Genomic DNA, 57,671 nt, shown 5'->3' with positions numbered 1-57,671 from the left:
TTACGGGTTATGCATCGGGTGCCTTTAACGATATACAGCAGCAAAAACTCAGTGAGCTAGCACAAGCTGCACGTGACAACAAACAAAGCACAATACTCATCAGTAATCACGATACAAAGTTTACTCGCTCAATTTATGCTAATGCCGATAAAAGGAAATATTTAAAAGTGGGTAGAACGATCAGTACCAATACCAAAAACCGCAAACCGGTTAAAGAAGTACTGGCGTTATATCAAACAGCCAAAAGATCAACGCCTTAACTCACATACAATCTCAAATACATTCTCAACTATACGCACATAAGCTAAAAGCAGCGGTAACGGCAAATACTCAAGTGATAGTTATATACTCATCGTTGTCAAAGGTTGATCACTTATTAATTGGATTGGTATAGTCAAAGCGATCGGGTTTTAGGGGCAGCCGTCAAGCTTCGAGACCCCATGAGCATATGCTCTACTATGTGATTGGGGCCGCCTAAATGGATTTAGGTGTTAGAACGACGCAGGAGCCAAAGTCGAGAGTAAGCGCTGACAATGAATCATAAAACCTGAGCGAGAAGACTATATTTTACAAAACCCAGCTCACGACTAAGAGTAAACTCACGATAAATAACGCCACACCGATAATCCCCACCACAATATAAGGCCAAGGTGAATCTGCTTGAAAATCATGCTGTCTTTTTTTATCTGATTGCACGCCAAATAAAGCACACAACACACTACAAAACACAGAAAGCCAACGAGATAACATGATAAATCCATTAAGAAGTAATGGACTGAGTATAGATAGGAATTAAGTAGATTATTAACGAGTGGAATAATAAAAACAAAAATGCCCGTTAAAACGGGCATTTAATCATAAAAATAAGTTAGCTATTCGCTTACTTGAATTTTTTGCTTAAATCAGAAAGGTCAAAATCCATACCGTAAGATAAGAATAATTTAAAGCCATCATAGCCATCTTTACTTGCTTTAGATAAACCTAAAGTAAAGTTTGATTTAGATGCAGTCACATTGATGTCATTATATGAACCGCCACCATCAATGCTGTAGATACCAACATGAGCAGCATAGCTAACATCATCTAAAAATTTAACGCCACCTGTTGGTAAAGCAAATTCATAATCAGCAGACAAATATTTATCATCAGCAAAGCCTGCGCCCCACTCTGAATCAGCTAACAATGCTAAGCCAACGGTTAAGCCTTCAACTTCTTTGAAAGAAACTGAACCATAGATTTCACTGAAATCGCGGTTCTCATCAGCTTCGCTAATACCATCTAAATAAACGTATTCAACATAACCTACGTCATAACTTACTGAACCCGCTTCACCGGCATAACCAAAATACCAATCAAATTCAACATTTGTTTCGCTACCAAAATCAACATTAGAAGCCCAAACACCAGCATAAGCGCCAGAATCATGAGCATAATCTAAGCCGCCTTGAATTGCTGGGCTAATTTTAACGATGCTGTCTTTAGAATCTTTGTCAGTTTGTGTAACGCCACGCCATAAGTAGTTAGTTGTAGCACCAACATTTGCAGATAAACCTTCAACAGCCATTGCTGATGTAGACGCGAAACCGGCCGTAGTTAAAGCAACAACTGCTGCGATAGATGTTAATTTCATAATATTCTCCCCATAGATTTTTATATGAAATATGTTGTTATATTGCTATTTATTTAGCAGACAATGTGCCAGAAATAGAATTACTATCCCTGTATTTTTATTTTACCTTTAAATTCAGCAAGTTAAACAACAAGCCTTGCTAAATCAGTAAAAATTAATGACAATCTAAGCCACTAATTGTCGAAAGTCAATGACCCAAAAACGAACATTAGCACTATAATGGTGCTCACCAATATGAGGCACATATGCATAACATACAAATATCCCCTTCTATCTTATCGGCTGATCTCGCCAATTTAGGGCAAGATGTACAAAATGTAATAGATGCGGGTGCAGATGTCATTCATTTTGATGTAATGGATAATCACTACGTCCCTAATCTAACTTTTGGTCCTGCTATTTTAACCGCCTTACGTAACTATGGTATTACAGCCCCCATCGATGTTCACCTAATGGTTGAACCGGTAGATGATTTAATCGAACAGTTTGCACAAGCTGGCGCTAATTTTATTAGTTTTCATCCCGACGCCAGTAAGCATATTCACAGATCATTACAATTAATTAAAAGCTTTAATATAAAAGCGGGGTTAGTATTAAACCCTGCAACACCGATCACAGAAATAGAAGAAGTATTACACGAGCTTGATTTTGTTTTAATTATGTCGGTTAACCCCGGTTTTGGTGGCCAAGCCTTTATCCCGCATTCATTGGATAAAATTAAACGCCTAGCCGATCTAATTAAGCAAAAAAACCTCAACTGTTTTATTTCAGTGGATGGTGGCGTAAAAACCGACAACATTCAAGCTATAGCCGCCGCAGGCGCAAGCTATTTTGTTGCAGGTTCGGCTATATTTAATGCCGAAGATTATACACAAGCCATTACCACGTTACGCAACAATGCCAATTTATAGTGCACGATAGGAAATCAGCAATGCAGACAAACCTAAAAAAGATAATAACCACACTCTTTTTGCTCTTTTTCGCACACATTGTGTGCGCTAAAACAGACCTAATTGTACAGTGGGACACACAAAAAGCTGCATTGCCAGCGCCGATGTGGCAATTAAACGACGAATTACAGGTCACGACTTATAATTTAACGCGAGCATCCAAGCGCCCAGTTAAAATATTAAAAATAACCGTAACCGAAGATAGCCAAGCACCTAGCGTTATCCTTTATTTGCGTAAACATATCGCCGTTAAAACTGTTGAATATGATCAAGTTGTATCAGCGCAGCTTTTTCCGGGAGACGCACGTTATAACGAACAACAACATCACGATATAATCAATTCAGAAGATATCTGGAATACCCGTACTGATTGCTCAAGTGTGTTAGTTGCTGTTTTAGATTCAGGTATTGATCTTGACCACCCCGATTTAGCCAATAACGTGTGGGTCAACCCCAATGAAATTGCAGACAATGGGATCGATGACGACAACAACGGTTTTATAGATGACGTGCATGGTTGGAACTTTATCAACGATAATAACGCGCCAGAAGACGACGGAGGCCATGGTTCGCATGTAGCCGGCTTATTTGGAGCAATAGGTGACAATCAAGGAGTCGGCGTTGCAGGTGTTTGCTGGCAAGCTAAAATAATGCCGGTAAAAGTACTCGCTGATACGGGAGGCAATTTATCGGATCTGGCTTCAGGAGTCGATTATGCAACGGCAATGGGCGCCCGCATTATGATCTTATCACTTGATTTTGATAACTTTGACACCGCGTTATTCAACCAAATGCAAACAGCAGAAGCCGAAAACGACACTTTATTTTTTATTGCTGCCGGTAACAGTGCATTAGACATTGATAAAAACGCAGTTTATCCCGCTGCTTACAGCCCGCTGTTAAACAATACGATCGCCGTCGCGAATGTAACAGATGAGCTAGCTCGCTCCACCAACAGTAACTACGGCGCCAACATTGTTGATATTGCAGCCCCAGGCACAAACTTACTCAGTACCAGTTTAGACGCGGATTACAAAATTCAATCAGGCACCTCAATGGCCGCCCCCCTTGTGGCTGGCGCAGCCGCTATAGCATTAAGCGAAGATAACACGTTATCAAGCCTTACACTGCGCAGTGCATTAATTCATTCAGTAACAAGCAACTCCGATTTACAATGGCTCAGCAAATCGGGTGGTGTACTTAATCTAGAAACGCTGTTAGATAACACACAACAAATACAGCCGACGCTTTTTTCAATTAACCCCGATCAACCAACCGAGCTCAGAGGTTTAGGTTTAACCGACACTACGAGTGTTACCTTTACGCAATTTACCAGCAGTAACAGCACCCAAACCGAAATACCCCATGTAGTATCAAGTGATAAGCTCATTACGCTAGGCAGCGCAGCACAACGACCCGGCTTTTATACCGCCATCAGTGCGTCAGGTAATTCAAATGTATTAGCGTCTTGGGCTCAAGAAACGCCTAATGCGCCACAAAACCTTAGTGTATTAATAAACGGTTCAGGTTATGCACTCACGTGGACAGAGTCTGCGTTAGCTGATGTTTATGTTATTGACCGTAACATTAACGGCACCTGGAGTGAATTAGCCACCACAACGGCTTCTCCCTATTTTGATACCAGTATTCCAACTAACGACACCATTCAATACCGAATGCGCGCTCGTTATTCTTATGTTAACCCCACAACAAAGGCCAGCAGCAATATTACGTCAGATTATTCAACAACCGTCGCCCCTGGCACTCAAGTCTTCTCAGGTGCTTGGTTAACAGAAGAACTGGCAACCATTCCTAAATCATACGATTTTATTAATTTACGTTTAAAAACATCGGTCGATAGCACGTTAAAATACGATGTATCAGGCGGTTCGTTGCCTAACAACCTCTATTTAAGTGATGATGTTGGCCATATTACGGGTGATCCCAATGAGATTGGCACGTTCACGGTCAGTGTTACCTACACAGGTAGTGGCGTGTCGGGTAGTCGTCAATTCAAATTGAATATCACAGAGAGTAATGACCTTATTTTAGATGAGCCCAATGCTGATATCGCGATGAATTTTAGAATAAACCAAGGCCAAGTAACCTCATTACAAAACAAATCCAATAGCGATTTAAACATTAAATCAATTCGCCTAACCGCTTATAACTTTGATGAACCCATGAGTGATGTCATCATAACAGCACAACCGGATCAATTTGTCGGTGGTACGATCCAAAATATCCAAGCTCGCATCGGAACAGGCGGTTGGGCAACATTAGATAATAGCTCACCTAACTTAGCAATTAACAACGGCTTAAGCTGGAAAGTACAAGACAATTTAACTTACGATTTAAATGAAAAAGATAACTTAATTGAAGTTGAATTTGCGATCACTTGGCAAGAATTACCCACCGAGCCAACTGTAGACGATACCGATAACGCGACAGAAGAATCAAGCGGCGGTACAGCTAACTACTGGCTATTTATATTACTCGCATTGGGTTTGCGCAATAAAGCCGCAAAGCGATATTTAAATATTCGTTAAACTCGTTTCAAGTGACTTGGTTATAGACACAAGTCACTTGTTCATCGAAACCTTATCTAGAGTCAAAGCGATCGGGGTTTAGGGGCTGGTTTCTAGTTCCAGCCGAAACCTAAATACTTACATCCATGTCAGCAAAGCCGTCAAAGCTAACGCGTCCTGCTCTCGCCCCTTACCTACATCCATGCAGGCAAGCTTCGAGACGCCATGAGCATATGCTCTACTATGTGATTGGGGCGGGTAAGCGCTGACAATGAACCATAAAACCTGAGCGAGAAGACTATAACAGTGATAATTCTCACCTGTTATGCCCAAGTTACCTGGGTATAACTAAGATTAACTTGTTTTAATTCTGACCACGCCTTCTTGAGCAGCACTGGCGACAAGCTCGCCCTGCCGATTATATATTTCGCCACGCACAAACCCTCTCGCCCCCGAAGCAGAAGGGCTTTCAACGACATACAACAACCAATCATCAAAACGAAATGGCCGATGAAACCACATAGAATGATCAATGGTTGCCACTTGCAAACCTCTATCCATAATAGAACGTCCATGTGGCTGCAACGCCGTTGTTAAAAAATTAAAATCAGACGCATAAGCCAATAAATATTTATGCTCGTGCTGACAATCAGATAACCCCCCATTCGCTTTAAACCAAATGTGACGTTTAGCTGGCATAGCTCGCGGTTCAAGCGGGTTAACAAATTCAACCGGTTTAACTTCAATTGGTTTCTCACCCGTAAATTTATCTCGTAAATGAGTCGGAATTTTATCTTGGTTAGCCCGAATAAAGTCTAATTCAGACATTAATGATTCAGGTAGAGGTACATCAAGAGGCATTTTATTTTGATGATCAAAGCTGGTTTCGGGCAATTGAAAAGAGGCCGTCAAATAGAAAATTGTTTTACCATGCTGAATCGCTTCAACTCTGCGTGTTGCAAAGCTTTTACCGTCTCTTATCGTTTCAACCTGATAAACAATAGGGTGTAACACATCGCCAGGACGTAAAAAATAAGAATGAAATGAATGAACAGCACGTTCATTGCCTATCGTTTGCTGTGCGGCCGATAAAGCCTGACCAAGCACTTGCCCACCAAATACCGCACCAAAGCCGAGATCTTGGCTTTGCCCACGAAATAAACCGGCTTCTATTTTCTCTAAATTAACCAAGCTAATCAGTTCATCTAAAACAGCAGACATATCTTAAAATCCATAAATAATCTCATCGTACCAGTTTAGAACAAATGGTTAAGACAACCAAGTTAGAAATTTAAAAGTAAGTTGTTCTAGAGTCTAAAAAATTCAAGTGTTATTATAAGTTCATGTATAAAGTTACAGGATAAGGGGCCACCATGGCACGAGGTATAAATAAAGTAATCTTAATAGGCAACTTAGGACAAGATCCTGAAGTGCGTTATTTTCCGAACGGTGGCGCTATCTGTAATGTGACCGTTGCTACATCAGAATCATGGAAAGACAAACAAACCGGTGAACCACGTGAAGCAACTGAATGGCATCGCGTTGTATTTAATAACCGTTTAGCCGAGATCGCTGGCGAATACTTGCGTAAAGGTTCAAAAGTTTATGTTGAGGGCAGCTTAAAAACGCGTAAGTGGCAAAATCAGCAAGGCCAAGATCAATACACAACAGAAATTCGTGCAAACGAAATGCAAATGTTAGATGGTCGTCCAGGTGCTGACTCGGGTGGATACCAGCCGCAACAATCAGGCGGATATCAACAAGCGCCTCAGCAAGCAGCACAACCTATGGCTCAACAACCGCAACAAGGTGGTTACCAACAAAAACCACAACAAGCGCCTCAGCCAATGGGTCAACCGCAGCAAGGTGGTTATCAACAAAAACCACAGCAAGCAGCTTCTGCTCCTAGTGGTTATCAGCAAAAACCACAACAAGCGCCTACACCTCAACCACCTGCCGTTGAGCCTAGTATGGACTTTGATGACGACATTCCGTTCTAGCACGTCCTGAGCAACGTTTTAAGTCACAAAAAAACCGCCTCTCAGCGGTTTTTTTTGTTTGTTATCATTCATAAATTAGGTTAACTAATCACTTCTAAAGCCGCGTAAGCTAGGGTTTCGTCATCATCTTCAGCGAGTCCGCTAATACCAATAGCGCCCATCACTTTACCCGCGACGATAATAGGAACGCCCCCTGCAATGCCCGTGATACGTGGATCGGTCCAGTAACTTAAATCCTTGCCGGTTTCTTGCGCCCAACGGGCTAAACTTTTGGTTGTTTGGCGATCACGTGCCGCCGTATAGGCTTTATTTTTAGCTAATACGCAGGCATGCAAACTAACATCATCCATACGTAAAAAAGTCATTAACTCTCCATGTGTATCGGTAATAGCAATGGCGATATTCACACCTTGTTTAATCGCTAATTCAAGCGCTTTATTTTGGATTAATAACGTGTGTTGTAATGTAAGCATCTAGATCTCTTTTTAATAATGAATCATTTATTAACGCACTTAATAATAACGCTTTAAACAATAGCGCCTTTATTAAGTGCGAATAGTATTTAAGGTAAAGCTTGACCCCGAGCCGTAACATAAAGTGAATACCAATCGTCACGGGTTAACTGCTGCATAATTTCACTTGCCGCACCACAGGCTTTAATTCGCGCAGCTTGTGTTGTACCAATAACCGGCTGCACTCGCGCAGGGTGACGCATTAACCAAGCCAAAATAATGCTTTCACACGTTGTTTGATATTTATGAGCTAATGATTGCACCAACTGCGCCGTTTTAACAACAGACTCCGGCTGCTCACTTAGATCACGACCACTGAATAACCCTTGGCATAAACTGCCCCACGACTGCACTTGCAAATTATTCATTTGACAATATTCAAGTGTGCCACTGGTAAAATTAACGTGGCTACCTTGCGTATTTCCAGCTAAAACACCTTCTTCTAACCAATCTAATTTTTGTAAATTAATTTCTAATTGATTGATAAGCAACGGTTCATCTAAATAATGATTCAACAGCTGTATTTGGTGCAAGTGCATATTTGATACACCAAAGTGGCTTACTTTGCCACTCGCTTTAATAGCCTTAAGCGTTTGAGCTATTTCTTCTGCATCCATTAAGGGATCAGGGCGATGCAATAGCAACACATCGATATGCTCTACTTGTAAACGGTTCAAAATGCCATCAATAGAATGATTAAGCCAAGTAGGTGAGGTGTCATATCGACCGGGATATTGCTCATCAGCAAATCGGATCGCACATTTAGACTGAATGTAAATCTCACGTTGTAATTCAGGCCGTTGTTTGAGTATTTTAGCAAAAACTTTTTCGGCTTTACCCGATGTATAAATATCAGCATGATCAAATAAGTTAATGCCGATCGCTAATGCGGCATCAACAGCTTGATGTGCAATTTTAATGTGGTCTGCTGTGATCGCACTTTTGGGATCCCAATCACCACCCAACCCCATACAACCAAACACTAAATCACTAACTTGAGGTAACTGTTTTTCTAACGGTAATTTACGCATAAAAACTCATTATGGCTTAATCAAAAATAAACAGTTTAGTCAGTGTAGTAAAAGGAGAGAAGAGCGCAAAAACGAAATAACCATTCGTTATAACGAACAATAACAGCTATTATTAGCCGCAAGTTCAATCAACGGGATCGAAAAATGAGTCTCGAACACAAAAAGCTCGAACGCTTAATGCTATTTCATGAAGTCGCTAAACAGTTAAACTTTGCAGCCGCTGCAAAACAATTACATATCTCACGTGGCTATTTATCTGATCAAATAAAACAACTTGAGCTAGATTTAAACACCACACTATTAATTAGAACCACACGCAGCGTACGCTTAACACAAGACGGGCAACATGTTTTAAATTGCGGTACCGAAATAAAAAGTGCATTACTTAATTTAAATCGATCAATAGGCGAGTTAGAGGGCTGCATTAATATTACTGCACCCAAATTGTTTGCCGAACGTTATTTACTTAACTTGTGTCAGAAATTTAAAAACCAACACCCAAATATAACTTTTAACATTGATACCAGTTATACCGCGTTTGACTTAAACCAAGCCAACTTTGATTTAGCGTTTAGAGCAACCTTAACACCGCCAGAGAACATGGTCGCTAGCCCATTATTTAGCTATCAGCATGTCTGCTGTGCTAGCCCACAATATTACGCGCAATATGGTAAACCTAAAAGCCTGCTCGATTTAACACAGCACAATTGCTTAACCGGTCCTGAGCAATCGAGTTGGCCTTTCGCCAGTGGCCACATCAATGTAAAAGGTAACTTTATCATTAATGATCACCCTTTACTTAAGCTACAAGCAATCCAAGGGCTAGGCATTGTGCGTATGCCTAGTTACTACGTAAATCAAGAAATCACAGCGGGTTTGTTAGCACCTTGCTTAGAGCATGAATACATTAAAGGCTACGATATTTATTTAATTCATCCACCCCGGGTTCAACACTTAAATAACTTACAAGCTTTTATCCAATTTATTAAGCTCGAGTTTAAGCACCAAAGTGACGACCATTAAAACGAGAAGGTAATGTAATGATCCCGCCGGTGGTACAAAACACAACCAACACCAGCAAGCTGCCACTGATAAACCCCAAGCTGTGAATTGCACAAACTAAAGCTAAACCGAGTAACAACCAACCGATAAACGCAAATGTCAGCAAAGGTATAGATGATAAGGCAACGTTCGGGCTTAATTTAATTTCACGTGTCGCAATTAAAAAGCTCGTTATAGATAACGTAATCATAATAACAGCGGTAATTAATAAAAAAGTCAGCATTTTATTTCCTCTTTTCACAACATTATCAATAGACTAACAAATAGCTCGCACCATGTAAACGATAATGATTATGATTATGATTATGATTATCGTTTACACATAGAGGAAAATTAAACAAGTGTTTGAAATATTTTTAATTGACGTTATAGTGAGGTCAGACCAGTTTAGGTTTATGTGAAATAAGATTAAGCGATTTACGTTTCGCATGGCGCATAAAATAATAAAAAGCCGACTATACTGGGTGTAAGTTTTTGAATTGAAAATAACAACTTGATTAAGCCGATGGAGAAAACCCTATGATTTACCAAGGTGACAGCATTAAGGCCCAGCTAATTGAAGCCGGTATTGCTGAGTTATCACTCGATTGTGCAGGCTCAGTGAACAAATTCGATCGCCAAACATTAACTGAGTTCAAAGCGTGTATAGACCAACTTAAAACGCACAGTGCGATAAATGCCCTGATTATTACCAGCACGAAACCCGCATTTATCGTAGGGGCAGACATCACAGAATTTATTCAAACGTTTCAACTGCCCGATGATGAATTACTAAGTTGGATCAAAAACGCAACCGATATTTTTGATGCCCTTGAAGATTTACCCTTTGCAACAATTAGTGCAATTAATGGCTACGCCTTAGGCGGAGGATGCGAAACGATTTTGGCAACAGATTACCGCATTGCCGACACCACCGCACGTATCGGCTTACCTGAAGTTAAACTCGGCATCATGCCAGGATTTGGTGGTACCGTCCGCTTATCAAGAGTGATCGGTGCTGATAATGCAATGGAATGGATCACAACCGGGCAAGACCATAACGCCGAAGCCTGCTTAAAAGTCGGTGTAGTAGATGCGGTTGTCGCTCCTGAAAATTTACGTGATGCCGCTATTGATTTAGCACGCAATGTAGTCAGTGGCGAATTTGATTGGCGCACCAAGCGAGCACCTAAATTAGCGCCTTTAACACTTAGCAAAGTTGAAATGGCCATGAGTTTTAACTTAGCTAAAGCCATGGTTCTGGGTAAAGTAGGAAAACATTATCCCTCACCTTTTGCCGCGATCGAAGCGATTGAAAGCGGTGCAACCCTGGATAGACAAGGTGCGATGGCAATAGAGAACAAAATATTTGCCCGACTCGCTAAAAGCCCAGAAGCCACCGCGCAGGTAGGGATCTTTCTAGCCGATCAACTCGTTAAATCAAAAGCTAAAAAAATAAGTAAACAAGCAGAGCCTATTGAGCAAGCGGCCGTTTTAGGTGCTGGTATTATGGGTGGTGGCATTTCTTATCAATCGGCTTATAAAGGCACTCCAATAACGTTAAAAGACGTTAACCAAGCCGCTTTAGATTTAGGCCTAAATGAAGCCGCAAAACTGTTAACTAAACAAGTAGAACGTGGCCGAGCCACGCCACAAAAAATGGCAACGGTATTAAACAAAATTGTACCCAGCTTATCGTACGATAGTCTTAACAATGTAGATATTGTGGTTGAAGCGGTCACTGAAAACCCCAAAATAAAATCCGCTGTATTAGCCGAAACAGAAGCTAAAATTCCTGCGAATGCAATTTTAGCGTCCAATACTTCGACGATTTCAATTAATGAACTCGCCAAAAACCTGAAAAAACCAGAACAGTTCTGTGGCATGCACTTTTTTAATCCGGTGCATCGCATGCCTTTAGTTGAAGTGATCCGAGGAGAAAAAACATCTGATGCAACGATTGCAAGTGTGGTGTCTTATGCGCAAAAACTCGGTAAAACACCTATCGTTGTTAACGATTGTCCCGGCTTTTTAGTTAACCGAGTACTCTTCCCCTACTTTGCCGCCTTTAATCAATTACTCAATGATGGTGCTGATTATCAGCAAGTTGATAAAGTAATGGAAAAAGGTTTTGGCTGGCCAATGGGCCCTGCTTATTTACTCGATGTAGTCGGCATTGATACCGCCTGTCACGCTCAGCAAGTGATGGCGCAAGGTTTTCCGACTCGGATGGCGTTACCTAATAACAACCTGATGCAACAATTATTTGATGAAAAACGCTTAGGTCAAAAAAATGGCTTAGGTTTTTATCAGTATGAGCTCGATCGTAAAGGTAAATTAAAAAAATCAGCAGACGAACGCGTGGCAACCCTGTTATCACAAACCACACAAGCACCAAAAGCCTTCACGGCCGACGAAATCATTGCACGGCTAATGACGCCGATGATCAATGAAATGATCCGCTGCCTAGAAGAAGGTATCGTCGCGAGTGCAGAAGAAGCCGACATGTCAGTCGTATATGGCTTAGGTTTCCCACCTTTTAGAGGCGGTGTATTCCGATATTTACAAACACTAGGATTAAATACGTTTATCTCTCAAGCAGATGAACTCGCCCATTTAGGCGAAATATATCAAGTGACCGATGGCTTACGTCAAAAAGCAGCGGCCAACGAAGCCTATTTGGCGCAATAACGAGGAGGATCCAGATGAAAAATGTTGTAGTTATCGATTGTGTTCGTACGCCAATGGGACGTTCGAGAGGTGGCGTATTTCGCCATGTACGTGCCGAAGATTTATCGGCCTCAGTTATTTCGGGCTTGTTGCGTCGTAACCCTAAAATAGACCCAAATGAAATTGAAGACGTGATCTGGGGATGTGTAATGCAAACCCTAGAACAAGGTTTTAATATTGCGCGTAACGCCGCATTAATTGCCGGCCTGCCAAAACAAGTTGCCGCCGTTACCGTCAATCGTTTGTGCGGCTCATCTATGCAAGCCATACACGATGCCGCTAGAGCCATTATGACTGGCATGGGTGATGTATTCGTCGTGGGTGGTGTAGAGCATATGGGGCATATCCCAATGACCCACGGCATTGATTTTCACCCCGGCATCGCCAAAAATGTCGCCAAAGGTGCGGGTTCAATGGGGTTAACCGCCGAAATGCTGGCGCGCCTGCATGGCATAACACGAGCGCAGCAAGATGAATTTGCCGTTCGCTCACACGCTAGAGCCCACGCCGCAACGGTTGAAGGCCGATTTACTAACGAGATAGAACCCATCATGGGGCATGATGCACAAGGTAAACTAATCAAGGTTAAGCAAGATGAAGTGATCCGCCCAGAAACCACATTAGAAGGCCTTAGCGCTTTGCGCCCAGTATTTGATCCCGCTAACGGCACCGTCACGGCAGGTACATCATCAGCACTATCAGATGGCGCTTCCGGTATGATTTTAATGTCAGAAGATCGGGCAAAATCACTTGGGTTAACCCCCATCGCCACCATCAAATCAATGGCGGTATCGGGTTGTGATCCCTCTATTATGGGTTACGGACCCGTGCCCGCTACGCAAAAAGCCCTTAAACGAGCAGGTTTAACCATGCAAGATATTGAACTGGCTGAGTTAAATGAAGCTTTTGCCGCACAATCACTACCCTGCGTTAAAGACTTAGGTTTATTAGACCAAATGGACGATAAAGTGAATCTAAACGGCGGTGCGATCGCACTTGGCCACCCATTAGGTTGCTCTGGTACGCGAATTTCGACCACCTTGCTTAACTTAATGCAAACAAACAATGCACAACTGGGTTTAGCCACTATGTGTATTGGTTTAGGCCAAGGCATCGCCACGGTATTTGAACGTTATTAAGTAAAGAGAGAGTTAACATTTGAAATAACAAAACCAGCTTTAAGCTGGTTTTGTTTTATCTGCCTCCAAGCTTGTTGGGTTGACGCAGTACGACTACAAGAGATAAAAATAAAAGCAAAAATATATTATCGATGCAAAAACAGGAATAGCAGACAAAAAAAATCCCGTTTACCAATAAGGCTAACGGGACGTATAGGGAGATACAAACAAATTCCAATCACATTAATTATGACTTCAGCTTTTTAAATAAGTTCAGATAAACCATCAAATAAATAAAAAATAAAAAGATGAACTCAGTAATGCTTTGTTTTTACTATGATTATCTTTGCCGTTTCTTTTATCTTTTTACTGAAATAATAAAAACTTCATCACATTTAACTAATTTTTCATCTTCTCGCTTTTACTAACACTTTATTTATCCGATATTATCTGTCATAACTATATACAACTGTTTTAGTTGCTTTAAGCCAACAAAACACAGCAAAGATAACGCCCTTCGGGACAAAACAATAAAGATTAGGACGACACATGAAAATCACTAATTTAATTAAAGCATCCATCTTAGCAACAACCATGACAGCCGGCGCAGCCCAAGCTGATATGATTTACGGTTTATATTTTGGCGCACAAGGTTGGCAAACTGGTGCTGACGGTACGTTTGGTAACGACGGTAGCTCAAACAATGTAACCTTTGATTTTGAAGACAAAACGTCGACTTCATTTTATGCTGCGGTTGAACATCCAATCCCTTTAATCCCAAACATTAAAGTACGTCAAAACAACATCGAAATTGACGGTAATATCTCAGGTCAATTTACTTTTGGTGGCAATACGTATGTGCAATCATCAAAAACGACGGCTGACTTAACTAACACCGATTTCATTATTTATTACGAAATTTTAGATAACGATTTAATCAGCATTGATATCGGTTTGAACGGTAAAAAAATAGATGGTTCTATCATGGTGCATGATACATCAAGCGCCAACAGCGAGCCGTCAACCACTGAAGAATTCAGCGGGATCGTGCCAATGGCCTATGCCGCCGCTGAAATTGGCTTACCTTTTACCGGCTTATCAATTTACGCAGATGGTAGCTTTGTCGGTTATGACGGCAACAGCCTAACTGACATTCAAGCAGGTGTGCAATATGCCTTTATTGATAATTTAGCCGTTGATATGAGCCTACAATTAGGTGTTCGTTCATTTGCACTTAAATTAAATGATTTAGATAACATTGATACCGATATTGATGTGAATGGCGGCTATTTAGGTTTGCAAGTTCACTTCTAAGTACTATACCCAAGTGACTTGGGTGTAGCCGAATAATATGCCGATAGGCACTATCGTAAAAGCCCAACGTCGTTGGGCTTTTTTTATTTCTATTTTTTTATTATCATAAAAAAGCTTTAACCTGAATAGGGTTCAGCCAATGCTTAACTCACCTCAAGTTTTAACTCAACGGTATTACCATCCGGATCAAAAATATAAACCGATTGACCAAAGCCTTGCGCACCATAACGTGTAGCTACCTCACCCATACGTACATTATGCTTAGTTAAATGGACCAGCAAATCACTTAAGCTCATCTCGGTAAAACCTAAACAAAAATGATCAAGGTTATTATCTCGACCACTCGACGCACGCCCCCCTAAACGCCCCAGCTCACTATCAACCGCTACAATATCAATTAAAGCCGAGCCCGCGCGCAATTGGGTTAAACCGACATCGGGTGCAAGCTGTCGCTCAACAACACAACTTAAAACCTGACAATAAAAATCAACCATGATTTGCGTTTGTGTTGTGCGTAACACTAAATGATCTATTCCTGTTATTTTCATGTTTTTCTCTATTCATTAACTAATAACATTGTATACAGTGAGAACAAAACGATACCCAAAAGATCATATAAATACACGACAAAAAGGGTTGTATTCACCTAGCGAGTCCTTTAGCGTATGCACAAATATCTTTTTCTATAAAAAGAGCTCCATGCTAAACACATTTTTAACTTATCTTAATGACCAACTAAGCCAAACTATTTTAGGTAACTTCACTCCCTTATTCGTGAACATTTTTTCGCTTTTATTTCTGGGCATTTCAGCCTATTACATCAGTAAATTTATTTTACGGCTGTTAGCAAAAATAGCCACAAAAGCCACTCATCACTCCTTTGATGATTCGTTACGTAAACATAAAGTTTTAAGTAAAAGTGCTCGATTAGGTAGCTTAACAATCACATGGTCGATGTTAAATATTTTTCAAGCAAACCAATCGGCTGGCTACGAATTTATTTTATTAGGCGTTGAGTTATTTGCCGTCTTTGTATTTGTGCAAATCGCGTTTGCCTTACTTAATGTTTTTTCAGATACCTACAAGCAATACCGTATCGCTAAAGACGTGCCAATCAATGGCTTCATCCAAGTTATCAAACTGTTTATCTTTTTAATTACGCTCACGATCACTGCTTCAATTTTAACTCAAAAATCACCTATTTATTTATTAAGTAGCTTAGGGGCGATCACGGCCGTTTTATTATTAATATTCCGCGATACTATTTTAGGTTTTGTCGGGGGCGTACAAATTATAGCCAACCGCTTAATTTCAGTTGGTGATTGGATAGAAGCACCTGATTTTAATGCCGATGGCGAAGTGCTCGAAATCGGTTTGAATACAATAAAAGTACAAAATTGGGATAAAACCATCTCAAGTTTCCCCACGCACAGTGTGCTGTCTAACTCATTTAAAAACTGGAAAGGTATGAAACAATCCGGCGGGCGCCGTATTAAACGCTCAGTACTGATTGATATTAACAGCATTACAGAATTTGATAATGACTGGCTCAACCCTAAAAAGCCAGCCCTGCCATTATTAAGTGAATGCGACTTAACGTATGCCACCAGTAACCTTGCGGTCTACCGTCGCTATTTAGAAGCTTGGCTTAAAAACTATAATCGCATTCATAACGATTACACATTAATCGTCAGAGAACTGGCTCCAACTCAGCACGGTGTACCGATCGAAGTATATGGTTTTGCAAATGATAATACGTGGCGTAACTATGAAGAGATCCAAGCGGATGTGGTGAATCAAATGATTATCTTATTACCCCGTTTTGATTTAGTTGCTTTTCAACAAGCAAGTGGTTTAGATTTTCAAAAGGCCTTTTCGCAAAACACTTAACGGTACAAACATAAGAAAATAAGAAAATAAGAAAATAAACATTAACTTAAAAACAAACCAAAAGATTGGTTACGGCCGGCTTTTTTACCTTTGTATAACGCTTGGTCGGCTAGTTCAACTAAGGCTATTGCATTAAAGGCTTGTGGCTCTTTAACACTTGCCACACCTAAGCTCACACTCACATAATTAGAAACGGGGCTGGCTTCATGTTCAATTTTCTTTTCATTAATTGCGACACGGATCCGATCGGCAACCACCAAAGCCGCCTCTAATGTGGTATCCGGTAATAATAAAATAAACTCTTCACCACCAAATCGAGCAGCGATATCAGATGGTCTAAATACATTTTGTTGGATCACTCGAGATAACGTTTTTAAACACTCATCACCCGCACAATGGCCATAATGGTCGTTATAAAGCTTAAAAAAATCAAAGTCGAGTAAAATTAAACTGAGCGGCAGCTGGCTACGACTGGCAATACGCCACTCTCGTTGATAAGTTTGCTCAAAAGTACGCTTATTGTATAAGCCCGTTAAACCATCCACATAAGCATGTTTGCTTAAAATGCTTATTGCCTTATGTGTATTAATACGTTTTTTAATACGGGTCATCTGCAGCGTTAAATCATCATGCAACAACAACGTTTCGTTTGCGCCTAAATTTAAAGCCAACGAGGCTAAAGCAGAATGACTTTCATCCAATACACAAATAATAGGAAAATCTAAATCATGCCGTTTAAATTCAGCAATCGAGTTCAAAGCATGATTTCGGTTATCATAACAGCCTGAAAAATTAAGCAAAATAGCATCAAAATGCGAGGCAGATTGACTCGCATAAAACGCATCATAATCATCAAATGCTTGAATACTAAAACCGTAAGTTCCGTTGTTAAACTCTGGGTTTAAATCGGGTAATGCAATAGTTGCTAAACGATATTCGCCCGAGAAATCACAACCATCAGAAACGCGATTGCTTGAGAAATGCCCCGCTAAAAATTCATAAAGATCTTGCAAGGACAATAAGCCACGAGCAACTGATTTATCGCCTCGAATTATAACCGGCAAATGTTGTGAATAATCGCCTTGCTGCCATACCTGTTGTGCAATTAACTGTCGGTGCTCAGCCTCTAAATCATAATCTAACCAATTAATACCCAAGCTGGCGAGAATGGCTTGCAAGGCATCGTAGCGACTAATATCAACCGAAAACTGCCAATAAGCACGAAATAAAAATGCACGATAAGATTTAGCTTTTTCTGGATACATTTGCTCAACCATCATTAACGACAGCATGGCTAGCCGACTGTTAACACAAAAACCAGGATCAACAATTTTTACGTTAGGCTCCATGCCTTGTAAAATGCCGATATCACCTTGAATTTGAGCTTGGGTAGGTCCTTGCTGGCCATGCAGTTCAATAGCCGGTAAGTGCTCAACATAGCGCCATTGAATTTCATCATATTGCTCATGCTCTAATAATCGCTCGTGTAATACATAACTATAGGGGCAATTCAGATCAAGAAAAATTTGCAACATGCAATACTCCACCAGCTCTCTTAAAAAAAGCAATCGGGTTAAAACACAAAAAGCGGATCTGATAAATCAAAATCCGCTTTTCTGTTAAGCCAAGCTGTTTACCTGCACTCATGCCGAGCCACTTGGGGTCTTCCAAAAATTGTAAAGTTTAACGAGCGCCGTGTACAATCATGGTTTTACCATGCGCTTCAACCAAACCTTGAACCTCTAACTCTTTTAGTACACGCCCAACCATCTCACGTGAGCAACCAACAATGCGGCCTAATTCTTGACGGGTTATTTTGATTTGCATGCCATCAGGGTGGGTCATCGCATCGGGCTTTTGCGCTAATTCAAGTAAAGTGCGAGCAACACGACCCGTTACATCTAAAAAGGCCAAATCAATAACTTTGCGTGATGTATCACGTAATTTAATCGCTAATTGGCTCGCCACTCTAAATAAAATTTTAGGGTTCGCCATGCAAAGCGCTTCAAACTCATCATAGCCAATTTCAGCAACTTCGCATTCGGTACGCGCGGTAACACATGCACTACGAGCACCGCCATCAAATAATCCCATTTCACCGTAAAACTCACCGGGGTTTAAATACGCGAGTACAAGCTCACGTCCTTGCTCATTTTCGGTCGTGACAGAAACCGAGCCACGTAGCAATAAATGTAATGTTGATGGGCTATCCCCTTCATGAATTATCACTTGTTTTGCAGCAAAAACTTTTCGCTTACACAAGCTAACAAATTCTTGCAGCTCGTTATCTGTTGCTAATGAAAAAGGAACGGACATGTCTATGCAACCTTATTATTTTTAGTTTAGGTATTTATGGCTTTATATTTACTTAGCATAATCGGTGTGATGTAGCCTTCAATGGCCGCATTCAAGTAATAAAGAGTATAAACCAACTGACTCCATTTAGTTATTAAAAAATCATTTTTACACAAAGTGACAGCATAAACTGCATAAAGCATTAAACGCACAAAATAATCAATAACCTGATAGATAAAGATGCGAGTTTTACACAAAGTTATACACCTTTTAAAACAAGAACTGCACTGCTTTTAAACAAGTTAAACACACATTTATCCACAGGTAATGCCCGCTTTTTTATCTACCTTTAATTCCCCTCAAAAAATAAATCAGAATAAAGTTTTAAGTCAGTGCGAAATTTTAAATTGCGATTATAATTAACAAAAACATATTCAAGACGGATCTATGCGCGGTTTTTTCGCTTTTATCATCATTCACTGTTTAGTTTTTCTGAGCCCGCAAAGCTTAGCTAATTCAGACTTATTTATGCGAGCAGAATTATTTTTTGATTCGCCGCAGCAAAAAAGTGATGTCGCTGAACTAGTGGTTTCTGATATAGCTCAAGAAGAATCAGGCTTTATTTGGTTTGCAACGCCATCAGGGATCACGCGATACGATGGTTATAATTTTCGCACCTTTCAAACCTCTACTGACATTAAAATAAGTGCGGTGCGCTGCATTTGGATTGCGCCTGATGGTTTAATTTGGTTAGGCACACAAAACGATGGCTTATATGCTTTTAACCCTGTTAGCGAAAAATTTGAACACTTCCCACACCATAATCGCGCTGCCAAAACATTCAAAAACAATTATATTCGCAGTATAACCGGCGACGGTAAAGGCGGTTTATGGGTTGGCACCAGCCAAGGCCTAGATCACCTCGATCCAAAAACTAAAAAATATCGGCATTTTTTCCCTAAAAAAGGCCAAACACATTCATCTCAAGGTCGTAAGGTTCAATCGTTATTATTAGATAACAAAAATCAACTGTGGGTCGGCACACTTAACGGTTTAAGGGTGCTTAATACTGAAAATTTCACTTGGCGCACGATTGCAGGCTACAAAGAAGACTTAACCGATAAAAGTCGACTTGAAGTCCGCTCAATCGTGCAAGATAAAGATGATAACATTTGGATTGGTACATCGCGTCACGGTGTCGCTTGGATAAAACCAAACAGTGATGCATTAAACTGGGTTGAGCTTGACCCCCTTTATGACAACGATGATATTAAAGCCTGGATCACGGATATTGCATTGCCTAATGACGATGAAGTTTGGTTAGCAACCACCACTCAAGGTATTTATATTATCGACCGCCTAACCGCCAACGTTATCAAGCAGATTAAACATGATGTGAGTGTGCCAACCAGTATCAATTCAGACAACATAGATGCCTTACATGTGGATCATTCAGGGCTGGTTTGGATTGGCAGCTGGGGCGGTGGATTAAATACTTATAACCCATTAAATTCAGCCGTACGCAATATTCACCACAGCTTAATTTATCCTTTTGTATTACATCATGCCGATGTAAACGCCATTTTAGAGCTCAATAATGGGGATATTTTATTTGGCAATCGAGGAAACGGCATTGATGTTTTTCAGCAATCAGGCCAAACCTACCCTAACTTTAGGCCAACTCATGGTCAAGAATATCGATTTGGCGACGCCACGGTTTTAGCATTAAGCCAAACGGCTGATGACACCTTATGGATTGGCACCATGCATGCTGGGCTCTATCGTTACAATATCCAAACCAATCAACAAAAACACTATACTCGTGCTGATGGTCTCATACAGGAACACATTAGAACTTTTTTTATTGATCAAGATAATGCGCTTTGGCTAGGCACCGATGGCGGCTTAAACCGCTACAACGCCCGCACCGACACGTTAGAATCGTTCTTCTTTGCTAAAACCCAACACGAGACGTTTAACCTATCAGTCAACGCTATCAATCAAACAGCTGACGGCACATTATGGGTTGGTACTTTCAATGGTTTATTTGCAATGCCCAAAGGCCAAAACGAGCTGATTCAAATTACCCATCAACCCAATAAACTGGATTCATTATCAAATAACAGTGTCGGCGGCTTACTGGTTACATCAGATAATGCATTATGGGTGGCAACGGCGAGTAGCTTAGATCGACTCTTAAATTGGGATGGCAAACAAGCCTCATTTGAATCGATTAGTCGACGAGTCAGACGGCCTAATCAAACATTAGGAGAAAACTTACTGGAAGACGAGCAAGGTTTCATTTGGACCGAAGATATGATCATTAATCCAAAGACTTGGAGTGTAAGAGAACTAACCCGCGCCGATGGTATTGAATTAGGTAACCCATGGTGGGGCTCATACACTAAATTACGTGATGGCACTCTGGTATATGGCGGCAGTAAAGGCGTAGCGTTAATCAAGCCGGAGCATTTTACTGAATGGCGTTTTACCCCAACACCGCAACTGAGCGCCTTGTTTATAAACAACCAAGCGCAAGCAATTGCGAATAAAGAAAAAGTATTGTTAGAACCGAATACCCAAAGTTTTTCGGTCGAATTTACGGCATTAGATTATTCATCACCACATATCATAAAGTATGCGTATAAATTAGAAGGTTATGACACAAACTGGATAAACATTAATGCCAAACATCGTAAAATAACCTACACCAATTTAGCACCCGGCATGTACACATTACAAATTAGAGCCACGAACCGAATAGGTAAATGGTCACCCAGCACTTTGCGTTTAAATGTCGAACAAAAACCCAATTGGTATCAATTAGCTTGGGTTAAAGCCACTTTTTTTATTACCACTATCTCTGTTATTTATGGGTTATTTTTAATTCGCATCAGTGCATTACAAAATAGAAAGCGTCAATTGGCCGCGGTGATCAAAGAGCGTACTCTTGAGTTAGAACAAAAAAACAACGAACTTGAGCAAGCGCTACACGCATTAGAACAACGCAGTGTCACCGATCAACTCACTAACACTTATAATCGACATTTTGTACCGCTCAACCTGCCGAATGAAATAGCCAAAATTCAAAGTCACTACCTGGCGACATTCAATAAACACCCTTTAAAACAGCAGCCTCGCATTGGCTTTATGTTAATTGATGCCGACCATTTTAAAAATATTAATGATACTTATGGCCATCAAACCGGTGATCAAGTATTACAAGATTTTGCGCGTATTATTCAAGAGCAATGCAGAGCCATTGATTGGGTTATCCGATGGGGCGGTGAAGAGTTTTTAGTTATTTGTCGTGATATCAGCGATGAAGAAATCGAAAAACAAGCAGAAAAAATAAGACTCGCCATTGCTGACTTTCAATTTGGTAGCCAAAAAAAATATCGTGTAGCGGTGAGTTGCTCAATCGGTTTAGCTTTTTATCCTTTTTCACTATCCGATCCCCGCTCATTAACGTGGGAACAAACCTTGAACATTGCTGATTTAGCCTTGTATCACGCTAAAAATAAAGGTCGAAATAACTGCGTACATGTTAAAAATAATAATAGAGCCGAATTAACCTCGTTGTATTCTCAGTTGCAACAAGATTTCACGAGCGCAGTTGATAACGGCTTAGTCAATGTGGTAGAGCTCATTAATACCAATCCGCAATAATAAGTGCCCACTCAGCGGGCGTTTAAATGCGCTTAAATGAAAGAATAGTTGCTCTTTTGAGTTCGAGCAACACAGAGTAAGCGCATTTAAAACTCGCCTGAAAGGAATGCCCCAGCGGCTTTTGACCTGCGTTATCGGTATTTGAAAGGGAACAACCATTCCTGTACACCGACGCCTTGTTCAAAAACCGCTGGATGCACTCTGAGAGATCACTTATTTATATTAATTGGTATAAAGAGGCCACGTAAACATAAATAATAAGCATAAAAAAACCAATCCGAAGATTGGTTTTTTTATGCAAATTCAAGAAAATAGAAAAACGAGTAATTAAACTATTTTAAAGTGGTTAAGTAGTTAATCAACGCAATGTAATCCGCTTCTGATTTTAGCTCATTGGGTATTGCTCGGTATTTACCATTCACAATTAAGCTAGGCACACTTCTAATTTTTGCTTTATTTTGCGCGATTTTCATGTGCTGCACTTGGCTTTCAACCATAAAATTATTGTAAGCGGCATCAAATTTTTTCGCATCAATACCAGCATCACTGAATATAGAACGTATCGTGCTTTCGGTAACGATACCTTTCTTTTCAACATGAATGGCGCTAAAAATTTTAGGAATAACCACAGCTTCTACTTTTAGTAATTCAGCCGCAATTAACGCTTTCGTTAATGTTTTAGCTGCTTCAGGCTGACGCTGAGGAATAAAATCAACATGGCTTTTTTGTAATTTAACGCCTGCAGGTAAACCTTTTTTAATCGCCGCGATCAAGGGTTCAAATTTAAAACAGTGACCACAATAAAATGAGAAAAATTCTTTAACTTCAGGTTTACTCGACGCCGGTAAATTTAAAACTTCGTAGTGCTTACCTTCTTCAAATTGCGCAGCCAAAACACTTAATGGCATAAAAACAAAGGCAAATGCCGCTATCAATAATTTTTTCATTGTTGTTCCTTTAATCTATTTTTAATTTTGTGGTTTTTAACATTAACCTTGTTAGGTTAATCTATTTATAAGCCTGACAGCAAGCGAATTGGCTTCTCATTCAACTCAGCGTACTGTTCTTTTAACGCTAATATCTGTTGCTCCCAATACTTAGGCTCTTGAAACCACGAAAAGTTGCGCGGAAAAGCCGGATCTTGCCAACGATGTGCAACCCAGCCCATATAATGCACCATGCGCATCGCTCGTAGAGGCTCAATTAACTTCAATTCAGCTTTATTAAACGAACAGAACTCTTCATAACCGCAAATCATGGTATCAAGCTGTAATTCTTGTTGCGAAGCTTGGCCTGATAGCATCATCCATAAATCTTGGATAGCCGGCCCAGTGCGGGCATCATCTAAATCAACAAAGTGCGGCCCAGCGTCAGTCCATAAAATATTACCCGCATGGCAATCACCGTGTAAGCTAATTGGCTGAATATTATCAGTGGTATATAAGCTTTGCGTTTTCTCAATCACCATATCCAGTATGGTGTAAAACGATGTTTCGAGTTGCATTGGCACTAAATTAGAGGCTTGAATAAGTGCGCGAGCTCGGTGTAAATAAGCTTGCGTATCAATTGTTGGGCGGTGTTTAAAATCAAACGCCTGACCCACTAAATGAATACGCCCAATAAAACGCCCCATCCATTCAAGGTGATCTAAATTATCGTTTTCAAAGGCTCGCCCCCCACGGCAAGGGTATAAAGCAAAACGATGATTTTTATAATGATGTAAACTCATGCCGTTGATCTTAATTGGCGCAACCACTGGCACCTCAGCATCATCTAACGCAAACGAAAAATCATGCTCTTCTTGAATTTGCTCATCAAGCCAACGCAAAGGTCGGTAAAACTTAACCACAAATTTCTCTTCGCCGACCTTATTATCTAAGGTTGCACGAAATTGATAAACTCGGTTTTCATAACTATTTAACGCTAGCAATCCCGAATCAACTAACATTCCCGTTGATTCAATCGCGTCTAAAATCAAATCAGGCGATAGTGTTTCAAATGCAAACTCATTGCTTTGTGTCAAAGTAACCTCGTTAAGCATACCTAACAGCGCTAGGTACACTTCAATAATACGTTAGCGCATCTGCGTTAGCGTTTAAAAAATCGACTTTCATGCGTCAAACTCACGCGTGAACCATCTTCAAAATAAGCCGTCACAACAAAATCAAATTCAGTTATCTGCTCAGCTAAATCGTCTGGGCTTGCCACTAAACTAATTGTCATCACTGCGGCTTCTCCAGCGTCTATAAAAATAGACTGCTCACCCTGCCATTTAACATTAGGTAGATGCGCGGTTGTAAATTTATACTCGGCAGCAATCTGTGACTTATTTAATATTTTTAACGTATAAGAGTTTTCCATCTCACCTGTAAATAACTCTTTGTATAATCGCCCACGGTCACGCAATATATCTAAATCAATCGGTGTACGTGTCGCTAATTCGTAACTAAATAATCCAAGCATGGTAATCAAAACTAAAGCATATCCGGCTAATTTACTGCGAAGTATATGCGTTTTACCACCCGACAATTGTCGCTCGGTTGTGTAACTAATTAAACCTTTTTTATAGTTCATTTTGTCCATTACACCGTCACATGCATCAATACAGGCACCGCAATTAATGCATTCGTACTGCAAGCCATTGCGAATATCAATGCCGGTTGGGCAAACTTGAACACATAAATTACAGTCAATACAATCACCGAGTCCCAACGCTTTAGGGTCTTGCTTGCGGCCTCTTGGCCCGCGAGACTCCCCTCGCGTGGCGTCATAAGAAACCGTAAAAGTGTCTTTATCAAACATAGCTGACTGAAAACGCGCATAAGGACAAATATGCGTGCACATGATTTCGCGCATCCAACCCGCATTACCATAGGTGCAAGCCGCAAAAAAGAGCACCCACAAGGTTAATACAAAGCTGGCTTCTAACGTAAAGAAATCTAAAATCAATAAATCAATCGGACTAAAATAGCCAACAAAGGTAAGCGCCGTATATAAAGAAAATAGAACCCAAGACGTATGCTTCGCTGTTTTACGCGCTATTTTGTTAAGGCTATTCGGCATTTGGTCAAGCTTCATACGCTGATGGCGTGTGCCTTCAAAGCGTTCTTCAAACCAAATAAAAATAAACGTCCAAACCGTTTGTGGACATAAGTAACCACACCAAACTCGCCCTGCAAATGTGGTGATAAAAAACAACGCAAAAGCCGCAATAATAAACAGCCAAGCAAGCAACGTGAGATCTTGCGGCCAAAGAGATAATGCAAAGATGTTGAATTTTTGTTCAGAAAGATCAAATAATACGGCTTGGTTACCGTTATACTCTAGCCAAGGTAAAATCATAAAAGCGGCCATAAAGACCATACCCATTCTTCGACGCACAGTTTGGTATAGTCCTTTTACGGCTCGAACGTAAATTCGATTGCGCGCACTAAAGTGATCATTTGGGGTTTTAGGCTGATGAATTTTTATCTTTTGGGGTTTTACCCTATTACTCTCTTGCACAGTTTGCTAGCTCATCGTGTTAAATCTAGTTTATTAGTATAACGTGTTCAGCGAATGACAAAGAACCTTTATTCAAGCAAATTATGCGTGAGATCAATTATTTAATTTGGAAAATATTATGCTTAGAAAGTTCTTGTTTTGGGTTATCGTCTTAGCAGGCGCGCACACCGCATGGAATACCCCAGAAATAAAGCAGGAGATCCAATCCTTTTTTGACAACACCATTGACGATTCAATGGCGGCAGCCAAAGCCGCATCGCCAAAAACACTCTCAATTAGTCCGAAACAAATAAAAAGCAACTTACTTAATGGCTTGAGCGACATCAAAGACGTTGAGCGCTATTACATTGAAGAAGTCGCGCAAAGCAAACAATCAACGCTGGCGTTCCAAAAAGAGTGGTGCGGAAATTCTTACTTGCATCCGGTATTAAACGACAGTAAAAAAGAGAGTGTGTGCAAGCAGATCAGTAAAATGCAAACTCTGCTAGAATTAAAATAGTGCTTAAATAGCACAGAAATAACGTTAATGTTCACCGTAGGCATAATGAGGAAATAGCATTGATAGAAGATATTCCATTTGATGGCGACATGAGCAAACCTTTACCAGAAAACTTAAAAAAGGTACGCCGTGCTCAAGTTGAATACACAATGAAATTACTCGATAAACCCGAATTTCAACTACCAGCACATGATGCGTTGGTCGCTGACTTTCTGGCCTTCGGTATGCCAAAAGCAACAGAAATAGACCAAGCTGAACAAGAGGAAAATAACCGCGTTCGGTTAGAAGTTGAAATAGAAGCCATACGTAAACGTCAACTAGAGCGCCAACATCACCAAGATAAAATCAATACCGTGTATCGCAGTATTGATTTAATGCTACAACATAATTTAGATAAAGTGATCAGCAAGCCTTTGAAGTATTTAGCCGATGTTAAAGATCTTGGGCACTACAAACGCATATGCTCGGCTTTAGGATCAGAAAAACTATCCATTAATCAATACGCAGAATTAATCGATACATGTGATTGGATAAGCAAAGATTATATCCGCTTGGCTAATTCAGCAACCGTGAGAGCCGACTTAAATGCGACCGCTGCGCCCGAAGCAACCGATAGCAAACAAGCCGTTAACATATTAGGCGCCAACAATGCCAGTGCCCTATTCCCGCGCTTAATACTCGAACATAACTTTAAGCAACATTCTGGCTTAGCCAAAGAGATGTGGAGCCGACTAATGAAGCTCCAACAAATTAGTGCTATCGCGGCCTTCAAATTAGCCGAACATCATAACCTTAATGCTCAACACGCATTTTTAACCAACTCATTTGCCTTATTGCCTTATATGGTTTTTTTAAATTTGTTCACCGCAGAAGCTAAAAAAGCTAAACTAGCAGCGCACAATAAAGCAATGACATTAAAAGACGACTTTAAACTCTCAGTACTCGATAAATACGAGCCGGGTTCTGATGTTATTTATAAACTTTATCATTTTGCACCCAGTTTACTCGAAAGTGCCATCGATTCATTAAATTGCGTGCACATACCGGCGGTTGAAATATTAAATGGTGAATCGAGTTTCGAAGTTCGAAAGTTGATAGCTGACCGCGCTTTTGGTTACGCGGCATACCGTTTGTTAATGTCGGCTAAAAAAATAACGCCTGAAGAGGCCAACACATTTTTACAGCAGTACAATATGGATCAAGAAAGCCTAAATATATTGCAAAAAATCGACTTCGCTAAAATGAACGTATTTAAAATGCGAAAGACATAACGAGAAATTAATTTTTGAAAACACAGTACAAAATAACAGCTCTGCCCTTTCATACAAACCGCGCCAATATAATCGCGGTTTTCTTTATTATATGGGGCATTACTTTATCCACGATCCCTAATACATTGGTTATCTTAACCGACTATTTTTCATTTTTCTTTTTAGGTATTTTAGGCGCGACATTTGCCAACGCAACCGGTGCAGGCGGCGGGGTTGTTTTTATCCCAATGTTTAATCAATTAGGGTTTAGCGAAGCACAAGCCGTTGCAACCAGTTTTACTATTCAGTGCTTTGGCATGAGCGCAGGGGCAATCGCTTGGTATAGCCATTACCAAAAAGAACGAAAAACAGACTCAAACTGGCAAGCCTTTTGGCCAATCATTACCCTCGCAACGATCGCATCGATCTTAGGGTTATGGACCACATACGGCTTAAACCTAAACTCGCCAGCCTCGTTACATGAATCCTTTAGTTTATTCTCTATTTTTTTAGGGGTGTGTATTTTAGCCTCTGTTTATTTAATAAATGCTGGGCATGTACAAAAAAAATTACGGCCATTGGATATTATCGCACTAGCCGCGATTAGTTATGTTGGCGGGTTAATTACCGCTTGGCTCTCTGTTGGTGTTGGCGAGCTTGTGGCTATTTACTTGATCGTCCGCCGCTACGAAGTGACGCTCGCGGTGGCAACGGCCGTTGTTATTTCAGCCTTTACCGTTTGGGCAAGCACCCCTCAACATTGGTTTATTGCCCCCGAATATTACTGGCAAGTCATACTGTTTGCCGGCCCTGGCGCTGTGATTGGCGGTTTTGTCGCTCGCAAACTAGTTGCGGCCTTATCGGCTCGACGCCTAAAAATATTCTTTGCACTCTGGATACTGATTGTGGGTATAAGTACATCCTCTATACCTCGTTATATTCACACTTTATTTCAATGATTCTTTAAGAGACCTTATGAACAATCAATTTGCCTGTGTTGGCTTACTCAATCCCAAAAGTCCTGAAAATGTGGGCAGTATTATGCGAGCAGCTGGTTGCTACCAAGTTAATTCTGTCTTCTACACTGGCCGACGATACGACAAAGCGCGTGAGTTTAAAACCGACACGCAAAAGGTATATCAACGTATTCCGCTTATTGGCGTACCGGATTTAAAGCAAGTTATTCCATTAGGTGCAACACCGGTTGCCATTGAGTTTGTTGAAGGAGCCAAACCGTTAATCGATTATAAACACCCCGACAATGCATTTTACGTGTTTGGACCAGAAGACGGTTCGGTTAGTCAAGAAGTGTTAGATTGGTGTCAAGATGTGGTTTATGTGCCCACTGTAGGTTGCATGAACTTAGCGGCCACGGTAAATGTATTGCTCTATGATCGCTTAGCTAAATCAGGGTTAGCTAACTATAGTCCACAGCTTATTGAAGCAAGCCGCGATACAAACAACAAAGCAAAAGTATAAAACGAATTAACGGAATATATACCCAAGTGACTTGGGTATAAGATCAAAAAAGGGGCGGCTTGTTTAAATCCAAGCGCCCCTTTTTGTTTACTAGCTTCTCATGCTTTTTCACTTATCACCCCACGGCTAAAGGCCGTCAGGTGATAAATACTAAACCTCTCCAAAATAACCGCAGTTAAACTAAGAGATGAATAAGTTACATGAGTTACTGCTTATAACTTAACAAACGTGAAGTAATTAACGTTGAAAAGGTAATTACCACTACCGGTAAAGTTAGTTTTCAATGTGTGATTACCTGCCGTTAACGTAACGGTTGTCGTCACGGTTTGCCAGTTTTGCCAGCCGCCCGTATTACTCACACTCACCGAACCTAAATCGTTACTGCCATTAAGCAAGAATCCGATCAGGCCACCGTTTGTATTAGACGCAACACGCGCTTCAATACGATACGTACCTGACGTGGCAACATTCACAGCAAACTCAAGGTTATCGCCATTTTGGATGTAACCCACATTCAAGCCACCGCCATTATCTTGCGTGTTTTCCGTTTGCGTACCACTTTCGCTTGTAAAATCTTCCGCTTGAACCGTACCCGGAATTAACTCACGACCGGTTGTATCAGGCGTTTCTGGTGTTGTTGTATCACCACCATCCGCAGAGCCACTGAACAATTTATACCAATCTAACAACGTATCGTTTTGGCCAACGTCTGATTCTAGTTTAAACGTTAACGTGCTCGCCGAGCTAGATAATGTAAAGCTAACCGATTTTTCAGCCCGAGTTGTGCCACTAAACGAAGTTTCACCTACTTTGTTATTATCCGCGTAAACACTGATTCCGGCTTCAGAGCTATTGCTCGATGAACCATTAATCACAACGGTGTAATCACCCGCTGATAAGTTATTGGTTGCAAACGAAACTTGCTCGCCATTACCATATAAAATAGCGCCGGCAAAAGGGTTAGTAATAGGTTGACGATAAGACGGTGAGATAACACCCGATTCCATTTGTACAAATTCAAGCTCAGTACCTTCAACTGGGTCAACTGGGTCAACTGGGTCGATTGGATCAACCGGGTCAACCGGATCAGTATCCGTTGAATTCACCGTCACGTTTACCGTTGCGGTATTACTTTGAGCAGTACCGTCTGTTACTTTATAAGTAAAGCTGTCGGTGCCTGTATAACCGCCATTAGGTGAATAAACTAAGCTGTTACCATTTTGCGAAACACTACCGTTACCGGCTTGGCTATAAGTCGTAATCGATAACACATCTCCATCCGCATCACTGTCATTCGCGACTACATTTTTAGTCACTGACGAATCTTGATCCGTTGTTGCTGAATCATTGTTGGCAACAGGCGCGTTGTTACCACCAGGTAGTGGGTCAACTGGCGTAGTAACCGTATCACACTCACCATCAGGGCAATAAATACGATACTCACCACTCATCGCTAACATACCAAACATATATAAGCAGCCATCATAATAACGATACTTACCTTCTGGTGTTGGCGTGTTCCATAACGCATCAACAAATTCCCAGGCATCTGAGCTATTTGACGCTAAACTCGCTACGGCATTCATCGCCACTAAACCAGGAGAATGGTCTGAATTATTCTCGTACGGCACACCATTTAACTCGTATAAACTTGAATACGAATCAACGCCTTCACTTTTAAAGAAGCTTTGTAAACGTGTTGCTTGTGTTACTTGCCAAGCATCTTTTTGCCACCATGCATAATCCATCGCGACATTGCTGATCACGCGCCATGCATCATATTGGAAGGTATCTTTCCAATGTTGGAAATCACCATGTGGCGTGCCATCAAAATAAGCATAATCCGGCGTTAAACCTGTAGTTGGATCTGCGGCATCTTTAAAGTGTTGACGTGAAACCGTCGCAATTTCAGACCAAAATGCATTGTTATTATCGGCCCACTTAGCCCATAACTCATAAAATGCGGGTAAGTGATAAGACGTATCAGTCCAGTTACGATCGGTTGGTGTTGCGGGTGAGAAAACAATCTGCTTTTCAGCATGATTAAACAAGCTATATTCTTCTAGCTGACCATCATTGTTATAACGTGTTTCGCCATTACCAAACATATCACGCAAAATTTGATTAGCTTCAGCTTCATAATTATAAATACCGTCGCCATTACCCCAACGATGCGCAGCAAAAAACAGAGCGGTTACAAAATATTCTTCGCCATCTGGCGCCGGTGCCGCATCTTGAATTTGACCTGACGTGCTCACTTTCCAAGCAAAGTAACCTTTATTGTTGCCGCTCTTGTTAAGCGAATAGGTATTCGCCCATTTCCATAATTTATCGAAATCGTCTTTGCGATCCATTTGGAGCGCCATCATCATACCGTACGACATACCTTCTGAACGTACATCGTTATTACCCACATCCCAGATGTAAGCCATGTCATCGCCAACCGGGATAAAAATTGCTTCATTCTCTAAATCTGTTGAATGGAATAATTGGTCGTAAACGGCATTTAATTTAGCTTTGACTTCAGCTTGTGAGTAACCTAACTCATTAAACATGTTGCGATACACACCTGAATCATATGAACCTTCATCAGGTAAAATAGGCGCTGGAGGTGGAGGTGGGATATCACCTTCATGATGTAATTCATACCAATCTAAAAAGGTATCGTTACTGCCATTATCCGATTCTAATTTGAAAGTAATATTGCTATTAGCTGGCTGTTCATCAAGTGAAAAGCTAATACTTTGAACGCTCGGCGATGTCCCGCTAAAACTGAGTCCGCCAATTTTTTTACCGCCCAAATAAACGCTCATACCGGCAGCGCTGTTAGCGCTACTCGCGCCGCGTACATCTAATCTAAATTGTCCCGGTACATTCGATAATGCAGCTGTTAATTCGGCGCCATCGCCATTTCCGTAAGCGGCAACACCATTAAACGGGCTAGCAACGATACCCGTATAACCAGGTAATAAAGTTCCATTTTCTATTTGTTGTTTTTCAAGAAGCTGTGCGCTAGCTGTATGCATTACCATGCACAAGCTAAGTGTTGTTAAAGTAAAATTAGGTAATTTCATTTAGTTCTCACTTTGAATTATAGTCTTTGTGACAATATTATTATTTTGTATAAAAAAACTGATGAGAGCATCATAACCATCATCAGTTAACCGTTATTTAAAACTTAAAGTCGGTAAATTGATCAAAAAATAATAAAAATGTGTGTTTGTCTTCATAAAACCCGACAAACAAACAACATAGTCAAAACGACTATATTACAAATAATTAACAAATCAAGTGATTATTTTAATTTTAGCTGTTTTTTTAAACAGATCAGATCAGCTAACGTACAATTTATTTACGCCGCATGTTTTGAAATAATGATAATTCCCACGGCCGCATCGCGGTTAATAAACCAAAATGCTGGCGCTGATTTAGCGGTAAATGACTATCCTGTTCATTTAATTGTCCAGCTTCATAGGTAAGCTGCTGTAGTTTGCGTTTTAATAAATACAACGACTGCTCAGAGTAAGAACCGCGTAAATAAAAACGATAACTCTGCTCATCACTGAAATTAGACAATAAGAAATGCTGAATAACATCTTGCGTAATAAATCGCTCAAGTGGACCGTGCGGGATCCATTTAAAATCTTGTGCGATCAAGACTTTGTAACGATTATTAACTTGCAACTCAATAATATTTAACCGATCTAACTTCGCAAGCAAACGAGTACAGGCAAATTCATCTAGGTCATAATGCTTAATAATATCGCTAAACGTCCAACCATCACGCACGCAAACCGCCACTAATAATAATTGCGGATCGGCCACTAACTCCTTTTCTTGCTCGTGAGTTAATTGCGATAGCTGCGTGCGCTGCTCATCCACTAATATAAATAGCTCGGTTAAGCTCATTCCGACTAATTCAGCGATAGCCTCTAATTTATCTAACGTGAATGATTGGCTTGAAAATATGCGTTTTACATTAGCCTCACTCATCATTAAATGACTCGCCACGGCTTTATAAGTAATTTGCTGTTGTCTTAATAACTGCTTCAGCGTGCTGGTAACCTGCGAAATCTGACTCATCGTATTACTTTCCTATACCTTTGGTTTTATATAACGATACATATCAGCAATTAGTCCTCTTTTCAAATACCAAGGTTAATAATAGCCCTGCTTTTAACAAACAACCCAAGGAAATGAATCATGAAAACAATTTCAAACTTATTAAAAACCATTACTTTAGCGAGCCTTACTTTGTTTAGCTTAAATACTTATGCCCTAGGGGGTGCATCAGAACATAGCGGGCAAGCCAGTAAACACAGTGTTTTAACCGTAGCTCACAGCGGCGGTGCCGTTATTAAAACCGCAAGCGCCGTTGTCGCAGTGCCTTTAATCGTAGTGGGTGAGGTCGGTGATTTAGCGCAAAGCGCCGGTAATAAACTACTCGAAAATGCAAACTGCAATACGCCTTTAGAAATAACTGACCATACGGTTATTGCCGGCCCTGCACCACAAGATGCATTAAAAATTAAACAGCCTTAAAAACAACCAATAATCAGGAGACAAACAATGAAAATAGTTAAGCAACTCATCATCGGATTATTCATATTGCCCAGCTTATGCTGGGCAGGCAGTGCAAAAACAGAAGAAAGTCAGTTTGATGCTAAAACCGTCGCCGCATTTGCCAAGCAAACTGAAAAATATGTGGCTGCACAAGGGGCTCGCGTTTTTATTATTGGGCGCGTTGGTCGACCTGAATCAGAATTACCCAAAGGGATAAAATTTACGCATACGGCGATCGCTGTTTATTCAGACATCAATTTAGATGACGGCACAAAAGCGAAAGGTTATGCCATCCATAACCTTTATCAACAAGCCGGTGCCGCCGATAAAAGTCAGATTATTATTGACTACCCTACTGATTTTTTTTGGGGGGTGCACAGTTTAAAAGCGGGTATTATTATTCCGACACCAGACGTACAAATGCGTTTGCTAAAAGCGATAGGTGATGGTCAAACAACGAAATTGCATAATCCTAATTACTCAGTGATTGCAAACCCATTTACCAATGAGTTTCAAAACTGCACAGAACATACATTAGATATGATCAACGCGGCTATTTATGGCAGCACCGATATCAAGCAACTAAAAGCAAACGCAAAAGCTTATTTTAAACCGCAACGCATCGAGATTAGTCCGTTAAAGCTCATGCTCGGTAATCTGTTTATCGATGATGTCACAACTAAAGATCACGGCCGTAAAATATATACCACCACTTTTAGTTCAATCAGTCGTTATTTAGCCGACAACAATTTAAGCCAACAAGCCGTGATTTTAGATGCCGAAGGTAATATAAAAACGCTTTAAATAGCAGGAAAAAGCGCTAACCCTGGATAAATCAATATGACGAATAAGGTGCTTATCTGCTAGTAGCACCTTATTGCTGTTTAGATCACTGGCCACAAACGTTCAACCAGCCAAAATACGCCCACTAAACACAGAGCAACCGATGCAACTTGAGTAGCCGGTAATTGTTTTTCACTACGATACAGCCAGCGTAATAAAGGTAAACTAATCAGCACAACGGCAAGCTGCCCCGCTTCTACACCTAAATTGAAAAACAATAATGCAGGCACCGTTTGAGAACCTAAACCAATCTCTTGCAAGACAAACGAAAAACCAAAACCATGTAACAAACCAAATAAAAAAGTCATACTTAACCGATTGATATGCCGGTTTTGAATATGAGCGTATTTATCTGGGTAGGTAATATGTAAAAAATTCTCGATAGCGATATAAACAATACTCGCCGCAATAGCCGCTTCAACCAACCAAACCGGTAAAGTAAACCAGCCTAATATCGCGATGCCTAGCGTTATCGAATGCGCCACCGTGAAGGTCGTAATCAATAAAAATAAGCGTTTACCACTTAACGGTAACAGTAATAACGCCAATAAAAAAAGTAAGTGATCAAACCCCAGAACGATATGCTCAACACCAATTGGAAAATAATGTGTTGAGTTCGCTATATTGGTAAAAAAGCCAGAATCTGCATCAAAACTAAGACCTTGCGACTGTTCTACAGGCTGTGCAAGTAAATCGCTATCATCTAATTTAATTTGCCATAAAGCCGCTAACTTACTGATCGGGATATCTTGCGAAGTCATTATAGGCGTAAAAGTGATATTTTGAGTTCGATCAGCCAGTTCAATCCGCGTGAAATTTTTATAATCGACCGTTAAATCGGCTGCATCTAAATAATAGCTTATTGTTATATTATCGAGCGACTCATAACAAGAAAATATCATCGTAAATTGAGCCGAATCAATCTGTTCTAATTCGCTTGTGTGATAAGTTTCGAGCTCGCAATCATGACTATTATTGCTGATATTAAAAGCATTACTCGCCAGGACCTTTGGCGTTGTTGCGAAATGTTTCGCTATCGGTGTGATGACATTATTAGGGATGGTGTAAACAACACGCACTTGGCTGGCACCAAAATCAACATGGGTATCGGTAACGCCCGCTTCGTGTGCAAAAACCGTTGAACAAAAGCAATAAAATAAAAACAGCACAACCTTGCGCATCACTCTTATATTCCTTTAAGGCATTTTGAGATGAATTTAACCATGATAACGTATCCTCTTCAAGTGATCGTTTTGACTGAATAAGAGTCATTACACTTTTGTCCTCCTAAAAGCAAAAAGCGCAATCTGACCAGTGTGATGTAGAAGTGTGGTGTGGGACATTCTAATTAACGCTGCCGGTTTAGATAAGACTTTAAATAACAGCAATTTTTAGATTATTGAGCACAACCAACACACTCACATAGACTCAAGTTATGCGTGATTGTATGTTCGAAATAAGGAAAAAGTGTGTAAACAATGTAAAGTCGCACTAAGTTAAACGCGGTGAGCGAGCTTTTTACCTAGGCAGGCGATCAACTGTTAATAACAATAGGAATAAATAATACCAATCCGTAATAATAAGTGCCCACTCAGCGAGCGTTTAAATGCGCTTAAATGAAAGAATAGTGGTGCTCTTTTGAGTTCGAGCAACACAGAGTAAGCGCATTTAAAACTCGCCTGAAAGGAATGCCCCAGCGGCTTTTGACCTGCGTTATCGGTATTTAAAAGGGAACAACCATTCCTGTACACCGACGCCTTGTTCAAAAACCGCTGGATGCATTCTGAGAGATCACTTATTTATATGAATGGGTATAACTGAGAGACTTAGGTATAAAAACAAAAAAGGCAACTTTCGTTGCCTTTGTCGATTAAAATGTCATTCTCTCAGCGGCAATCAATCTTTAACCACATCAATATAATAGCCTTCAACCCCGTTAACGGTTTCTTTCACTAAACCGTGTACGTCGGTTTCAAAACCCGGTAATGCACTATTAAAATCACGCGCAAATTTTAAGTAACTAATGATCGTTTTATTAAAACGTTCACCAGGCACCATTAATGGGATCCCCGGAGGGTAAGGTGTTACTAACATCGCGGTGATACGGCCTTCAATTTCATCAATTGATACACGCTCAATTTCGCGGTGCGCCATTTTAGCCCAAGCATCAGCAGGGGTCATTGCCGTTTCTATGTTTGATAAATACATATCATTTGTTATTTTTGCGACATCATATTTTTTATACATCGCATGAATTTTGTCACATAAGTCTTTCAACCCAATGCGTTCGTACCGAGGATGCTTTTTAACAAACTCAGGTAATACACGCCACAATGGCAAGTTATGATCATAATCATCTTTAAACTGCTGTAACTCAGTTACCATTGAGTTCCAACGACCTTTAGTAATACCGATTGTAAACATAATGAAGAATGAATACAGACCGGTTTTTTCAATAATAATGCCATGCTCCGCGAGATATTTACTCACGATCGCAGCTGGAATACCATTATCATCAAAGTCACCTTTTACGTTCAAACCCGGGGTGATTATGGTTGCTTTAATCGGATCAAGCATATTAAAGCCACTTTCGATCTCGCCAAAATCATGCCAGCTATCGCCTTCATGGATCATCCAATCATCGCGATCACCAATGCCATCTTCGGCAATATTATCGGGGCCCCACACCTTAAACCACCAATCATCGTCGCCGTAATCTTTATCAACTTTGCGCATGGCACGTCTGAAGTCCATGGCTTCTAATAACGACTCTTCAACCAATGCATGACCACCCGGCGCTTCCATCATCGCGGCAGCCACATCACATGAAGCAATAATTGAATACTGCGGGCTGGTTGATGAATGCATTAAATAAGATTCGTTAAAACGATGGGTATCCAATTTACGGTTGTTACCGTTCTGCACCAAAATTTGTGAAGCTTGCGATAAACCCGCTAATAATTTGTGTGTTGATTGGGTTGAAAAAACCAAGGTATCGTCAGAAAGCGGACGATCAGTACCAATGGCATGCATGTTTTTATAAAAATCATGGAATGTCGCATGTGGTAACCAAGCTTCATCAAAGTGTAAGGTATCAATGGTCGAGCCTAAAATATCTTTAATTTGCTCAACGTTATACACAATGCCATCGTATGTGCTTTGTGTGATCGTTAAAATACGTGGCTTTTTATTTTTAGCATTGCGGGCAAACGGGTTAGCCGCAATCTTTTTCTGAATAGATTCAGGGCTAAATTCAGATTTAGGAATAGGTCCGATAATGCCGTAATGATTACGTGTCGGCATTAAAAATATCGGGATCGCCCCCGTCATAATAATCGAATGTAAAATGGATTTATGACAGTTACGGTCAACCACCACAATATCGCCTGGTGCAACCGTTGAATGCCAAACAATTTTATTTGACGTTGACGTGCCATTGGTCACAAAAAACAAATGGTCAGCATTAAAAATACGCGCGGCGTTTTGCTCACTCGCGGCAACAGGGCCAGTATGATCGAGCAATTGCCCTAACTCATCAACCGAATTACAAACATCGGCACGTAACATATTCTCACCAAAAAATTGATGAAACATTTGCCCTACTGGACTTTTTAAGAATGCCACTCCACCTGAATGACCAGGACAATGCCATGAATATGAACTGTCGCTCGCGTAATCCATTAACGCACTAAAAAAAGGAGGCGCTAAAGAGTCTAAATATTTTTTCGCTTCACGAATAATATGGCGCGCAACAAACTCAGGTGTATCTTCAAACATATGAATAAACCCATGCAGCTCACGCAAAACATCATTAGGAATATGTTGTGAAGTACGCGTTTCACCATATAAGAAAATAGGAATATCCGCGTTACGTTTACGCACAGCCTGAATAAACGCACGAATTGAAGAAACCGCTTCTTCTACGGCTTCAACCGAACCATCTCCAAACTCTTCATCATCAATTGATAAAATAAAACTCGATGCACGGCTGGCTTGTTGAGCAAAAGCAGTTAAATCAACATAGCTAGTAAAACCAACCACTTCCATCCCTTCATTAGTTATTGATTCAGCTAAATCACGAATGCTAGATCCTGAGATGTTTTCAGCTCTGAAATCTTCATCAATAACGACGATTGGGAAGCGAAATTTCATGCGTTAAATTCCTTAATATTTAATGTTATGATGTGATTATTTATCAAACGATAATAATCATTTTTAATAATGCTGATTGTAGACTAATAATTACACAACTTTAGTCACCAGTAATTTACTGATTTTTAATTTATCCATGTCGATCACTTCAAAACGATGTTCCGCATAAATAACATGATCGGTTAACGTGGGTAGCTTACGCAGCTTATACATAATAAAACCGGCCAAAGTTTCATAATTTTCAGGTTCCGGAAAACCATCAATATCAAGCGCCCTAGCCACATCAATAATCGATGCAGCACCGTCAATTAACCATGAGTTAGCATCACGAGAGCGGATTTGCTCTTCATCTATCGAGCCAGAAAAACCATCAACGACCACCGTAATTAAATCTTTAAGCGTGACAACGCCAACCACGAGCGAATATTCATTTAGCACCACGGCAAACGATTCAGTATGGTATTTAAACGCTTCTAACGCTTCAGATAAACTTAACGAATCGGGCAAATACATGACTTGGGTATCAATCATGTCCGCGGTTATCTCAGCGTCATGTCCGGCTAACACTTGTTTTAACAAGGCTTTTGATTCAACCAAGCCCACAATATGATCTAGGCTGTTTTCACACACTAAATAAAAGTTATGCGGGTGCTCAATAATTTTTTGGCTTAACGACTCTGACGACTCATTTGTATTAAAAAAGACAATATCGTCACGCAATGACATAACCGACATTAAACTTCGGCTTTCAAGCTCAAATACATTACCAATCATTTGATATTCTTGCGATTGAATAGAACCACTCGCCGCTCCCGCATCAACAATAGCCACAATATCTTGTGCCGTCACGTTATCAACACGCTCTGTTGGAATACGACACAAGCGTAAAATAGCGTCTGAAATGCTGTTAAAAAAGACCACGAATGGCTTGAGCAAAATAACGCAAAACATCATCGGCTTCACCACACGCATCGCAATCGGCTCGGGTAACGACATGCCGATACGCTTAGGAATGAGATCAGCAAACAGAATAAACAAACTGGTGACGAGTAAAAATGAGCAGGTAAAACTAATTTCGGCTAAAAAACGACCTTGATAGAAGTATGAGATCCCCTCTTGAATAAGGGGATTAAAAGCCGCTTCACCGATAATGCCACCTAAGATCGCAATCGCATTAAGCGCAATTTGAATAACTGCAAAAAAAGCGCCCGATTTGGCTTGCAGTTGTAAAACGAGTTTGGCGTTGTCATGACCTTCATCAGCCAACACACTTAATTTAAGCTTGCGCGCAGCCGCTAACGCAATTTCAGCGATCGCAAAAAATGCACTCGCCACAATTAATACAAAGATCCAAAAAAAGTCATTATTCATTCGGCAACACTCCAAAGAAAGTAGCTTAGGAGCTGTTTTTTACCGACAGAATCTGAAAAATCAGAACAGCATAAAAACAATTTGGGCTATCAAATCTTTAAATAAATTAATATTCAAAAAAGGCACAAGCGTTTAAAATCTCAATCTTATCTAAACCGCGCTAGAGTCGAGCTTTGGAGAGTAATAAACCCTTAATAATTTTGCGGATTAAATCACCAAAAACATCGCAACGCAATGACTATTTAATGACAATATATAGTCAAAGCGATCGGGTTTTAGGGGAAGCCGTCAAGCTTCGAGACGCCATGAGCATATGCTCTACTATGTGATTGGGGCCGCCTAAATGGATTTAGGTGTTAGAACGACGCAGGAGCCAAAGTCGAGAGTAAGCGCTGACAATGAACCATCAAACCTGAACGAGAAGACTATAAATAACGTTTATCCAAACATAACATGACGCTTTTTAACGGATGAACCAGCTAAATTTAACCGTTCACTGTTATTAAATGATCAACCATAATCAGAAAGAAAACGTGGGCACAAGGTAACAAATTCATCTACGTTGCACCCGACTCGTTAATGGGTAAACCTCCTTATCGTACTTTTTAACCCGCTAACATGATCCGCTATTAACAACGATGGGAATAAGCGCATAAAAAAAGCGAATCCATCAACGATTCGCTTTAGGTACACAAAACGATAAGCTAAGCCATGCTTAAGCTATCGCGATAGGTATTATTCAACCGCTTCTATTACACTCTCGGCATAAGATTGATACGCCCCGCCAAAATCACGTGCCATGCTGTCAGGGAACAAATGAAATTGTCCCGATTTTAACGCGGCCACAATCGCATCAGCAACAACCGATGCCGGTTCACCCATCTCTTCCATTCCCGCTTGTGTAGCCATATCGGTCGCGATAGGACCAGGATGCACACTTAACACTTCAATACCTTTAGGCACCAACAATGCTTTTAAGCCTTGAGTGACTGAGTAAGCAGCGGCTTTAGACGCTGAATAACTGGTTAAATCAGTAAAGTTTTTAATCGACGCTACCGAGTTTAATTGCACAAAAGCACCACCTTGATTAGCTTCTATAATCGGTGAAAAGGCTTGTGCCATATGTACTAAGCCTAATACATTAACATTAACCTCTTTAGCAAATGCCTGTGCAAAATCGGCACTTAACGGGTTGGCTAATTCAAGCACACCCGCATTATTTACCACTAACGTGACATCGGTAGCTTGCTCGGCTAAATTAGCAATACTATCGGCACTTGAAACATCCACTTGCACCGGCACCACTTTATCGCCGTATTCACTTGTTTGCTCAGCGGCAGACTTCACATCTCGCACCGCCAAATACACTTTTTTAGCGCCTTGCTCAATTAATGCCGCAACAATCGCTTTACCAATACCCCGGTTTGCACCGGTTACTAACGCAACTTGACCATTAATATCAAAACTCATTGTTCTTCCTTATCTTTTATTAAATGTTTACATGCTTTAACAATACGAATGGCAGTGAACTAACATTAAGTTAGTTAAGCCATTAAACAATTGTACCGATCGGTAAGATTGAGTTAAATGTACCGATCGGTATAATAGAAGTCAACCTATTTAAAAAAAACAATTGAGATAACAAGATGGCCGGCGGTAGACAACGCGAATTTGATAAAACAGATGTGCTCGATAAAGCCATGCGTGTATTTTGGAAAAAAGGCTATTCAGGTGCTTCATTAACCGATTTAACATCTGGCATGGGTATAAACAAACCCAGCCTTTATTCAGCATTTGGTAATAAAGAGCAATTATTTATCCAAGCCACCGCACATTACCTGAGCCATTATGCTCAACCACACGCGAAACACTTAACCGGTAATGCACCGGTTAAAGAACAACTCAGCCGTTATTTACACTCAATAATAACCGCGCAATGTGCACCTAATAACCCAAAAGGTTGTTATGTCTCGGTGTGTGTATCTGAAGCTGAAACTGAAGATTTACCCCCAGCGGCAGCCGCTTTAGTTGAAGAGGTCAATCATTTTTCTGAACGAGGTTTAGTGACATTTTTTATGCACGCCGTGAAACAAGGTGATTTACCAAGCCACATCAACATAACCACCTTAGCACGCTACTTTACGGCTTTTTTACACGGCACAGCCGCTTTAGCTCGCGGCGGCAGAAACGCAAACGAACTCACCGACTTAATAAGCCCAACACTGCGCGTTTTAGATTAACAAGCGAAGTTAAATTTAGCTTTTTAAATGTAGGCGTGATAGAAGAATATTAAAATTGACCGCATTTGTGTCTAAAATCAGTTGGTGTCATGCCAGTCCAGCGTTTAAAAGCCCGCCGAAAGTTGGTTAAATCAGTGAACTGCAAACTCGACGCTATTCGCTCATTGCTTTGCTGATTCTCTGTCATTAAAAAGATCGCGTGTTGGCTGCGCAGCTGATCTAACAATTGCTGATAACGCGTTTGATGGTGAGACAGTTTGCGCTTAAACGTTGCGGGACTCATCTTAAAATGCGCAGCACAAGCCTCTAAGCTGATATCTTGAGTTGCCATTTTGCATTTAATATACTGACAAACCGCTTGCACAAACCCTATTTTACACGCAGTTAAACGCTGAACTTTGGCTTCATTAAGCGCCATTTTTTTAAGCGGCAGACTACTATCGGGTAACGGTTTATATAACCAATTATCCGCAATCGTTATCATCGCAATTTGTTGATCAAATTGAACCTTCCCTCCCCAGTGCACTTGATATTGCTCCGTATATTCAACCGCTCGATAAGGCAATTTAATACTTAATGGTACCAGTTCGCCCAATCTAAATTTTAAAGCGCCCAGCATAGCCGTAAACATAAATTCATATAAAAATCGTTGCTGATGATCGTGTAGTGTCCCTACCGCACTATTAAAAATAAGATGCGTTTTACCGGTTGTTTTACTCACCTGAACAAACAAAAATGGACAGAGTTGAAATTGAAAGCACTGGCAAATACGGAGCATTTGCGCAATGTTGCTGCAATTCAAAAATGCTTGTCCGAGCATGCCAACATGACTTGGAAAGAATTTTCGCCCCAATAAGAAACTTAAATCTTGCCGCGTAGATAACTTATTAACATTATCGATAATCACCAATAAAGCTTGCACCGATATACAATATTCAGGTTTGATTAAATCATTATAAAAACAACGAGTACCTTTGAGTATTTTATCGGGGTGAATACCACTTTGCTTAGCGAGATCAACCAAGGCAACGGTAAATTGGCGACATAACAAAATGTCGTCATCGCGCTCAAACCAGTTCATTAAGCACTGGCTTGAAGATTAACCGCATGCTTGGTCGCAAGCATCGCGTTATTTAATTGCGACAACATATCGTCGACCCCCTCTTGCCCATCAAAAATGAGAGCACAACTGGTGACATGTTGGTAATTGGCGACAGATGAAGGACCGAATTTAAAAGCCAAATTCGAAATTGACAATTCAATATCATTAGCCATTGCTTGCGCTGTTAACAATGTCGTATTAGGTAGCATAATAACAAACCGATCACTGGCATAACGACACGCTAAATCTTCATCGCGCAGATTCATTAAAATAAGTTGCGCAACTTCACGTAGTAAAATATCACCTTGTTGATCACCGTGTTTACGATTAAAACAATCAAAATTTCGAATATCGATCATCATGACAGCAACGGTACTTTGTCGCTTTTTAACTTGGGTACATTCACGTTCAAGTTGGTTTTTCATGTATTTAGCGCTATACAAACCGGTAACAAAATCGGTCAGACTATGATCACGATAATAACGCTCAGTGCGGCGTAATTGCGCATTGATAGTCATCTGTTCTAAATGCCATTGATATAACGCGACAGACAAAATAACCATGCCAATGGGCGCAGGTAACGATTCGATCGTGCTTAACCAAGCGCTATCCGCGGGGTATTGCACAAACTCATCCATAAAATCGAGCAACATCGATACATTCGTGAGTGTTAATCCAACAAATAACCAATGAGTCACCTTGCCTGCGGGGCGGCTTATTAAAGTAAAAAACAACCACAATAACGTCATCAACGTAATTCCACCTTCTCCGGCAGCATCAAAAAAGTCAATTTGCGCAAACGTTTTTAGGTCACCTAGTTGTATAGTCATGGCAACCACACTGGCTAAAACGACAAATAAAATAACAAACAAGTGACGGTGAAATTTTAAAAAAGCAAAGTTCATAATGGCGTATTTAACAAGAAAGGGAGGCTTTAACAACTAAAACCACCGACTAAATGGGTATGACACATGATAAAGTGCTATGCGCATTTGAATAGGGGTCATATTAGCTCAGCGTAATTACAATTTTATTAACAACGACCAGCACATTAACAACATTATTTTGCATATGAATTTGCTAATGTAAGCTAAGAACATATCGTTAATAACTCTATTTTTACCAATTAAATCAATAACTAACTATAACTTAAACAATTAGTTAATTAATCTAAAACACGCAATTCATCAGGAGTCATTTAAGCTCACTTTGATTAAAAAGCGGCCTAAAGTACCGCTAAAACACCAGTAAAAAAACATCATGCCCTTGTAATGAAATATATCTGTCATGCAACTTGTATAGCGTGACCCGCGTTTTTAAACCAAGCCATTTAGATATCGCAATGAGTTAATGCGGTTCAATGCCAAGCAAGAACAAGGGACATCACATGAAGATCACAAAATCAAAATTTAAACGCTCGGCACTCAGTCGCGCTTTAATTGGCACGCTCGCTTTATATGCGGGTCAGGCCGCAGCTAATACCGAACTTGAAGGCCGAATTACCGATCAACAAAATAAAGTGTACTTTCAAGGCGCACATATAAAAATAGCAGAACTCAATGTATCAACCGTAAGTCAGCGTAATGGTTCATTCCGCTTTAATAATTTACCCGCGGGTGAATACACTTTAGTCATAAACTATGTCGGCGCGCCCGAAGTCCGTAAAACAATCACAATTAATGCCGATAAAAATAGTAGCCAAAACTATGTTATCGGAGAAAACTTAAACAGCATTGAAAATGTGATCGTGTTTGGTCAACGTGCAGGACAAGCCGGTGCGTTAAGCCGACAAAAAAATGCCAATCGAGTTATCTCGGTTGTTAGCGCCGATGCGATAGGTCAATTACCAGACCAAAATGCCACAGAAGCTTTACAACGCTTACCTGGCTTATCGATTCAGCGCGACCAAGGTGAAGGCCGCTTTGTGGCTATTCGCGGTATCGACCCTAACTTAAATAACGTAACCATTAATGGATTAAACGTACCCTCGCCAGAAGCTGGAGTTCGTAGTGTTGCTTTAGACGTGATCCCCAGTGAAGTGGTCTCGAGTTTAGAAGTTAGTAAAACGGTAACGCCCGACATGGATGCAAATGCCATTGGGGGATCTATCGAAGTTAAAAGTTTGAGTGCATTCGACCGCGAAGGCCAATATTACAGCGTGAATGTTCAAAACTCTTATAACGAATTAGTCGGCCAAAATAGTCCTAAAGTATCAGGTAGTTATTCTCAAGTTTTTACTTTAGATAATGGCTATGAATTAGGTGTGGCCGGAGCGCTTTCGTGGTTTAGCCGTAAATTTGCATCTGAAAATGTTGAAACGGATGGCGGCTGGAGCACAATCGAAGTGGAAGATGAGCTCACAGGCGATGATGTCGAGATATTTGGGGCCGAAGAAATAGAGCAACGTCAATACCGTATTGAACGAGAACGTATCGGCGCCGCGATCAACTTAGATCTACACACGTCGAATACCGACAAATACTATTTGCGTAGTTTTTATAGCGAATTTTCTGATGATGAATATCGCCAGCGCAAGCAATTTAAATTTGATGCGGGTGCTATCGACTTTGCGACCTACCGTAATACCAACGCGCAATATTCAAATGCTGAAATGGAACGTGACACTAAAGACCGTTTTGAACAGCAACAAATTTTATCGATGGTCGCGGGTGGTGAAAACCAAATTGATACGTGGTTAATGGAATATCAGCTTGGTTATTCAAAATCAAATGAATCAGAACCCGATCGTTTAGATGTTGTTTTTGCCGGTGAAGACTTAGCACTCGGTTATACCTCCTCAGGTGAAGTGCCACAGTTGACTCAAACAGCGGCAGCACATGATATGAGTCAGTTTGAATTAGACGAAATCGTCGCTGAAAAAAACTTAAGTGAAGATAAAGAAACGAGCTTACGTATCGATATTAGCAAAGATTTTGTTTGGCATAATTACAACAGCGTTGTTAAATTTGGTGGTAAATACCGCAGCCGCGAAAAGTTTAACCAGGTAAATGCCAGCATTTATGATGGTGGTTTTGGTGAGGCAACCGCACAAAATTTTGCGACTCCTCCTATCGAGTTTAGCTTAGGAGACTTTGGTCCTGGTTTATCGCGCAGTGGCATTCAACAGTTCGTGCTAAACAATCGCAATAACTTTGATTTAAATACGCAAGAATCAGCCATTGAAAGCCAAGCGAATAGCTACACAAGCAGTGAAGACGTGCTTGCACTATATGCCATGCTGACATTAGATATCGATCAATGGCAAATAGTCACCGGTTTACGCTATGAAGACACGGATTTCTCAACTCAAGGCAACCGAGTAGAGTTAGTCGTTGATGAAGTCGCCGACAGCGAAAATGTTTTAATCAATCCTTGGGCCGTTGACAAAAGTGATGATCATTTATTACCAAGCCTGAATATTAAGTACAGCGCCAGCGATAAATTAATTTCTCGTTTTGCTTACACACAAACGATCGCACGCCCCACTTTTAGTGATTCAGCGGCATTTCAGTTAATCGAAACTGAAGTAACAGAAGATGACGGCATAACCGAAACTGAGCGTAAAGCCGAAGTGGGTAATCCTGATTTAAAACCCTACGAATCACAAAATATAGATTTATCTGTTGAATACTACCCTAATCATATTGGGATTATTTCAGCAGGTTTATTTTACAAAGACATCAAAAATTACATCGTACAGCAAGAAGTTCAAGCGCAAAACCAATGGGCAGGCTACGAAGAAGTTATTCAAGCGGTTAATGGCGGTAATGCGTCATTAACGGGTGTTGAGCTCGCATGGAATAAAAGCTTTGATTCAGGTTTATTACTGGGTGCTAACGGGACTTTTGTTGACGCCGATAGCCAATTACCTAATCAATCAGACATGATCGGTAACTTGATGTTCGGCTTTGAAAATAATGATTTTAGCTTACGCTTAAGCGCTAGCCATAAAAGTAAAACCTATCAATTTGATGATAACGATACCGGTGTTTATCAAGCTGCACATACACAGTTTGATTTTAGCAGTAAATATCATTACTCAGACACGATCCAGTTTTTCTTTAGTGCCGTTAATTTAAGTGACGAACCTTTGTATTTGTATCATGGTGAAAACCAATACAACTATCAATACGAGCAATATGGTCGCACATTTGAGTTTGGCATTAGCATTTCGTCAATGTAGTCATAAGCCAAAGCACCGCCAAGTAACAGGTCGCCATACGGCCTGTTACTTCATTATTTTAACAAGACAAAAGAAGTACAATGATGATTTTTACACTCCGCCCTTCTATCACTAGCAGCCTTGCCTTACTCTGCAGCGCATTACTACTCGCTTGTAGCCATAACGCACCTACCAATGTGAGCCAGCCAGCAGAATCAGCTAATAACGCAAACAATATCGCTTTTTTAGCCTTTGGTGACGGTGGCTACCATGTCGACTATCCCAAAAAGAAACATATCGAAAACCCCAAAACACGCGCGGAATTTATCGCGGCCGAAAAAGCCGATTGGCAAGAAGAACACCGTCCCATGAGCGAGTTTAACCACGCACCTCTTTATGTTTACCCCGGTACACAGATCGCAACAGAGTTAGGTGGCGCAGCCGCGGTAGGACAAGCAATGGCTAACTTATGCAAACAACGTAGCTGCGATTTTGGGGTGCAATTAGGCGACAACGTTTATCCTGATGGTGCCGATGCAAATGACGGTAAAGATGACCAAAAACGAATGGATGATCTAATTTTAAAACCCTTATTACCTTTGTTTCAGCAGCAACCTGACTTTATGGTTTATTCTGCACTTGGCAATCACGATTGGAAAAGTTCACGTAAAGGCGTGGCATTGCAAACCGCGTGGATGGCACAACAAGCTAATTTTTATATGAGTGAACAAGGGTATTATCAATACAAAGTGGGACAACCAGGGCAAGACGTTGAATTTTTTGTGCTCGATACAAACATGCTATTGGCAGGTCAAACCATCTATGAAACCCCGTTAAATCCCGATGGCAGTGAAGTCGATCTTGAACACGCATTACGCCACAACAAAGGTGAATACGACAACGCAGAGCCACACGAAAACCCAGTCAACGGCGAAGATAAAATACAACTTGCTTGGTTAACAACGGCATTGGCTCAATCAAATGCTAAATGGAAAATCGTTTATGGCCACCATATTTTATGGTCTATCGGCGGCACTAAATACAGCGAAGGTCACGTATTGCGCAAACTCATTATGCCAGCCTTATGTCAATACGCCGATGCTTATATTGCCGGGCATGAGCATGATTTAGAATTATTAACCGACGATTGCTCACGCTACACACCCAATAGTAAAAAGCCTCCATTACCTTTAATTATTAGTGGTGCCGCCTCAAAAATGCGCGGCAAACATAGTTTACTAGCCGCTTATCAAGAAAAACGTTACCCAGAATATGAATTAATTTGGGCAAAAGATTTTGTTTGGGGGTTTGCTCACATTACTTTAAACAATGATACAAACCGGCTCAATGTAGACTATTTTACCACCCCAACCGACCAATCAGGCCAAGTGGAACCTGCCGGTCAATTTAGTTTTAAGCGCAGAAACAACTAAGAAAAAGCCAAGAAAAGTCCAAGAAAAATCAAAAGCTTGGCTAAGAAAACCAACCAAGCTTTTGATTTATGTTCACGTTCAACACTATTGGCCAATATGGGCGTAGTGACCTCGAGTTAACGCTAGCAAATCATCCGCGTTTAATTCTATTTCTAATCCCCGTCGACCCGCGCTAACAAAAATAGTCGAGTGAGCTTGAGCCGATGAATCAATAATCGTCTTGAGCTGTTTTTTTTGCCCTAACGGACTCACCCCACCTAATACATAACCCGTCGCGCGTTCAACATCCGCCTTATCGGCCATCACCGCTTTTTTAGCACCAACCGCTTTAGCGATTTGCTTCATACTTAATTGGGTAGAAACAGGGATAACACCGACCACAAGTGCTTTGTTATCAAGTATAACCACTAAGGTTTTAAAAACGCGATCAGCCGGAACACCCATTTTTTCAGCCGCTTCGAGCCCGTAAGATCCATGCGCTTCATCATGCGTATATTCATGTATCGTGTGTGCTACTCGCTGCTTTTTAGCCATGTTAATTCATCTTAATTCTCTCGCCTTAATTTCATGTGGTTTATACCCAAGTACCAGCAGGGCTATAATAAAAAGCCAGCAACGACCCATGATGAGTGTTGCTGGCCATTTTAAACAAATTTAATATTTTTGGGCATGATGCGCTTCATAATCGTTTGCATCATTTTAGCTTCAGCCCACGGCACATCAACCAAGCCTTGCAAACACGGACTATTTGGTTGACGACTCCATTCATACGGAAAAGACGCAACCGTCACGCCGATTTTAGCCGCTGGCAAATTAACCTCACTGCCATTAACACATTGCAGCAATGCCGTAAGTGGATCTTGACCAAAAAAATGACCTAAGTGACTTATTTTAGTGATACGTTGGTTGAGCTCAATAATATGCACTTGACCTTGTGCATCAAGAATAAAATCGACACTACCAAAACCGGTATAGCCCAAATGCTGCACGAGCTTTTTAGTGGCAACAATAATAGCAGGGCAAGCAATGGATTCAACCACGGTTGATTGGCCAAAATCTGATTTTAAGTTTTGTACTTTGCGCACACAAATGCCCGCTAAAAAACGCCCTTGATGAGCCGAAAAGCTCAACATACAAACTTGACCCGCGATAAATTACTGCGCAATACCAGGTTGATTTGGCGTCGCATCCGGATACTCAGCCGCACTTGCATAATAAGTCACACCATTACCCGCATCCGTTCCATCGAGTTTGACCACAAAAGGGGCAGAATGTTGTTGATAAAAATGCTGAATAGAATTGGGCGATAAGTCCCCCGTAAATGCAGGTGTATCAAGTGCCAATGTTTGGCAAGTATCGCTTAGGGTTAGCCGTTTATCTAACAGCGCAGAACTCGCAGCGGAATACACAGAATGAGCCAACAATCGCGCTAATGGCGCTTTTATATGGTCAGCTTGTGCTAATACGTGCTGACTGACATGCAATAAGAATCGCCTAGATTCATCATTTAAAGGAATAACAACCTGTGCATCGCATGCCAACAAGTCATCTAAAAAGCGTTTTAGATCCACCGTATTATTGTCGTTTAACCCGCCTGTCAGCTGCTTTTTAATAAAAAAGTTTGGCTAATCAAAGCAGAAGGTCGGCAAATAGCGATCACTTCACAACCCAATTCAGCGATACATTGCGGCAGCCTAAAACCTTGATACGAAAAAACCGACACATCCAATAACAGTATTCGCATTAATTTACGCCCTTATCCGTTCAATAATATAAAAAAAACCACCTTTCATTCCCGATGTCATTAATCCATACTGACACATATGACACAAAGTATTGAATGGCGTGTTCGAATACACATACAGCATAACCATTAACGATGTTTAGGTTTTAATGATTGATTACTTAATTAAATACGCTATCCACATATTTTTCACGATTTGGTTTATTATTATCATTTCCGCGGTATCCACATTTCAAGTACCACAACAATTCGAATTTGATCCCGAACACCAGCTTGAAAATGCGGCGTTAGACCCTACATTTTCTCAGCAATTCACAGCAACGGTTCAACGCTATACCACAAATATGATAGCAGCCGACAGTCAGCTCAATAATACCATCGTCCATTTCACGCGTGAGCATTGCAACTGTCAAATGATTGCCCAACCGCATATAGACAGTGTCATTGCGTTGGGTGTTAAACATAATTTTAAAAGCGTAACCTTAGATCTGTCAACGCCAGCACCCCATGTATTACAACAATGGATCCCTTCGACTCCAGCCGTCGCTGTTTTTAATCAACAAGGGCAATTAATTTACCTTGGCCCTTATGCTTCGGGCTATTTTTGTAGTGAGGGCAATGGGTTAGTCGAGCCTTTTATTCATACCGCACAAAACCATACTCGCAGTATCGCCGCCGTGATAACTCAATCAAGCGGCTGCTATAGCCAATCCCTTCAGTATTAATAGCTGAGCACTTAATAACATATAGTCTTCTCGCTCAGGTTTTATGGTTCATTGTCAGCGCTTACTCGCCCCAATCACATAGTAGAGCATATGCTCATGGGGTCTCGAAGCTTGCCTGCATGGATGCAGGTAAGGGGCGAGAGCAGGACGCGGTAGCTTTGACGGCTTCCCCTAAAACCCGATCGCTTTGACTATAGATAAGGTATAATAGAGCTTGGGCTACACGCTCTACTTTTTATTTGAAGACCAACAGGCAAATAATGAAAGATTGCAATCAATGCGGCAAATGCTGCATTAAGTATGGCGATGGCGCACTCGCGGCAACTCAAGAAGAAATCGATTTATGGGAGATCTTTAACCCTGAAATTTTTGAGTATGTAAAAAACGGTCAGATTTGGTTTGATCCAAAGTCAGGTCAAAAGTTAACACGATGCCCGTTTCTCGAACTAGAACCGAAGAAAACCCCGCAAGCCCCCAATAAATACACCTGTAGTATTTATTTAGACCGGCCAGAAGACTGTCGTCACTACCCTAGCTTAATCGATGAAATGGTGAGAGATGAATGCGAAATGATCGAGGTTATCGATTTAGACAACCCCAAGCGGGCACAAGTCAAATTGGATAAGTTAATGGCTGGCAGTCGTCCTGCCCATTATTAATGTTATACAATCAAAGAATCGTTAACCGGTAAAATAATGATAAAAGTGGTGTCCCCACACAAGCGCAACAATCACCAATGATAGCGTAACCGCTGCCGAGCCCATGTCTTTTGCGCGCCCCGCTAATTCACTGTGTTCTAAACTAATGCGATCAACAACCGCTTCAACCGCTGAGTTCAGTAATTCAACAATGAGTACTAATACTAAGCAACTTGCGAGTGCCACAAACTGCCCTAATGAATGACTCGTTAACCAAGCTATCGGTAATAATAAGATAACCAGCCAAGCTTCTTGTCTAAAAGCGGCTTCGTGTGTGTAAGCGGCTTTAATGCCTTGAATTGAACACATTGTCGCTCTGATCACACGTTGTAAACCTTGTCCATTTGGCTTTAAAGTTTCCGACATTTTGCTTAATTCCTCTTCTTCATTAATTTAAAATTGATACATGATCCCGTACATTATTTAAGCTTAGGTATATAATAAAACAACGGGAGCGCATTATTTTAATTTCAGTCTGTTGATAAAATAACATACTGTTATTTTCAACGCTTTTAAAAATCATAAGGTCGGCCATCATGTCACAGTTGAATGACAATTTAACTAAACTGTATCAATCGCATTTAACTAGTTTGCAAAGTCGAGTAAAAGACATTATCCAACTCGAAAAGATTGATGCCTTGGTGATCCATTCTGGCCAAACCAAGCGTCAATTTTTAGATGATATGGATTACCCTTTTAAAGTGAATCCTCACTTTAAAGCGTGGTTACCCGTGCTAGATGTACCTAATTCTTGGCTCATTGTAGATGGCATTAATAAACCTAAACTCATCTATTTTCAACCGCATGATTTTTGGCACAAAGTCATTAAATTAGGCGATGAATTTTGGCAAGACGCATTTGATATACAAATATTAACGCAGGCCAACCAGGTTGAAGCATTATTACCGCGTGTCTTAAATAATCACGCTTACATTGGCGAACACCTTGAAGTTGCTCAAGCACTGGGGTTTGACAATATAAACCCTGAACCTATTCTCAATCATTTACATTTTTACCGCGCATACAAAACCGAGTATGAGCAAATGTGCATGCGCGAGGCAACTAAAATAGGTATTCAGGGGCATTTAGCGGCTAAAGATACCTTTTATGCTGGCGGTAGTGAATTTGATATTCATCTCGCCTTTTTACAGGCCGCACAATTAAACGAACACCAATTACCCTACAATAACATTGTCGCGTTAAATCAAAATGCCGCGACCCTACATTACACCTATTATGAACGCCACAAACCCAGCCAACATTTGTCTTTTTTAATTGATGCTGGTGGTCAATTTAATGGCTACGCCAGTGATATAACTCGCACGTATGCGGCTAAAAAAGGCGTGTTTGCCGAACTGATAAATCGCTTAGACCAAATACAATTAGATTTAGTCGCGAGTTTAAAACCGAATATGAAATTTGGTGATTTGCATATTCAATGTCATCACAAAATAGCGCAGCTGTTAGTCGAATTTGGCTTAGTCACCATTTCAGCCAAAGAAGTGATAGAACTTAATATTACCGCTTCGTTTTTCCCACACGGCTTAGGTCACCCTCTGGGTTTGCAAGTGCACGATGTGGGCGGTTTTATGGCTGATGCTCGAGGCACACACCGTGAACCACCAGAAGGACACCCTTATCTGCGCACCACGCGTATTATTGAACCTAACATGGTGGTTACAATTGAACCCGGTTTGTATTTTATTGATTGCTTGCTCAATTCGTTAAGCAAAGCACCACAGGGCAAATATATTAATTGGCAACGCGTTGAAGCATTAAAACCATTTGGTGGGATCAGAATTGAAGATAACATTATTGTTCACGCCACGTTTAATGAAAACATGACCCGCGATTTAGGTTTATAAACCAAACTCATGCCTAATATCCCCAAGTGACTTAGGGATATTAGGCGTGTTAATATGCTCAGCGTCATTAATCACTTTATCGAGCCTTAAGTTGAGCCAATATTTTATTCCCGCTAGCCCAACCGAAACCGAAGAAACAATTAAAAAAAGCCGGTTTATTTCTTATTTAATCCCCGTGAAAAATGCCCAAGAAGCCAAGCAAACCATCCAAAAAATGAAAGCTCAACATCCAGATGCTCGTCATCATTGCTCAGCTTTTGTAGCGGGGCCGCCTTACGATTCAAATCAATATGGTTTTTCTGATGATGGCGAACCGACTGGCACCGCAGGTAAACCCATGCTCGCGGTTTTATTAGGTTCAGGTTTAGGTCATGTTGTGGCCATCGTTGTTCGTTACTCGGGTGGTATTAAACTCGGCACAGGCGGTTTAGTTAAAGCTTATGGCGGCGGCGTAAAACAGGCTTTAGCCACGTTAAAAACCGAATTAAAAGTCGAAAAATCACTTTATCATTTAACTTGCAGTTATTCACAATGGGAACAAGTTGAGTTTTGGCTTAAACAGGAATCTGGCGATGTTATCAACATCGACTATTCTGACTGTGTTAAATTACAGCTTGCGCTCAGTGCCACTAACAGCGAAAATTTCCAACAGAAAATACAAGACATGCAATTAACCCTAAAACCCGAAGATTAATGTCGGTTAATCTTCGCCTTATAAAATGCATGCCTGTTACTAATTTAGAGTAGAACGGATAACACACATAAAATGAAGTATCGTTCGATAATACGTATTCTTGGCCTTTTGGTTGCCTTATTTAGCTCAACCATGATCCCACCCGCTGTGGTTTCACTTATATACAAAGATGGCGGTGGTTTAGCTTTTGTACTCGCTTTTGTCGTGAGCTTAATCGGTGGTTTGTTTATGTGGTATCCACAGCGAGAACAAAAAGCCGATTTAAAAGCACGCGAAGGTTTCTTAATTGTTGTGATGTTTTGGGTTGTACTGGGCGTGTTTGGGGCTATTCCATTTATGCTACTCGAAGCCCCTAACATGACGTTGGCCGATGCGATATTTGAAAGCTTCTCGGGGTTAACCACAACGGGCGCAACCGTTATTACCGGTATCGATTTTTTACCTAAAGCGGTGTTGTTTTATCGTCAACAATTACAATGGTTAGGTGGAATGGGGATCATTGTGCTCGCGGTTGCCATTTTACCCATGCTAGGTATCGGGGGCATGCAGCTATACAGAGCCGAAACCCCGGGGCCGGTAAAAGATTCAAAAATGACACCTCGAATCGCCGATACCGCCAAACACTTATGGTTAATCTATTTAACGTTAACCACGATGTGCGCCATCGCATATTGGTCGGCAGGCATGACCTTATTCGATGCCATCTGTCATGCTTTCTCGACTATCGCTATCGGGGGGTTTTCAACCCATGACGCGAGTATTGGTTACTTTAATAGCCCGGTAATCAACTTAATTTGTGTCGTGTTTTTAATTATTGCGGGTATCAACTTTGCCTTACATTATGCAGCCGTACGCGGCCGCAGCATTATGGGTTATTTACGCGATCCTGAATTTAAAGGCTTTATTGGTATTCAACTGGTATTAACCCTCATTTGCTTTTGGGTATTAGTTGAAACAGCTTATTATGATTCACCCGAAACGGCGATGAACCATGCTTTATTTCAAGCGGTGTCTATTAGCACGACCGCCGGTTTTGCGACAGATTCATTCTCGGGTTGGCCTTTATTACTGCCTTTATTGTTGGTCTTTTCATCATTTATTGGCGGTTGCGCAGGGTCGACAGGCGGCGGTATGAAAGTCGTGCGTGTATTACTCCTCTATCTGCAAGGTATGCGCGAACTCAGTCGCTTAATTCACCCTAAAGCGGTTTTCTCAATTAAAATTGGCGGTAAAGCCTTACCCGATAAAGTGGTTGATGCCGTTTGGGGATTTTTTGCCGCTTACACCCTCGTTTTTGTGGTCATTATGCTAGCCTTACTGTCAACAGGCTTAGATAACATTACCGCCTTCTCGGCAACCGCCGCTTGTTTGAATAACTTAGGCCCAGGTTTAGGTGAAGTAGCCGCTAATTTTGGTAGCATACCTGACACCAGTAAATGGATATTAGTGATCGCCATGGTGTTTGGTCGCTTAGAGATATTTACGTTACTTGTTCTTTTTACACCTACATTTTGGCGTGCATAATTTAGCAGACACTTTTTGGATAATGAATAACAAGGAATACAATCATGGAAGTCACAACAGCCCCCATACTCGATATTTGCATATTATTATTTGATAACGTTGAAGTACTCGATTTTGCAGGCCCTTTTGAAGTGTTTTCGGTAACCGAAGAACTCAGTGGCCCACTCTTTAACCTTAAAACCTGTAGTTTTAATGGCAACAGTGTTGTGGCCAAAAACGGCTTAAGTGTTAACCCTGATTGCGCAATTACCGAACTTGAGCGCACGGATATTTTGATTATCCCAGGCGGAGATGGCACGCGCGGGGTTTTAAAAAATAATAAACTGTTAAAAGAAATTGCCCGCTTAGCGCAAACCAGCCAATACAATTTATCCGTTTGTACTGGCGCGTTAGTCCTGGCTAAATTAGGTTTACTTAAAAACAGACAAGCTACCACTCACCATTTAGCGTTTGAGCTCCTTGAAAAAATAGAACCCAGTTGCCAAGTATTAAAAGGCTCTCGCTTTATTGATACCGGTGATATTATGACATCTGGCGGGATCAGTGCGGGTATTGATATGAGCCTATATGTCGTCGAAAAACTAACGAGTCGCGAAATAAGAAAAACAACCGAGCGTTATATGGAATACCAAACAGCTCAGTAACCTCAAGATACAATAGCGGTATCTTGAAGTAACTTGGGTATACGATTCAGTTATACCAATTCATATAAATAAGTGATCTCTCAGAATGCATCCAGCGATTTTTGAACAAGGCGTCGGTGTACAGGAATGGTTGCTCCCTTTCAAATACCGATAACGCAGGTCAAAAGCCGCTGGGGCATTCCTTTCAGGCGAGTTTTAAATGCGTTTACTCTGTGTTGCTGGAACTCAAAAGAGCACCACTATTCTTTCATTTAAGCGCATTTCATATGTAGGATCTTAAGAAAAAAAGAGGTGTCTTCATGTTCAATTTGTGATCTTATTGGTTCGCCAAAACTAATAAAAGACAAACAAACATGAAGACAATGAACCTTACGACTTTGACAGATAAAATCCAATCAATTTTTGCTCCCAAGACACTTTTTTCAATTGCCAGAAGCGTGAAATTGGTTGAGCGCAGTCGCCAATTTAACC

50 protein-coding genes (1 of these 50 running past the window's edge) are annotated in these 57,671 nt (G+C 40.8%); 25 read left to right on the top strand and 25 right to left on the bottom strand.

The features are described 5' to 3' along the window. Positions 1 to 260: the 3' end of a Dam family site-specific DNA-(adenine-N6)-methyltransferase gene (locus DPX34_RS11770; protein ID WP_111978626.1), read on the top strand. The gene continues 586 nt to the left of window position 1, outside the view; 260 of the gene's 846 nt are visible here — the last part of the coding sequence; its start codon lies off the left edge, out of view; it ends in the stop codon at positions 258 to 260. Positions 261 to 567: 307 nt separating this feature from the next. Here DPX34_RS11770 and DPX34_RS11765 read toward each other — a convergent pair whose 3' ends face one another. Both DPX34_RS11765 and DPX34_RS11760 read right to left on the bottom strand, forming a co-directional pair. After that, positions 568 to 750 carry a DUF2970 domain-containing protein gene (locus DPX34_RS11765; RefSeq protein WP_111978625.1) on the bottom strand — a complete coding sequence of 61 codons (183 nt, stop codon included), beginning with the start codon at positions 748 to 750 and terminating at the stop codon, positions 568 to 570. A 130-nt stretch (positions 751 to 880) separates the two neighbouring features. Then, positions 881 to 1,630, bottom strand: coding sequence for a TorF family putative porin (locus DPX34_RS11760; protein ID WP_111978624.1), 750 nt, complete (start codon positions 1,628 to 1,630; stop codon positions 881 to 883). Between the two features lie 245 nt (positions 1,631 to 1,875). On the opposite strand from DPX34_RS11760, the gene rpe reads away from it, so the two are divergent. Continuing rightward, positions 1,876 to 2,541: a ribulose-phosphate 3-epimerase gene (rpe, locus tag DPX34_RS11755; protein WP_111978623.1), complete on the top strand. Its 666-nt coding sequence runs from the start codon at positions 1,876 to 1,878 to the stop codon at positions 2,539 to 2,541. Positions 2,542 to 2,561: 20 nt separating this feature from the next. Further along, positions 2,562 to 5,129 (top strand): S8 family serine peptidase, encoded by a 2,568-nt coding sequence (locus tag DPX34_RS11750; RefSeq protein ID WP_111978622.1) that lies wholly within the window; start codon positions 2,562 to 2,564, stop codon positions 5,127 to 5,129. 333 nt (positions 5,130 to 5,462) lie between these two features. On the opposite strand, the gene tesB is transcribed toward DPX34_RS11750, so the two are convergent. Continuing rightward, positions 5,463 to 6,329 carry an acyl-CoA thioesterase II gene (gene tesB, locus DPX34_RS11745; protein WP_111978621.1) on the bottom strand — a complete coding sequence of 289 codons (867 nt, stop codon included), beginning with the start codon at positions 6,327 to 6,329 and terminating at the stop codon, positions 5,463 to 5,465. Between the two features lie 152 nt (positions 6,330 to 6,481). Between tesB and ssb the strand changes: the two genes are divergently transcribed. Next, the gene (gene ssb / locus DPX34_RS11740; protein WP_111978620.1) at positions 6,482 to 7,108 is read left to right on the top strand and encodes a single-stranded DNA-binding protein; all 627 of its coding nucleotides are present in this window, start codon (positions 6,482 to 6,484) and stop codon (positions 7,106 to 7,108) included. Positions 7,109 to 7,188: 80 nt separating this feature from the next. On the opposite strand, the gene DPX34_RS11735 is transcribed toward ssb, so the two are convergent. Then, positions 7,189 to 7,581 carry a GlcG/HbpS family heme-binding protein gene (locus DPX34_RS11735; protein WP_111978619.1) on the bottom strand — a complete coding sequence of 131 codons (393 nt, stop codon included), beginning with the start codon at positions 7,579 to 7,581 and terminating at the stop codon, positions 7,189 to 7,191. An 89-nt stretch (positions 7,582 to 7,670) separates the two neighbouring features. Continuing rightward, positions 7,671 to 8,651 (bottom strand): aldo/keto reductase, encoded by a 981-nt coding sequence (locus DPX34_RS11730; protein WP_111978618.1) that lies wholly within the window; start codon positions 8,649 to 8,651, stop codon positions 7,671 to 7,673. A gap of 144 nt (positions 8,652 to 8,795) precedes the next feature. On the opposite strand from DPX34_RS11730, the gene DPX34_RS11725 reads away from it, so the two are divergent. Beyond that, complete coding sequence (locus tag DPX34_RS11725) at positions 8,796 to 9,674, top strand: LysR family transcriptional regulator (protein ID WP_111978617.1); 879 nt, start codon at positions 8,796 to 8,798, stop codon at positions 9,672 to 9,674. Here DPX34_RS11725 and DPX34_RS11720 read toward each other — a convergent pair. Further along, the gene (locus DPX34_RS11720; RefSeq protein WP_111978616.1) at positions 9,649 to 9,936 is read right to left on the bottom strand and encodes a hypothetical protein; all 288 of its coding nucleotides are present in this window, start codon (positions 9,934 to 9,936) and stop codon (positions 9,649 to 9,651) included. The genes DPX34_RS11725 and DPX34_RS11720 overlap by 26 nt on opposite strands. 296 nt (positions 9,937 to 10,232) lie before the next feature. Here DPX34_RS11720 and fadB point away from each other — a divergent pair, with 296 nt between their 5' ends. The 3 genes from fadB to DPX34_RS11705 all read left to right on the top strand — a co-directional run bounded on the left by fadB (position 10,233) and on the right by DPX34_RS11705 (position 14,854). Beyond that, the gene (gene fadB, locus DPX34_RS11715) at positions 10,233 to 12,383 is read left to right on the top strand and encodes a fatty acid oxidation complex subunit alpha FadB (RefSeq protein ID WP_111978615.1); all 2,151 of its coding nucleotides are present in this window, start codon (positions 10,233 to 10,235) and stop codon (positions 12,381 to 12,383) included. Positions 12,384 to 12,397: 14 nt separating this feature from the next. After that, complete coding sequence (gene fadA, locus DPX34_RS11710) at positions 12,398 to 13,561, top strand: acetyl-CoA C-acyltransferase FadA (protein WP_111978614.1); 1,164 nt, start codon at positions 12,398 to 12,400, stop codon at positions 13,559 to 13,561. A gap of 528 nt (positions 13,562 to 14,089) precedes the next feature. After that, positions 14,090 to 14,854 (top strand): TIGR04219 family outer membrane beta-barrel protein, encoded by a 765-nt coding sequence (locus DPX34_RS11705; protein WP_111978613.1) that lies wholly within the window; start codon positions 14,090 to 14,092, stop codon positions 14,852 to 14,854. Between the two features lie 143 nt (positions 14,855 to 14,997). Here DPX34_RS11705 and DPX34_RS11700 read toward each other — a convergent pair whose 3' ends face one another. Next, on the bottom strand, positions 14,998 to 15,402 hold the full coding sequence (locus DPX34_RS11700; protein WP_111978612.1) for a VOC family protein: 405 nt from the start codon (positions 15,400 to 15,402) through the stop codon (positions 14,998 to 15,000). Between the two features lie 151 nt (positions 15,403 to 15,553). On the opposite strand from DPX34_RS11700, the gene DPX34_RS11695 reads away from it, so the two are divergent. Continuing rightward, positions 15,554 to 16,744, top strand: a complete 1,191-nt coding sequence (locus DPX34_RS11695; RefSeq protein WP_111978611.1) for a mechanosensitive ion channel family protein — start codon at positions 15,554 to 15,556, stop codon at positions 16,742 to 16,744. Between the two features lie 41 nt (positions 16,745 to 16,785). Here DPX34_RS11695 and DPX34_RS11690 read toward each other — a convergent pair whose 3' ends face one another. The 3 genes from DPX34_RS11690 to DPX34_RS11680 form a co-directional block, all read right to left on the bottom strand. Continuing rightward, a complete protein-coding gene (locus tag DPX34_RS11690; RefSeq protein WP_111978610.1) occupies positions 16,786 to 18,279 on the bottom strand; it encodes a diguanylate cyclase in 1,494 nt (497 codons plus the stop codon). Positions 18,280 to 18,427: 148 nt separating this feature from the next. Next, positions 18,428 to 19,060 carry a cAMP-activated global transcriptional regulator CRP gene (gene crp / locus DPX34_RS11685; RefSeq protein WP_111978609.1) on the bottom strand — a complete coding sequence of 211 codons (633 nt, stop codon included), beginning with the start codon at positions 19,058 to 19,060 and terminating at the stop codon, positions 18,428 to 18,430. A 26-nt stretch (positions 19,061 to 19,086) separates the two neighbouring features. After that, the gene (locus DPX34_RS11680) at positions 19,087 to 19,296 is read right to left on the bottom strand and encodes a hypothetical protein (protein WP_111978608.1); all 210 of its coding nucleotides are present in this window, start codon (positions 19,294 to 19,296) and stop codon (positions 19,087 to 19,089) included. 190 nt (positions 19,297 to 19,486) lie between these two features. Between DPX34_RS11680 and DPX34_RS11675 the strand changes: the two genes are divergently transcribed. Then, on the top strand, positions 19,487 to 22,708 hold the full coding sequence (locus DPX34_RS11675) for a ligand-binding sensor domain-containing diguanylate cyclase (RefSeq protein WP_111978607.1): 3,222 nt from the start codon (positions 19,487 to 19,489) through the stop codon (positions 22,706 to 22,708). A gap of 332 nt (positions 22,709 to 23,040) precedes the next feature. Here DPX34_RS11675 and DPX34_RS11665 read toward each other — a convergent pair whose 3' ends face one another. The 3 genes from DPX34_RS11665 to ccoG form a co-directional block, all read right to left on the bottom strand. Continuing rightward, the gene (locus DPX34_RS11665) at positions 23,041 to 23,655 is read right to left on the bottom strand and encodes a thiol:disulfide interchange protein DsbA/DsbL (protein WP_111978605.1); all 615 of its coding nucleotides are present in this window, start codon (positions 23,653 to 23,655) and stop codon (positions 23,041 to 23,043) included. Between the two features lie 65 nt (positions 23,656 to 23,720). After that, positions 23,721 to 24,749, bottom strand: coding sequence for a serine/threonine protein kinase (locus DPX34_RS11660; protein WP_111978675.1), 1,029 nt, complete (start codon positions 24,747 to 24,749; stop codon positions 23,721 to 23,723). Between the two features lie 47 nt (positions 24,750 to 24,796). Then, positions 24,797 to 26,212: a cytochrome c oxidase accessory protein CcoG gene (gene ccoG / locus DPX34_RS11655; protein WP_111978604.1), complete on the bottom strand. Its 1,416-nt coding sequence runs from the start codon at positions 26,210 to 26,212 to the stop codon at positions 24,797 to 24,799. Positions 26,213 to 26,330: 118 nt separating this feature from the next. Here ccoG and DPX34_RS11650 point away from each other — a divergent pair, with 118 nt between their 5' ends. From DPX34_RS11650 to DPX34_RS11635, 4 genes are read left to right on the top strand one after another with little or no spacing between them, the layout of a single operon-like run. Beyond that, positions 26,331 to 26,711 (top strand): hypothetical protein, encoded by a 381-nt coding sequence (locus tag DPX34_RS11650; RefSeq protein ID WP_111978603.1) that lies wholly within the window; start codon positions 26,331 to 26,333, stop codon positions 26,709 to 26,711. 59 nt (positions 26,712 to 26,770) lie between these two features. Continuing rightward, positions 26,771 to 27,982, top strand: coding sequence for an HDOD domain-containing protein (locus DPX34_RS11645; protein WP_111978602.1), 1,212 nt, complete (start codon positions 26,771 to 26,773; stop codon positions 27,980 to 27,982). Between the two features lie 14 nt (positions 27,983 to 27,996). Then, positions 27,997 to 28,920: a sulfite exporter TauE/SafE family protein gene (locus DPX34_RS11640; RefSeq protein WP_232824718.1), complete on the top strand. Its 924-nt coding sequence runs from the start codon at positions 27,997 to 27,999 to the stop codon at positions 28,918 to 28,920. A gap of 16 nt (positions 28,921 to 28,936) precedes the next feature. Then, positions 28,937 to 29,440 carry an RNA methyltransferase gene (locus DPX34_RS11635; RefSeq protein WP_111978601.1) on the top strand — a complete coding sequence of 168 codons (504 nt, stop codon included), beginning with the start codon at positions 28,937 to 28,939 and terminating at the stop codon, positions 29,438 to 29,440. Positions 29,441 to 29,652: 212 nt separating this feature from the next. Here DPX34_RS11635 and DPX34_RS11630 read toward each other — a convergent pair whose 3' ends face one another. Further along, positions 29,653 to 32,514 (bottom strand): glycosyl hydrolase family 8, encoded by a 2,862-nt coding sequence (locus DPX34_RS11630; protein WP_111978600.1) that lies wholly within the window; start codon positions 32,512 to 32,514, stop codon positions 29,653 to 29,655. 274 nt (positions 32,515 to 32,788) lie between these two features. Beyond that, on the bottom strand, positions 32,789 to 33,523 hold the full coding sequence (locus DPX34_RS11625; protein ID WP_111978599.1) for a helix-turn-helix domain-containing protein: 735 nt from the start codon (positions 33,521 to 33,523) through the stop codon (positions 32,789 to 32,791). A gap of 120 nt (positions 33,524 to 33,643) precedes the next feature. Between DPX34_RS11625 and DPX34_RS11620 the strand changes: the two genes are divergently transcribed. Continuing rightward, the gene (locus tag DPX34_RS11620; protein ID WP_111978598.1) at positions 33,644 to 33,982 is read left to right on the top strand and encodes a hypothetical protein; all 339 of its coding nucleotides are present in this window, start codon (positions 33,644 to 33,646) and stop codon (positions 33,980 to 33,982) included. A gap of 27 nt (positions 33,983 to 34,009) precedes the next feature. Then, on the top strand, positions 34,010 to 34,807 hold the full coding sequence (locus tag DPX34_RS11615) for a DUF2145 domain-containing protein (protein ID WP_111978597.1): 798 nt from the start codon (positions 34,010 to 34,012) through the stop codon (positions 34,805 to 34,807). Positions 34,808 to 34,887: 80 nt separating this feature from the next. Here the strand turns inward: DPX34_RS11615 and DPX34_RS11610 are convergent, their stop codons facing one another. The 4 genes from DPX34_RS11610 to DPX34_RS11595 form a co-directional block, all read right to left on the bottom strand. Continuing rightward, a complete protein-coding gene (locus tag DPX34_RS11610; RefSeq protein WP_111978596.1) occupies positions 34,888 to 36,027 on the bottom strand; it encodes a HupE/UreJ family protein in 1,140 nt (379 codons plus the stop codon). Between the two features lie 715 nt (positions 36,028 to 36,742). After that, positions 36,743 to 38,998: an Orn/Lys/Arg family decarboxylase gene (locus tag DPX34_RS11605; RefSeq protein ID WP_111978595.1), complete on the bottom strand. Its 2,256-nt coding sequence runs from the start codon at positions 38,996 to 38,998 to the stop codon at positions 36,743 to 36,745. A gap of 90 nt (positions 38,999 to 39,088) precedes the next feature. Continuing rightward, the gene (gene paeA / locus DPX34_RS11600; protein ID WP_111978594.1) at positions 39,089 to 40,369 is read right to left on the bottom strand and encodes a polyamine export protein PaeA; all 1,281 of its coding nucleotides are present in this window, start codon (positions 40,367 to 40,369) and stop codon (positions 39,089 to 39,091) included. A 735-nt stretch (positions 40,370 to 41,104) separates the two neighbouring features. After that, positions 41,105 to 41,839, bottom strand: a complete 735-nt coding sequence (locus tag DPX34_RS11595; RefSeq protein WP_111978593.1) for an SDR family oxidoreductase — start codon at positions 41,837 to 41,839, stop codon at positions 41,105 to 41,107. A gap of 176 nt (positions 41,840 to 42,015) precedes the next feature. Here DPX34_RS11595 and DPX34_RS11590 point away from each other — a divergent pair, with 176 nt between their 5' ends. Continuing rightward, the gene (locus DPX34_RS11590) at positions 42,016 to 42,609 is read left to right on the top strand and encodes a TetR/AcrR family transcriptional regulator (protein ID WP_111978592.1); all 594 of its coding nucleotides are present in this window, start codon (positions 42,016 to 42,018) and stop codon (positions 42,607 to 42,609) included. Between the two features lie 49 nt (positions 42,610 to 42,658). Here DPX34_RS11590 and DPX34_RS11585 read toward each other — a convergent pair whose 3' ends face one another. Further along, positions 42,659 to 43,690 carry an AraC family transcriptional regulator gene (locus tag DPX34_RS11585; protein ID WP_111978591.1) on the bottom strand — a complete coding sequence of 344 codons (1,032 nt, stop codon included), beginning with the start codon at positions 43,688 to 43,690 and terminating at the stop codon, positions 42,659 to 42,661. Next, the gene (locus DPX34_RS11580) at positions 43,690 to 44,616 is read right to left on the bottom strand and encodes a GGDEF domain-containing protein (RefSeq protein WP_111978673.1); all 927 of its coding nucleotides are present in this window, start codon (positions 44,614 to 44,616) and stop codon (positions 43,690 to 43,692) included. Before DPX34_RS11580 ends, DPX34_RS11585 begins: the two co-directional genes overlap by 1 nt. 482 nt (positions 44,617 to 45,098) lie before the next feature. Between DPX34_RS11580 and DPX34_RS11575 the strand changes: the two genes are divergently transcribed. Next, the gene (locus tag DPX34_RS11575; RefSeq protein WP_111978590.1) at positions 45,099 to 47,894 is read left to right on the top strand and encodes a TonB-dependent receptor; all 2,796 of its coding nucleotides are present in this window, start codon (positions 45,099 to 45,101) and stop codon (positions 47,892 to 47,894) included. A gap of 80 nt (positions 47,895 to 47,974) precedes the next feature. Next, on the top strand, positions 47,975 to 49,306 hold the full coding sequence (locus tag DPX34_RS11570) for a metallophosphoesterase (RefSeq protein WP_232824717.1): 1,332 nt from the start codon (positions 47,975 to 47,977) through the stop codon (positions 49,304 to 49,306). A gap of 84 nt (positions 49,307 to 49,390) precedes the next feature. Here DPX34_RS11570 and ybaK read toward each other — a convergent pair whose 3' ends face one another. The 3 genes from ybaK to DPX34_RS11555 form a co-directional block, all read right to left on the bottom strand. Further along, positions 49,391 to 49,840: a Cys-tRNA(Pro) deacylase gene (gene ybaK / locus DPX34_RS11565; protein WP_111978589.1), complete on the bottom strand. Its 450-nt coding sequence runs from the start codon at positions 49,838 to 49,840 to the stop codon at positions 49,391 to 49,393. Between the two features lie 110 nt (positions 49,841 to 49,950). After that, complete coding sequence (locus tag DPX34_RS11560; RefSeq protein ID WP_111978588.1) at positions 49,951 to 50,439, bottom strand: ATP-binding protein; 489 nt, start codon at positions 50,437 to 50,439, stop codon at positions 49,951 to 49,953. Positions 50,440 to 50,460: 21 nt separating this feature from the next. Then, positions 50,461 to 50,877 (bottom strand): hypothetical protein, encoded by a 417-nt coding sequence (locus DPX34_RS11555; RefSeq protein WP_111978587.1) that lies wholly within the window; start codon positions 50,875 to 50,877, stop codon positions 50,461 to 50,463. 322 nt (positions 50,878 to 51,199) lie between these two features. Here DPX34_RS11555 and DPX34_RS11550 point away from each other — a divergent pair, with 322 nt between their 5' ends. Together DPX34_RS11550 and DPX34_RS11545 are read left to right on the top strand one after the other, a co-directional pair. Continuing rightward, entirely contained in the window at positions 51,200 to 51,775 is a 576-nt protein-coding gene (locus DPX34_RS11550; protein WP_111978586.1) for a DUF6436 domain-containing protein, read from the top strand. Positions 51,776 to 52,035: 260 nt separating this feature from the next. Next, positions 52,036 to 52,434 (top strand): YkgJ family cysteine cluster protein, encoded by a 399-nt coding sequence (locus DPX34_RS11545; RefSeq protein WP_111978585.1) that lies wholly within the window; start codon positions 52,036 to 52,038, stop codon positions 52,432 to 52,434. Positions 52,435 to 52,455: 21 nt separating this feature from the next. Here the strand turns inward: DPX34_RS11545 and DPX34_RS11540 are convergent, their stop codons facing one another. Further along, positions 52,456 to 52,839, bottom strand: a complete 384-nt coding sequence (locus tag DPX34_RS11540) for a diacylglycerol kinase (protein ID WP_111978584.1) — start codon at positions 52,837 to 52,839, stop codon at positions 52,456 to 52,458. A 170-nt stretch (positions 52,840 to 53,009) separates the two neighbouring features. Between DPX34_RS11540 and pepQ the strand changes: the two genes are divergently transcribed. From pepQ to DPX34_RS11520, 4 genes are all read left to right on the top strand, one after another. Beyond that, on the top strand, positions 53,010 to 54,338 hold the full coding sequence (gene pepQ, locus DPX34_RS11535) for a Xaa-Pro dipeptidase (protein WP_111978583.1): 1,329 nt from the start codon (positions 53,010 to 53,012) through the stop codon (positions 54,336 to 54,338). Between the two features lie 46 nt (positions 54,339 to 54,384). Further along, the gene (locus DPX34_RS11530) at positions 54,385 to 55,032 is read left to right on the top strand and encodes a YigZ family protein (protein ID WP_332872828.1); all 648 of its coding nucleotides are present in this window, start codon (positions 54,385 to 54,387) and stop codon (positions 55,030 to 55,032) included. 72 nt (positions 55,033 to 55,104) lie between these two features. Continuing rightward, a complete protein-coding gene (locus DPX34_RS11525) occupies positions 55,105 to 56,556 on the top strand; it encodes a TrkH family potassium uptake protein (protein ID WP_111978582.1) in 1,452 nt (483 codons plus the stop codon). Between the two features lie 44 nt (positions 56,557 to 56,600). Further along, positions 56,601 to 57,200, top strand: a complete 600-nt coding sequence (locus DPX34_RS11520) for a DJ-1/PfpI family protein (protein ID WP_111978581.1) — start codon at positions 56,601 to 56,603, stop codon at positions 57,198 to 57,200. Positions 57,201 to 57,671: the final 471 nt, after the last annotated feature.

The sequence above is a fragment of the Algibacillus agarilyticus genome, from assembly GCF_003286125.1.
GTDB classification, from domain to species: domain Bacteria; phylum Pseudomonadota; class Gammaproteobacteria; order Enterobacterales; family Alteromonadaceae; genus Algibacillus; species Algibacillus agarilyticus.
Note: the sequence above shows the minus strand (reverse complement) of the source record. Positions and strands in the feature narration are given on the sequence as shown.

What these genes read in the sequence shown, in the direction of transcription:
- crp (WP_111978609.1), bottom strand. Translation starts at nt 19,060, where the DNA reads ATGTCCGTTCCTTTTTCATTAGCAACAGATAACGAGCTGCAAGAATTT.
- DPX34_RS11540 (WP_111978584.1), bottom strand. Translation starts at nt 52,839, where the DNA reads ATGTCGGAAACTTTAAAGCCAAATGGACAAGGTTTACAACGTGTGATC.
- DPX34_RS11750 (WP_111978622.1), top strand. Translation starts at nt 2,562, where the DNA reads ATGCAGACAAACCTAAAAAAGATAATAACCACACTCTTTTTGCTCTTT.
- DPX34_RS11730 (WP_111978618.1), bottom strand. Translation starts at nt 8,651, where the DNA reads ATGCGTAAATTACCGTTAGAAAAACAGTTACCTCAAGTTAGTGATTTA.
- DPX34_RS11725 (WP_111978617.1), top strand. Translation starts at nt 8,796, where the DNA reads ATGAGTCTCGAACACAAAAAGCTCGAACGCTTAATGCTATTTCATGAA.
- ybaK (WP_111978589.1), bottom strand. Translation starts at nt 49,840, where the DNA reads ATGGCTAAAAAGCAGCGAGTAGCACACACGATACATGAATATACGCAT.
- DPX34_RS11610 (WP_111978596.1), bottom strand. Translation starts at nt 36,027, where the DNA reads ATGCGCAAGGTTGTGCTGTTTTTATTTTATTGCTTTTGTTCAACGGTT.
- DPX34_RS11660 (WP_111978675.1), bottom strand. Translation starts at nt 24,749, where the DNA reads ATGCTTAACGAGGTTACTTTGACACAAAGCAATGAGTTTGCATTTGAA.
- DPX34_RS11570 (WP_232824717.1), top strand. Translation starts at nt 47,975, where the DNA reads ATGATGATTTTTACACTCCGCCCTTCTATCACTAGCAGCCTTGCCTTA.
- DPX34_RS11635 (WP_111978601.1), top strand. Translation starts at nt 28,937, where the DNA reads ATGAACAATCAATTTGCCTGTGTTGGCTTACTCAATCCCAAAAGTCCT.
- DPX34_RS11650 (WP_111978603.1), top strand. Translation starts at nt 26,331, where the DNA reads ATGCTTAGAAAGTTCTTGTTTTGGGTTATCGTCTTAGCAGGCGCGCAC.
- DPX34_RS11620 (WP_111978598.1), top strand. Translation starts at nt 33,644, where the DNA reads ATGAAAACAATTTCAAACTTATTAAAAACCATTACTTTAGCGAGCCTT.
- DPX34_RS11525 (WP_111978582.1), top strand. Translation starts at nt 55,105, where the DNA reads ATGAAGTATCGTTCGATAATACGTATTCTTGGCCTTTTGGTTGCCTTA.
- DPX34_RS11590 (WP_111978592.1), top strand. Translation starts at nt 42,016, where the DNA reads ATGGCCGGCGGTAGACAACGCGAATTTGATAAAACAGATGTGCTCGAT.
- pepQ (WP_111978583.1), top strand. Translation starts at nt 53,010, where the DNA reads ATGTCACAGTTGAATGACAATTTAACTAAACTGTATCAATCGCATTTA.
- DPX34_RS11760 (WP_111978624.1), bottom strand. Translation starts at nt 1,630, where the DNA reads ATGAAATTAACATCTATCGCAGCAGTTGTTGCTTTAACTACGGCCGGT.
- DPX34_RS11630 (WP_111978600.1), bottom strand. Translation starts at nt 32,514, where the DNA reads ATGAAATTACCTAATTTTACTTTAACAACACTTAGCTTGTGCATGGTA.
- fadB (WP_111978615.1), top strand. Translation starts at nt 10,233, where the DNA reads ATGATTTACCAAGGTGACAGCATTAAGGCCCAGCTAATTGAAGCCGGT.
- DPX34_RS11560 (WP_111978588.1), bottom strand. Translation starts at nt 50,439, where the DNA reads ATGTTGAGCTTTTCGGCTCATCAAGGGCGTTTTTTAGCGGGCATTTGT.
- DPX34_RS11765 (WP_111978625.1), bottom strand. Translation starts at nt 750, where the DNA reads ATGTTATCTCGTTGGCTTTCTGTGTTTTGTAGTGTGTTGTGTGCTTTA.
- DPX34_RS11675 (WP_111978607.1), top strand. Translation starts at nt 19,487, where the DNA reads ATGCGCGGTTTTTTCGCTTTTATCATCATTCACTGTTTAGTTTTTCTG.
- DPX34_RS11595 (WP_111978593.1), bottom strand. Translation starts at nt 41,839, where the DNA reads ATGAGTTTTGATATTAATGGTCAAGTTGCGTTAGTAACCGGTGCAAAC.
- DPX34_RS11545 (WP_111978585.1), top strand. Translation starts at nt 52,036, where the DNA reads ATGAAAGATTGCAATCAATGCGGCAAATGCTGCATTAAGTATGGCGAT.
- rpe (WP_111978623.1), top strand. Translation starts at nt 1,876, where the DNA reads ATGCATAACATACAAATATCCCCTTCTATCTTATCGGCTGATCTCGCC.
- DPX34_RS11585 (WP_111978591.1), bottom strand. Translation starts at nt 43,690, where the DNA reads ATGAACTGGTTTGAGCGCGATGACGACATTTTGTTATGTCGCCAATTT.
- DPX34_RS11625 (WP_111978599.1), bottom strand. Translation starts at nt 33,523, where the DNA reads ATGAGTCAGATTTCGCAGGTTACCAGCACGCTGAAGCAGTTATTAAGA.
- DPX34_RS11695 (WP_111978611.1), top strand. Translation starts at nt 15,554, where the DNA reads ATGCTAAACACATTTTTAACTTATCTTAATGACCAACTAAGCCAAACT.
- fadA (WP_111978614.1), top strand. Translation starts at nt 12,398, where the DNA reads ATGAAAAATGTTGTAGTTATCGATTGTGTTCGTACGCCAATGGGACGT.
- DPX34_RS11580 (WP_111978673.1), bottom strand. Translation starts at nt 44,616, where the DNA reads ATGAACTTTGCTTTTTTAAAATTTCACCGTCACTTGTTTGTTATTTTA.
- DPX34_RS11700 (WP_111978612.1), bottom strand. Translation starts at nt 15,402, where the DNA reads ATGAAAATAACAGGAATAGATCATTTAGTGTTACGCACAACACAAACG.
- DPX34_RS11550 (WP_111978586.1), top strand. Translation starts at nt 51,200, where the DNA reads ATGATTGATTACTTAATTAAATACGCTATCCACATATTTTTCACGATT.
- ssb (WP_111978620.1), top strand. Translation starts at nt 6,482, where the DNA reads ATGGCACGAGGTATAAATAAAGTAATCTTAATAGGCAACTTAGGACAA.
- tesB (WP_111978621.1), bottom strand. Translation starts at nt 6,329, where the DNA reads ATGTCTGCTGTTTTAGATGAACTGATTAGCTTGGTTAATTTAGAGAAA.
- DPX34_RS11690 (WP_111978610.1), bottom strand. Translation starts at nt 18,279, where the DNA reads ATGTTGCAAATTTTTCTTGATCTGAATTGCCCCTATAGTTATGTATTA.
- paeA (WP_111978594.1), bottom strand. Translation starts at nt 40,369, where the DNA reads ATGAATAATGACTTTTTTTGGATCTTTGTATTAATTGTGGCGAGTGCA.
- DPX34_RS11575 (WP_111978590.1), top strand. Translation starts at nt 45,099, where the DNA reads ATGAAGATCACAAAATCAAAATTTAAACGCTCGGCACTCAGTCGCGCT.
- DPX34_RS11520 (WP_111978581.1), top strand. Translation starts at nt 56,601, where the DNA reads ATGGAAGTCACAACAGCCCCCATACTCGATATTTGCATATTATTATTT.
- DPX34_RS11615 (WP_111978597.1), top strand. Translation starts at nt 34,010, where the DNA reads ATGAAAATAGTTAAGCAACTCATCATCGGATTATTCATATTGCCCAGC.
- DPX34_RS11665 (WP_111978605.1), bottom strand. Translation starts at nt 23,655, where the DNA reads ATGAAAAAATTATTGATAGCGGCATTTGCCTTTGTTTTTATGCCATTA.
- DPX34_RS11720 (WP_111978616.1), bottom strand. Translation starts at nt 9,936, where the DNA reads ATGCTGACTTTTTTATTAATTACCGCTGTTATTATGATTACGTTATCT.
- DPX34_RS11605 (WP_111978595.1), bottom strand. Translation starts at nt 38,998, where the DNA reads ATGAAATTTCGCTTCCCAATCGTCGTTATTGATGAAGATTTCAGAGCT.
- DPX34_RS11735 (WP_111978619.1), bottom strand. Translation starts at nt 7,581, where the DNA reads ATGCTTACATTACAACACACGTTATTAATCCAAAATAAAGCGCTTGAA.
- DPX34_RS11705 (WP_111978613.1), top strand. Translation starts at nt 14,090, where the DNA reads ATGAAAATCACTAATTTAATTAAAGCATCCATCTTAGCAACAACCATG.